Source organism: Micromonospora sp. L31, from assembly GCF_052068075.1.
Taxonomy (GTDB): domain Bacteria; phylum Actinomycetota; class Actinomycetes; order Mycobacteriales; family Micromonosporaceae; genus Micromonospora; species Micromonospora purpureochromogenes.
In genome coordinates this window covers 1-45,723 of sequence record NZ_JBQHDC010000021.1, presented here as the reverse complement: position 1 = coordinate 45,723, position 45,723 = coordinate 1, and the positions used below count along the sequence as shown (strand labels likewise).

Sequence of the window (45,723 nt, the reverse complement as noted above, 5' to 3'; positions counted from 1 at the left end):
GACTGCTTGCCCTGCACACCGTGCGGGATCAGCTTGCCCTTGTCCACACCCGGCTTGTCGGCCTGCACCACGGCAACAGCCTTGGCGTCCATGGCCGGGGTGGCGTGGGCCTCGGTGACGGGGCCGGCGAAGACGCCGCCGGCGAAGGCGAGACCAGCGATACCCAGAACGCTCTTACGCAGAATGGTGGTGTTCATGGGGGAAGCTCCTTCAGGGGGTTGACGCCGCCGGTCGACCGGGGGATCGACATGACAGGCGGCGTAAGCACCACGAGCAGGCGCTCACACATACAGGGGGAAAGTCTCTGCCCGGCAGGCTTCACGAGCGGGGGCTCGCGGCGCCGGGTCCATGTGTAACGACCGGCGGCCCACCATCATTCCGGGGCCCGGCATCCCGGGCGGCCCCATGTATCGGGCCGGGCCAGCGGGCTTGCTGCTGCGATCGTCCAGGTGATGTAACGACACCGGCCCGGCCACCATTCCACCGCCAGGGTGCCGCCAGTCACGGGACGACCCGCCACTGGCTGGCCCAGACCCGGACATCCGGGCGCATCCAACCGGACCCGGTAACCGGACATCCGGCGCGCCAAGGCCAACCCGCCGCGCGACATCCGGGCACGCCGATTCGCCCGGGCCGGAGGGCTTCGTCGCCGTCGCGGTTTGCGGTGTGTCGCGGTGACCCGGGCGCCGGAACGCGCGACACGCCGCAAACGGGGCGCGGCCGGACGCCGGGCCGAAGCGCACGGGCGCGGGGCGGCAGCTCCGCTGTCGGGCAGACCTTGGCGGATCGTGGCGACCCACGCGCCGGCACACGTCGCGCGGAGCCGGGCGGCGACCGTCGGAAGGAGTCGATCGCCCAGCGGGTCGGCGGCGGCGGCGGGGCGGGATTCTGCCGTTGGCAGATCCGCTAGCGGTGAACGGGGGGTCCGTCGGGGGCCGGGACCGGACAGGCTGGGACGCATGAGACTGCTGGTGCTGGGTGGAACAGGGTTCGTCGGCGGCGCGACCGTGGCCGAGGCGGTACGCAGAGGCTGGTCGGTGACCGTCTTCAACCGCGGGGTGCACGGTGCGGTGCCGCCGGGCGTACACCGGTTGCGGGGTGACCGGACGGCGCCGGACGGCCTGGCGGCGCTCGCGGGCGGCGAGTGGGACCTGGTGGTGGACACCTGGGACGGCGCGCCGCGGGCGGTGGGGGACGCGGCCCGGGCGTTGGTCGGGTCGGTCCCGCACTACGTCTACGTCTCCAGCGGTTCGGTCTACGCCCACCCGCTGCCCCCGGGGGCCGGGGAGGAGGCGCCCGTGGTGGACGCCGAACCGGACGCGGGTGACGGGGACTACGCGCACAACAAGGCGGGCGGGGAGCGGGCCGTACTGGAGGTGTTCGGGGACGCGGCGTTGCTCGTCCGGGCCGGGCTGATCCTGGGGCCCGGGGAGGACATCGGTCGGCTGCCCTGGTGGTTGGAGCGGGTCGCCCGGGGCGGGGACGTGCTGGCGCCGGGTCCGGAGGACCTGCCGATCCAGTACGTGGACGTGCGGGACCTGGCGGCCTGGATGCTGGACCGGGGCGCGGAGCACGTCGGCGGGGCGTACAACGTGATCAGCCGCAGCGGGCACGCGACGATGGGGGAGCTGTTGGCGGCGGCCGTCGCGGCGACCGGGTCGGACGCGCGGCTGCGCTGGACGGATCCGGAGCGGATCCTCGCGGCCGGGGTGGTGCCCTGGAACGACCTGCCGGTCTGGGTGCCGCGCGGTCACGAGTTCCGCTGGTTGCAGGAGCGGGGCGTGGAGCAGGCGTACGCGTCGGGGCTGACCTGCCGCCCGGTGGCCGAGACGGTCGCCGACACCTGGCGGTGGCTGCGGCAGGTGGGGTCCGTGCCGGCGCGGGCCGGGCGGCCGGCGCGCGTGGCGGTGGGGCTGGACCCGGAGCGGGAGGCGGCCCTGCTCGGCAGTCCCCGCCCGGCCTGACACCGACGCACCCCGGTAGGAGCGACCACGCTGCCGGCCCCGGCGACGGGGGCGGGGCCGGCAGCGACGGGCGGCACGGGTGGCGGGGTACGGCTCAGGCCGACACCACGGGCAGGTCGAGCACGTCGTCCACGCTGCGTCGGGGGGTGGCCGCCCCGGGCTGGCCGTAGCCGATCCGCATCACCATCTGGGGCGTGCCGAACCGGCCCAGCGACAACCGCAGCGCCTCGCGCGCCCCCTGCACCTCGATCGGCTGGGACAGCAGGGAGACGCTCAGCCCGGCGTCGGTCGCGGTGAGCAGCACCCGTTGCAGGGCCTGCCCGGCCAGGATCTGGTCGGCGGACGTGTTGCCCGCAGAGCCGAGGACGGCGACCAGCGGCTCCGGTTCGAAGTCCCGGCCGGGAGCCCGGTTGCGGCCGCCGAAGCCGCGCATCGGCAGCAGGTCCTGCGGTTCGCTCTGCGGGCCGCCGGCGGCGGCGGGCACCCCGTCGGGCGCGGGCTCGCGGCGGATCCACTCCGTCCGCTCCCGCCGGTAGTCGGGGTCGCGTTCCAGCACCCGGTGGGCGCTGCGGGCGACCTCGGCGAGGGCGTTGACCGCGCTGGTGCCGATGACCAGTTCCAGCCAGCACTGCTCGGCGCGGGCCGCCTCGCCGAGGCGCCACCGGGCGTCGGCCGGCACCGGGTCCGGCCAGAACGGCGCGCGGTTGCTGAACCGGCGCGGGATCGCCCCTTGCAGGCTGCGGTCGGCGGGGGTGGCGGGCCGGGGCGCGTCCGGGACCAGCCGGGCCAGCACGTCCGGTTCGGTCGGGTACGGCCGCAGCCGCACCGTGGCCGGGGTGCCAGCGACGGCGAGGGCGAGCCGCAGGTTGAACAGGGCCGCTCCGCAGGAGATCCGGGCGCCCCAGCCGCTCGGGTCGGTGGCGGGCAGCCGGCGGGCCGGGTCGACCGACAGTTCGATGCCGCCGTCGCGCAGCCGGAACCGCCAGGGCTGGGTGTTGTGCAGGGACGGCGCGCGGACGGCGTCCGCGGCGGCGGATCGCAGCTGCGCGACCGTGAAGCCGGTGTCCATGGTGGTGCTCCTTCCGTGGCAGGTCGGGCCGCCACCCGCTGGTTCACCTGTACGGTGCGTCACCGCACGGTGGGCGGGGCAGGGCCGGACGGCCCGTCCGCCCGGGTCCCCCTTCCCGCGCTGCCGCCGCAGGGTAGGGACCTTCGGCCCGTGCGGGCGGCGGCCGGGGCGGGTAGAAACGAGGGATGATCCGGGTGTTCCTCCTCGACGACCACGAGGTCGTCCGTCGTGGCCTTGCCGACCTGCTGCAGAGCAGCGGCGACATCGAAGTGGTCGGTGAGTCCGGCTCCGCGCAGGAGGCGGCCCGCCGCATTCCGGCCCTCCGGCCGGACGTGGCGATCCTCGACGCCCGGCTGCCCGACGGCAACGGCATCGACGTGTGCCGGGACATCCGGGCCGTGGATTCCTCGATCAAGGGTCTGATCCTCACCTCGTACGAGGACGACGAGGCGCTCTTCGCCGCGATCATGGCGGGGGCGGCCGGCTACGTGCTCAAGCAGATCCGCGGCACCGACCTGGTGGACGCGGTGCACCGGGTGGCGGCCGGCCAGTCCCTGCTCGACCCGGCGATCACCACCCGGGTGCTGGAGCGCATCCGCAGCGGCGTCGAGCAGCCCCGCGAGCTCAAGACGCTCACCGAGCAGGAGCGCCGCATCCTGGAGTACGTGGCCGAGGGGCTGACCAACCGGGAGATCGCCGGCAAGATGTTCCTGGCCGAGAAGACGGTGAAGAACTACGTCTCCAGCGTGCTGGCGAAGCTCGGTCTGGAGCGGCGGACCCAGGCGGCGGTGCTCGCCACCCGCCTGCTCGGCAAGACCCACTGAGCGCCCACGCCGCGCCGGGAACGCCTGGCGCTGGGCGCCGTCGCGCCAGGAACGCCCGGGTCAGTCCCGCAGCGGGACGCACCAGAACAGCGCGGTGCCGTGCGGCTGCGCCGGGCGTACCTGGAACTCGCCGCCGTGCCGCTCGGCGCGCTCGCGCAGGTTGACCAGGCCGCCGCGGGCGGCGGCGGGGTCGCAGCCGACGCCGTCGTCGGTGACGGTGAGCGCGACCCGCCCGGCGTCGACCCGGATGGCGACGGCGACCCGGGTGGCCTCGGCGTGCCGGACGGTGTTGGACAGCGCCTCGCGGAGCACGGCGGTGAGGTCGGGGCGGACCGATTCCGGTACGGCGCTGTCGATCGGCCCGGCCAGTTCCACGGCCGGGCGGAAGCCGAGCGACTCGGTGGCCAGGTCGATGGCCTCCCGGATCTCGGTGCGCAGCGCCGCGCTCATCGGGGTGCGGAGCTCGAAGATGGTCCGCCGGATGTCGCGGATGGTGGCGTCGAGGTCGTCGACGGCCGCGTTGATCCGCTTGGCGACCTCGGGCCGGGCGTTCATCGGGGCGGCGCTCTGCAGTTGCAGGCCGGTGGCGAAGAGCCGCTGGATCACCACGTCGTGCAGGTCGCGGGCGATCCGTTCGCGGTCCTCCAGGACCACCAGCAGCTCCCGCTCCTCCTGGCCGCGGGCCCGCTCCATGGCGAGCGCGGCCTGGCCGGCGAAGCTGCTCAGCAGGCGCACGTCGTCGTCGACGGTCCGCGCGGAGTCCGGTCGGTGCGCGATCACCAGCACGCCGTGCAGGGTGTCCGCCGCGGCGAGCGGGGACACCACGGCGGGGCCGGCGACCACCGGCGCCGGCCAGGGGGCGGCCTGGGCCAGGTTGTCCACCAGCTCGTGCCGGTGCGCGGTGACCGGGCCGGCGAAGCTGGTCTCGGCGGCCGGCAGTACCGCGCCGACCAGTTGCCGGTCGGCGCCGTCGGCCGAGTCGACCACCTCGACGGTGAACTGGCCGGCGTCCTCGTCGTACAGCAGCACCAGGGCCAGCTCCGCCTCGGCGACCTCCCGGGCCCGCCGGGCGACCAGGGCCAGCGCGTCGGTGCGGCGGACCTCGCCGAGCAGCACCGAGGTGATCTCGGCGGTGGCGGCCAGCCAGCGTTCCCGCCGGTGGGCCAGCGCGTAGAGGCGGGCGTTCTCGATCGCGACGCCGGCCGCGGCGGCGAGCGCGACCACGATCTCCTCGTCGTCCTCGGTGAACTCCGACGCGCCCTGCTTCTCGGCCAGGTAGAGGTTGCCGAAGACCTGGTCGCGGATGCGGACCGGCACGCCGAGGAAGCTGTGCATCGGCGGGTGGTGCGGCGGGAAGCCGTACGACTTCGGGTGCTGGGTGATGTCCGGCATCCGGACCGGGCGTGGTTCGTCGATCAGCAGGCCGAGCACGCCGCGCCCGTGCGGCAGGTCGCCGATCTTGGCGTGCAGCTCGTCGCTGATGCCATGGATTATGAAGTCGTGCAGCAGCCGGTCCGGCCCGATCACGCCGAGCGCGCCGTAGCGGGCGCCGACCAGCTCGCAGGCCGACTGCACGATCCGTTGCAGGGTGCTGCGCAGGTCGAGGTCGGAGCCGATGCCCACCACCGCGTCCAGCAGGGCGCGCAGCCGCTCCCGGCTGGTGACCACCTCGCCGACCCGGTCGAGCATCTCCTGGAGCAGCTCGTCGAGGCGTACCCGGGACAGCGGGCTCAGCCCCAGCGAGGGGGCGAGCGGCTCGTTGCGGGGCGTCGGTGTGCTGGCGGCCACGCAGGCGATGCTATCGCCCGCGTCACCGGCGGCACGAGATCGTCAGGTGCGCTGGTCGCGGACCGCCGAGGTGTCGACCACCTGCTCGGTGGGGAGCCGCGGGGTGTGCGGCGGCCCCGCGTGCGCCGGGTCCGCGATCCCCAGCCGCACCACGAGGTACGGGAAGCCGAGCCCGCTGAGCAGCTGGCGCAGCGTCTGCCGGGTGCCGGGCACCTCCACCACGCCGGAGAGCGGCACCACGGACACGCCGAGGCGGGTGGCGGTCAGCCAGAGCGCGGAGAGCGCCTCGCCGGCGCGCAGCCAGCTGTCCGGCTCGTCCTCGTCGCCGTTGAGCAGGCCGTACACGGCGGCCTTGTCGTGGCCGGGGCCGATCGGCAGGGTGCCGGCGCGGCCGAAGTCGCGGCCGGGGACGGTGGTCTGCGGCTGCTGCTCGGGCAGCACCTCCGGCGGTAGTCCCGTGCCGCCGTCGGCCCGGCTGGTCCAGTAGTCCAGTTCCTCGCGCAGCTGCGGGTCCTTCGCCTCGACCGTGCCGGCGTGCGAGGCGGCGGCGGCCAGCTCCATCACCTGGTCGGAGTCGAGGATCTGCAGGTTGGCGCCCTCGGCGGCGACCGCCCGGCTGATCTCACCGATCGCGGCGGTCGGGACCGGCTCGTCGCTGACCGGTCGCCGGTCGGTGTGCCGGATCTGCATGCACTGCACCATGCGCATGGCGTCCGCGTCCGCGCCGGACCGGTCCAGCCCGGTCAGTCGGGCCAGCAGGTCCGGCTGCGCCGGGTCGGGCAGCCGCTCCACCACGGCCGTCCAACCCTCGGCGGCCAGCGCGAGCCGGGCGTGGTGCAGCGCGGCGCCGCAGCTGATCGCCAGCAGGCGTCCCTCCGGGTCGGTGGCGGTCAGCTGACGGTCCCGGACGATCCGTAGTTCCAGGGCGCCGGGTAGCACCAGCCAGCGCCACGGTTGCGTGTTGTGCACCGAGGGGGCGTAGCCGGCGGTCGCGGCGGCCTCCGCGAGCGCGGTGGTCAGCGGGCGGTCCTGTCCCGGCGTCTCGTGGCTCATCGTCACGACCTTTCCGTTTCTCCATCGTGCCCACCACGGCGGTCGCGGTGGTGGGGTCACGGCCCCATCCTTCGTCATGCCCGGATCGGGCGCAGCCCACGCAGGCCCGGCGTGGAGCGACACCGGGATGCGGCGTGTCGCGCTGTCCCGCGCCGGGGAGGCCGCGACACGCCGCAAACGGCGTCGATCACCAGGGCGGCCGGTGCCGGCGCCGGGACCTCAGCGTTCGCGGGCCACCACGACCGGGCAGGACGAGTGCTGGAGCAGTTGCTGGCTGACCGAGCCGAGCAGCATCCCGCGCAGCCCGCCCAGGCCCCGGCTGCCCACCACCACGAGCTGGGCGCTCCGGCTGGCCTCGACCAGGGCGGCGGCCGGGTTGCCGGGCGCCACCTCGATGTCGATGTCGACGTCCGGGAAGGTGTCCCGCCACGGGGCGAGGGACTCCTCGACCGCGGCCCGTTCCCCGGCGACGGTGGCCCGCTCGTCGTGGTCCGAGGGCCGCCGCCCGGCCGGCGGTGCGACGACCCGCACCACCCGCAGCGGCACCCTGCGCTGCGCGGCGCTCTCCACCGCGAAGCCGAGCGCCACCCGGGAGGACTCGGAGCCGTCGACGCCGACCACCACCGGTCCCGCCCCGGCGGCCTGCCCGGCGCGGACCACCACCACCGGACAGTGCGCGTGGGCGGTCACCGCGACGGCGGTCGAGCCGGCGAGCAGGCCGGCGAAGCCGCCGTGCCCGCGACTGCCCAGCACCAGCAGCCCGGCGTCGGCGGAGCGCTCCTGCAACACCAGGGCGGGCGGCCCGTCGTACACCTCGCCGTGCACGGTGGTGCCCGGCCGCTGGGCCACGGCGTCGGCCGCGGCCTTGTGGACCAGCTCCTCGACCTGCCGCCGGGCGGTCTCGTCGGGCCAGATTCCCGGGGCCACCCCGGGGCCGATCCAGCCGGTCACGGTCAGCCACTCGAAGACGTACGCCAGGCGGACCGGCCGGCCGCCGCGCTGCGCCTCGTCCAACGCCCAGTCCAGCGCCAGGCTGGCGTCGGCGGAACCGTCGTAGCCGACCAGGATCTCGTCCCGGCTCACCGCACCCACCTCCCGTCCCCGGCCGACGGGCTCACTGCCCGGTCCGCAGGCCGGGTTCGGTCTCGCGGATCCAGCGCCACTCGGCGACCCGGGGGTCGTCCTCGCCGTACCGGCGGGTGTAGTCGCGGCAGGACTGGCGGGCGTCGACCATCTCCTGTCGCAGGTGGGCGGCGCGCGCGGCGAGCCCGGGCACCCGGTCGATCACGTCGATGACCAGGTGGAAGCGGTCCAGGTCGTTGAGCATCACCATGTCGAACGGGGTGGTGGTGGTGCCCTCCTCCTTGTACCCGCGCACGTGCAGGTTGTCGTGGTTGGTCCGGCGGTAGGTGAGCCGGTGGATCAGCCACGGGTAGCCGTGGTACGCGAAGATGATCTGCTTGTCGCGGGTGAAGATGGTGTCGAACTCGTTGTCCGGCAGGCCGTGCGGGTGCTCCGACGGCGGCTGGAGCCGCATCAGGTCGACCACGTTGACCACCCGCACCTTCAGCTCGGGCAGGTGCTGGCGGAGCAGGCCCGCCGCGGCGAGGGTCTCCAGGGTCGGCACGTCGCCGGCGCAGGCCAGCACCACGTCCGGCTCGCTGCCGTCGTCGGTGCTGGCCCAGTCCCAGATGCCCAGGCCGCGCCGGCAGTGCTGGATCGCCTCGTCCATGCTCAGCCAGTTCGGCGCCGGCTGCTTGCCGGCCACCACCACGTTGATGTAGTGCCGGCTGCGCAGGCAGTGGTCCATGGTGGAGAGCAGCGTGTTGCCGTCCGGCGGCAGGTAGACCCGCACCACCTCGGCCTTCTTGTTGGCCACGTGGTCGATGAAGCCCGGGTCCTGGTGCGAGAAGCCGTTGTGGTCCTGCCGCCACACGTGGCTGGAGAGCAGGTAGTTCAGCGAGGGCAGCGGCTCTCGCCAGGGGATGCCCCGGGTCACCTTGAGCCACTTGGCGTGCTGGTTGACCATCGAGTCGACGATGTGGATGAACGCCTCGTAGCTGGTGAAGATGCCGTGCCGCCCGGTGAGCAGGTAGCCCTCCAGCCAGCCCTGGCACAGGTGCTCGGAGAGCACCTCCATCACCCGGCCGTCGGGGGAGAGGTGGTCGTCGACGTCGGCCGTGTCGGCGACGAACGCCCGGTCGGTGACCTCGAAGGCGGCGCCGAGCCGGTTGGAGGCGACCTCGTCGGGGCCGAAGAGCCGGAAGGTCTGCGGGTTGGCGGCGATCACGTCGCGGACCCACTGGCCGAGCACACCGGTGGCGCCGACGGCCGGTTCGCCCGGCTGCTTGACGTCGACCGCGTACGCGCGGAAGTCCGGCAGCTCCAGGTCGCGCAGCATCCGGCCGCCGTTGGTCACCGGGTTGGCGCTCATCCGGCGGTCACCCTTCGGCGGCAGCGCGGCCAACTCGGCGACCAGGGCGCCGGTGGCGTCGAAGAGTTCCTCCGGCCGGTAGCTGCGCATCCAGCGCTCCAGCTCGGCCAGGGCCTCCGGGCTCTTCCGCACCCCGTCGATGGGCACCTGATGGGAGCGGAAGGTCCCCTCGACCTGCTTGCCCTTGATCTCCCGTGGGCCCGTCCAGCCCTTCGGCGTACGGAGGATGATCATCGGCCAGCGGGGGCGGCGACTGTCGCCGCCGGAGCGGGCCCGGCGCTGGATCTCGGTGATCTCGTCGACCGCCCGGTCCAGGGTGGCGGCGAGGCTCTGGTGCACCGTGGTCGGGTCGTCGCCGGCGACGACGTACGGCTGGTAGCCGTAGCCGTGCATCAGCTCGAGCAGGTCGTCGGTGGGGATCCGGTCCAGCACCGTCGGGCTGGCGATCTTGTAGCCGTTGAGGTGCAGGATGGGCAGCACCGCGCCGTCGCGGGCCGGGTTGAGGAAGACGTTGGACAGCCAGCTCCCGGCCAGGGGCCCGGTCTCCGCCTCGCCGTCGCCGATGACGCAGGCGACCAGCAGGTCGGGATTGTCGAAGGCGGCGCCGTAGGCGTGGCTGAGCGCGTACCCCAGCTCGCCGCCCTCGTGGATCGAACCCGGCACCTCCGCCGCCACGTGGCTCGGGATGCCGCCCGGGAAGGAGAACTGGCGGAACAGCCGGGCCATGCCCGTCTCGTCCCGGCTCACCGCGTGGTAGAGCTCGCTGTACGTGCCATCCAACCAGGTGTTCGCCACCACCGCCGGCCCGCCGTGGCCAGGGCCGGTGATGAAGATGGCCGACAGGTCACGGTTGACGATGACCCGGTTGAGGTGCGCGTAGAGCAGGTTGAGCCCCGGGCTGGTGCCCCAGTGGCCGAGCAGTCTCGGCTTGACGTGCTCGGGCTTCAACGGCTCGCGGAGCAGCGGGTTGTCGAGCAGGTAGATCTGCCCGACGGTGAGGTAGTTAGCCGCCCGCCAGTAGGCGTCCAGCCGGCGCAGCTCGTCTTCGGTCAGTGGGCTGTGCAGGTCGAGAGCGGTGTCCATGCTGCAATAGCCTCTCGCGCGTCGGGGACTTCTGCAGCCCGAAGGCGGATATCACCCGGGGCCTGTCCAGCTTGACCCGGCCGGGTGCGAGTGGATCAGGGCCGTTGGTCCCGGGACCGGGGGGCGTCACGGCCCGTCCGGTGGCGTGGCGGTCAGGCCGCGGACCACGATGACCGGCGACGGCGCGTGGTAGAGCAGGGTCTGGCTCACCGCGCCCAGCATGCCGCGCCACGGCTCGTCGCCCCGGGCGCCGACCAGCGCCAGTTGGGCCGACCGCGACTGCTCGACGAGGACGCTGCCCGGGTCGCCGCGGACGGTGTGGCACTCCGCCGCGACGCCGGGGTACCGCCGCCCGACCTCGGCCACCGCCTCGATGAGCACGTCGTCGCCGTCGTCGGCCCGTCCCGGCTCGACGACCCGCACCGCGAGCAGCCGGGCCTCCCGGCGGGCGGTGCAGTCGAAGGCGAAGTCGAGCGCCGTCCGCGAACTCGCCGACAAGTCCACCCCGACCAGCACCGGCCCGGCGACGGGTGGCTCGCGGCGGACCACCAGCACCGGGCAGCCGGCGCGGGCGGCGAGCTGCACCGCCGGCGCGTCGGCGGGTACGCAGTCCCCGCACGTGGTCATGCCGCCGTCGCCGACGGCCACCAGGAACGCCGTCTCGGAGCGGCGGATCAGCGCGTCCAGCGGGGGGCCTTCGACGATCTCGCCGCTGACCGACACCGCCGACTCGATCTCGGCGGCGGCCGCGGCGGCCTGGGCGATCATCTCTTCGGCCTCGGCGCGGGGCTCGGCGACCGAGGGCGCCTCGAACGCCGCCTGCCAGTTGAAGGCGTGCAGCAGGACGAGGTCCCGGCGGTGCGCGGCGGCCGCCCGGGTCGCCTCGCGGACGACCTCCATGGCCTGCGGCAACACGCTGATGCCGGCGACCACCGGCGCGTCGGCGGATCCGGTCATCCGGCTCACCTCCCGGGCGCCCCGCACGGTACGGCCACGCCGACCCCACCGACGCTAGTCGCGCCGCCGCCCGGGCGGGCCGGGATCGGCACACCCGGGCGCCGGGCGTCCGGCGTGCCGGTCGGCGCACCGGGCGACGGCGGGTCGGCCGGGCCGGCGGCGGCTCAGCGGAACTGGAGCCGGGCGACCGTGTCGAAGACCCGCGCGCCGAGCAGCCGGCGGGTGTGCACCATCGCCCAGGCGGCGGCGGTGACCAGGTAGCGGGTGCGGGGGCGGCGGGCGGTGACTGCCCGCTCGATCACCCGGGCCGCCGTCTCGGGCGTCGCGGCCAGCATCGGGTTGGCGTAGGACTTGGCCATCGCCGCGTCCACCGAGGCGACCATCGTCCGGTACGGCCCGGCCGGGTCGCCGCCCGCGCCGAGCGACTTCGCGGCCACCGCCCCGAACCCGGTCCGGATCAGGCCGGGCTCGACGACCACCACGTCGATGCCGAACGGCCGCACCTCCTGGCGCAGCGCGTCGGAGATCGCCTCCACCGCGTACTTGCTGGCGTGGTAGTAGCCGCCGCCGGGGAAGACCAGCCGGCCGCCCATCGAGCTGACGTTGACGATCCGGCCCCGGCCGGCCCGGCGCATGCCGGGCAGCACGAGCTGGGTGAGCCGGCTGAGCCCGAAGACGTTGGTCTCGAACTGGGCCCGGACCCGGTCCAGCGGGGCCTGTTCGATCGGCCCGTACTCGCCGTAGCCGGCGTTGTTGACCAGCACGTCGACCTGGCCGTGGGCGGCCTCGACGGCGGCGACGGCGGCCCGCATGGACTCCTCGTCGGTGACGTCGAGGGGGAGCAGGCGGGCGCCGCTGTCGGCGAGGTCGGCGATCGCCTCGACCTTGCGGGCGGTGGCGTAGACGGTGAACTCGGGGCGGCGGGCGAGATGGCGGACGGTGGCGCGGCCGATGCCGGAGGAGGTGCCGGTGATCAGGACGGAGGTGGTCATGCGGGGGCTCCCGGGTGGGTGAGGCCGGCGACGAGGAGCGCGACACCCTCGCGCAGCCGCCGTCGGGGCAGGTCGGGGTCGGTGAGGTCGGCCTCCAGGCCGCGGGTGAGCGCGACCAGCACGTCGGCGACGGCGCGGGCGCGCGGCCCGGCGGCGTCGGCGAGCGCGCCGGCGACCACGTCGGTCAGCTCCCGGGTGTACGCCTCGGCGAGGTCGCCGGTGAGCCGGGTGCTGGTGTCGAGGAGTTCGGCGGCGTGCCGGCTCTCCCGGTGCAGTCGGAGAGTGAGTTCGAGCTTGGCGGCGAGCACGTCGTGCAGCCGCTGTCGCAGGTCGGCGTCGGGCGCGGTGGCCGCTCGGCGGGCCTGGGCGAGGGAGTCGGCGAAGAGCCGTTCGGCCAGTCGTCGGTAGGCGTCGTCCTTGTTGCGGACGTACTGGTAGACGGCGGGGCGGGACATCCCGGCGGTGGCCGCGATGTCGTCCATCGTCGTACGCCGCACGCCGTGCCGGGTGAAGCACTCGTACGCGGCGGCGAGGATCGCCGCCAACCTATCGCTCGACATGCTGACAATGTTTGCACAGAACGTCAGACCGTCAAAGGTGTTCGCCGTCACCCTCGGTGCCAGGCCGGACCCGAAGCACCACGGCGGTGGCGTTGTCCTCCCCGCCCTCGGCCAGGCTGCTGGTGAGCAGGCTGCGCACCGCCCGCTTCGGGTCGCCGCCGGCGAGGGCCTCCCGCATCCGGTGGTAGTCCACCTGGTCGCTCACCCCGTCGGTGCAGAGCAGCCAGGTGTCGCCGACCCGCAGCGGCACGGCGAGCAGGTCCGCGTCCGGGTTGTCCGGGTGGCCGACGTAGCGCAGCAGCTGGTAGCGGGCCCGGCCGGCCTCCGCGGAGCCGGCCCGGTACCAGCCGTGCAGCAGCCCCAGCCAGGCGGCCGTGTGGTCGACCGTCATCAGTTCCAGCACGCCGTCGCGCAGCCGGTACGCCCGCGAGTCGCCGAGCTGGACGAGCCACACCTGCTCGCCGTCCGGCTCGACCAGCAGGGCGGTCAGCGTGCAGCCGGTCAGCTCGGTCAGCCGCGCGCCGGCGGCGCGGACCAGGGATCGGGCGTCGGCGACCGCCGCGCGCAGCTCGCGCGCTCCGACTGCGGGCCAGTCACCGCGGACCGCCTCGACCAGGGTGGTCATCGTCGTGGTGCCGGCCACCCGGGCGCCCTCGCCGGAGCCCATGCCGTCGACGACGGCGATGAAGGGCAGCGTCGCATCGACGTGCAGCAGGTCGAAGTTGGCCGGGTAGCGGTGGCCGACCACGCTGCCGCCGGCGACCTCCAGGGCGACCCGCCCGGCGGCGAGTCGGCAGGTCAGCGGCTCGGGTCGGTCGGACGGAGCGCGGCGGAACATCAGCGGACCGTAGCACCGCGGAAGCCCCTGGTCGGGGCGTCGGCGGTCGTGTCGGGCGGTCGGTCCGCGCGCCGGGTCGGACACCCGTGTTGTCAACGAGGGTTGACAGGGTGGCGCTGTCAACGTAAGTTGACGACATGAGTCAGGCAACGGAACTCGCGGCGGCCGCCGGCAGCACCGACCCCAGGGTCGGGCTCCGGGCGGTGCTCGCCCTGCGCCGGCTCCTCGAACGGCTGGAGGTCGTCCAGGTGGACAACGCCCGTCGACAGGGCTGGTCCTGGCAGGACATCGCCGATGCGCTCGAGGTCAGCCGGCAGGCGGTCCACAAGAAGCACGCCGGGCGACCGGCGGTCCGAGGAACCTGGGAGGCGTGATGTTCGAACGGTTCACCGACCGGGCCCGTGCGGTCGTGCACCGGGCGGTCGACGAGGCGCGAGCCGAGCGGCAGCGGCCGGTCGGCACCGAGCACCTGCTGCTCGGCGTCCTCGCCGACGGCGACGCGCTGGCCAGCCGGGTGCTCACCGAGGCGGGGGTGCGCCCGGAGGACCTGCGCGCCGCCATCGCCCGGCACACCGCGCCCGGTGCCAGCGGTCTCGGCGAGGCGGACGCCGCCGCGCTGCGCGAGATCGGCATCGACCTCACCGCCATCGTCGCCCGGATCGAGGAGTCCTTCGGTCCCGACGCGCTGCGCGAGGCCGCGCCCGCGCCGCGCCGCCGCTGGGGCTTCCGGCGGTACGACGACAGGCGGTTCTCCCCCCGCGCCAAGAAGGTGCTGGAGCTCTCCCTGCGCGAGGCGATCCGGCTGCGCCACCACCACATCGGCACCGAGCACATCCTGCTCGGGCTGCTGCGCGAGGGCGGCGGCCTCGCCGCCGTGGTGCTCACCGAGGCCGGGCTGAACCTCGACGACCTGCGCCGGCGGGTCGAGACGGCGCTGCGGACGGCGGCCTGACCGGTACCCGGTGCCTCGGCTCCCGCTTCGCCGGGGGGTGGATCGTCCCGGCGAAGCGGCCACCCGCGCCCGGTGGGTGACCGAGATGGCCGAGGGCGCGGCCCGCGGTGAGCGGGCCAACCGGTGGCGGGGCTTTTCAAACCTGATTGCGGCCAGTGCAACGTCCCCCCGCGTCGGCTCGCTGACCGGCCCCGCTTGCTGCACACTTGCGCCGTGGATGGTGGAGAGCAGACGCGCCCGGTGACCGCCGACGACGCCCCGCCGCGCTCGGCGGTGGTGGTCAACCCCTCGAAGGTGACCGATCTGGACCAGTTCCGCCGCACGGTGGACGATGCCCTCGCCGCGGCGGGCTGGCCCGAGCCGACCTGGTACGAGACCACGGTCGAGGACCCGGGCAGGGGCCAGACCGAGGCGGCCGTCGCCGCCGGCGCCCAGGTGGTCTTCGCCTGCGGCGGCGACGGCACCGTGATGGCCTGCGTCAGCGGGCTGGTCGGCACCGACGCCGCGCTGGCCGTGCTGCCCCAGGGCACCGGCAACCTGCTCGCCGCCAACCTCGGGCTCTCCAACGACCTGGCCGCCGGCCTGCAGGTCGCCGTGGAGCGCGGGATGCGCCGGCTGGACGTCGGCGCGGTCGAGAACCGGTACTTCGCCGTGATGGCCGGGATGGGCTTCGACGCCCAGATGCTCCGGGACACCTCCGAGACGACCAAGGCGCGCATCGGCTGGCCCGCGTACGTGATGGGTGCCGCGAAGCACCTGCGGGACCGGCCGATGCGAGTCTCGATCCGCATCGACGACCGGCCGCCGCTGCGCCGCCGGGCCCGCTCCGTGCTGGTCGCCAACGTCGGCCGGCTCCAGGGCGGGGTGCGCCTGCTCACCGACGCCGAGCCCGACGACGGCTGGCTCGACGTGGCCGTGCTCACCCCCCGTACGCTGGGCCACTGGCTGGCCATGGGCTGGGCGCTGGTGCGCCGGCGCGGCAGCGTGCCCCGGATGGAGGTCTTCCGGGCCCGCCGGGTGCAGATCACCAGCAATCGGGCCCAGCCCCGGGAGCTCGACGGCGACCTGATCGAGCCCGGCCGCTCGCTGACCGCCGAGGTCAAGCCGCAGTCGCTCTGGCTCTGCGTGCCGCGCCCCGAGCGCCACCCCGACCTGACGATGGACGCCGAGGCGGCGGCGGAGCGGGGCGAGCGGCTGATCGAGGAGGCGCGCCGTGAGTAGCACCAAGCTCGTCCCCGAGACCCGGCTGATGGCGGAGGACGATCTCTCCGCCGACGACGCCTGGCGCACCCTGCGCCGGCAGGGCGGCTGGTGCCTGCTGCGCGACGCCTTCATCCGGTTCCGCTACGGCGACGGCTTCAGCCACTCCCGGGCGTTCGCCCTGCAGCTCTGCCTCGCCGTGGTGCCGTTCATGATCGCGTTGACCGGTCTGATCAGCGAACTCGGCGTGGAGGAGGGCGGCCAGGTGGTCGCCGACACCGTGCTGGCCCTCACCCCCGGGCAGAGCGAGTCGGTGGTCCGCGAGCTGCTCGGCGACGGTGAGCGCACCGAGCGGGCCGGCGAGCTGGCGCTGACCCTCGGTCTGTTCACCGGCCTGGTGGCGCTGACCACCACGATGGCCCAGATCGAACGCGGCGCCAACCGGATCTACGGCGTGGAGCGGGACCGCCCGGCCCTGGCCAAGTACGTCCGGGCCGCCGTCCTCGCGGTGACCGCCGGCGGGCCGGCGCTGGCCGGCTTCCTGATCCTGGTCGGCGGCGGGGCGATCGGCGACTCCGTGCAGCGGCACTACGAGTGGGGCGCGTTCGCCGACGGCGCCTGGGACGTGATCCGCTGGCCGCTGAGCCTCGGGCTGACCGTGCTCGCCGTGGCGGTGCTCTTCCGGCACTCGCCCCGCCGCAACCAGCCCGGCCTGTCCTGGCTCTTCTTCGGCGCCGGCATCGCCACCGCGCTCTGGTGGCTGGCCAGCCTGCTGCTCGCCGGGTACGTCACGTTCAGCGACGAATTCGGCCAGACCTACGGCGCGCTGACCGGCATGATGGCCCTGCTGCTCTGGGCCAACCTCACCGGCATGGCGCTCTTCGGCGGGCTGGCCTTCGCCGCCCAGTTGGAGGCGATGCGGATCGGGGTGCAGGAGCCGGCCCAGCCGGACCTGTGGGAGCCCGAGGCCGAGCGGGAGGAGCTGCAGGACACCGGTGAGATGACCTCGCTGTAGACCCCCGTTCCGGCACCCCCCGGTGTACGCCGAGCGCGGATCGGGTACAGCGCTCCGCCAGGAGCGAGAGGGAGGCTGCCGTGAGCGCGGTCATCGACGTGTTACGACGACCCCTGGGTCATTTCACCGAGCGGACGCTCGCCGGCCTGGCACTCGTGCTCGGGACCGGCGTCGGGTTCGGGCTGCTGCTGGTGCTGGTTCGGGTCCGCTGGACCCCGCTCTACGACGTCGACCACGGCGTGGCGGCCTGGCTCAACGATCTGGTCGCGCCGCACGGGCCGCTGGTGACCGTGCTCAACGCCCTCACCGACCTCGGCGGCCGGGCGGTGATCATCTGGCTGGTCTCGGTCGCCGTGATCGGGCTGCTGATCCGCCGACAGGGCCGGCTCGCGGTGTTCCTGATCGTGACCGGGCTCGGCGCGCTGATCCTCGACCCGGCGCTCAAGACCCTGGTCGACCGGTTGCGTCCCGAGGTGGAGGTGCCGATTGGCACCTACGCCGGGGACAGCTTCCCCAGCGGCCACGCGTTGGGCTCCTTCGTCGCGTACGGGGCGCTGCTGCTGGTGTTCCTGCCGGCCCTGTCGTTCCGCTGGCGCAAGCCGGCGATCGCCCTGGTCGCCCTGCTCGTCTTCCTCATCGGTCTGACCCGGATCGCGCTCGGCGTGCACTTCGTCTCCGACGTGCTCGGGGCCTGGCTGCTCGGTGCCGCCTGGCTCGGCGTCACCGCGTACGCCTTCCGGCTGTGGCGGCTGGAGCGCGGCCGCCGGGTGCCGGCGCTGACCGAGGGGCTGGAGCCGGAGGCCGCGCACGAGGTCGCCCCCGCCCCCGACGAGGCGCACCTGCTGCCGCACCCTCGGGCCGCCGTCTTCGAGCTGCTGGTCGGCTGGGTGCTGGTGCTCGGCGCGCTCTACGGCTTCGGGATGTTCGTCAGCTACCACGCCGGCGGGACCTTCTTCGCCACCCTGGACACGGAGGTGCCGAGGTGGTTCGCCGAGCACCGGACCCCGGGCCGGGACGAGGTCAGCCACTGGTGGAGCAAGGCCGGCGACACCCACGCCATCCTGCTCATCTCGCTGGTCTTCTGCCCGCTCGTGCTGGCGGTGTGGCGGCGTTGGCGGCCGGTGCTCTTCGTGGCGCTGACCATGTTCGGCGAGTTGAGCCTCTTCCTCGCCTCCGCCGCGGCCGTGGACCGGCCGCGCCCGCCGGTGGAGAACCTCGACGGCCCCATGCCGACCTCATCCTTCCCCTCCGGCCACATCGCGGCGACGATCTGCGTCTGGGTGGCGATCACGCTGATCGTCCTGCCGCGTACCGACCGCTGGTGGCGCTGGCTGTTCGTGGCGCTGGCCGTGATCATGCCGGTCGGGGTGGCCGTGTCCCGGATGTACCGGGGCATGCACCACCCGACGGACTTCATGGGCGCGATCCTGCTCAGCGCGCTCTGGATCGGGCTGCTCTACTGGGTGGTCCGCCCCAACGCCGACGTCTACGAGGGCAACCGGCCGGCCATCGAGTCGGAGCAGGTCGGCGAGCTCGACGACGAGCTGGCCAAGGCCGCCCGGCCGCAGTGACGACGCCGCCCATGCTGCGCGTGATGACCTGGAACATCAGGACCGGCGGTCGGGACCGCAGCGGGCCCGACCGGCGGGACCTCGTGGTCGGGGTGGTCACCGCGCAGCGGCCGGACGTGCTGGCCCTGCAGGAGCTGCGGGGCTTCGACCGGGGTGGGCTGCTCGACGACGTGGCGGGCCGGCTGGGGATGCGTCCGCACCTGGCCCGCTCCTGCTTCGGGCAGCCGGTGGCCGTGCTGGTCCGACCGCCGCTGCGGGTGCTGGCCGCCGGCCGGGTGCGCCGGCCGTTCCACCACGCCGCCGCCTGGCTACGGGTGGACACCGGGCAGGGGCCGTTGACGGTGTTCAGCACCCACCTCAACCCGTACTCCGGGGGCCGGCGACGGATGGAGGCGGACTGGCTGGCGGCCGCCGTGCGAAAGACCGGCGGTCCGCTGGCGCTGCTGGCCGGCGACCTGAACACGCTGGAGCCCACGGCGGAGCACACCGACCGGCTGGCGGGCCTGCCGATGCACTACCGCCGCCGGCACCTGCGCCGCGACGGCCGCACCGTGGACACCCGCGCCGTCGCCCGGCTGGTCGACGCCGGCCTGGTCGACCTCTGGCCGGCCCGCGCCGCCGGCGCGCCCGAGGCGGACGGCCACACCGTGCCGACCCGGCACGGCGGGGGGGAGTTCGCCGGCATGCGACTGGACTACCTGCTCGGCACCGCGCCGGTCGCCGCGCTGACCCGCGAGGTGCGGGTGGTCCGTGGCGGGGACGCCGACCGGGCCTCCGACCACTACCCGGTCGTCGCCGAGTTGGACCTGCGCCCGGCCTGACCGCTGGCCGCCGGGCGTGCGCCACGGCTGATCGACGCTGGTTGCGGCGGGTCGCGGCATCCCCGCCGCCGGTCACCCCGACACGCCGCAGCTCGTGTCGATCAAGGCCGTCCGGGTCGCCACCCGGCAGGCGCCGGCCGCTGGGGCTGCGCCGCTGAACTCCCGGGTGCAACCCTTCACACCGTCACGGCCATCACCTGGGTGACAGCGCTGACGACGCGGGGGAGCGACCGATGCACGGCAGGACCGACCTCGACCTGGTACGGCCGCTCTTCCGGACGGACTGGCTGCCCGACGGGATGACCCACCGGACGTGCGCCAGCCACCGGGGGGAACGGTCCCTGATCGCCTGGGAGGGCCCGGTGACCGGCCCGATGGCCGGCAGTCGGGTGCTCTCGGTGCGGGTGGGGTCCGCCGTGGACACCTCCGCCACCCACCGCGGTTGGCGGCGCGGCCCGGACGTGTCCGTGCAGGGCCGCACGGCCCAGCTGTACGCCGACCCGGACCACGGACACACCTCGCTGACCTGGCAGCACCGGCCCGGCACCGCGGTGACCGTCCTGGGCACCAATCTGCCCGCCCCGGCGCGGACGCTGCGGCGGATCGCCGACGGGCTGGTCTGGACGGAGGAGCCCGCCCGGGTGCCCTTCCTCGCCGTGGCCCCGGCCGACGGCGCGCGCTGGGAGACGACGGTGGTCGACTGGCGCGACGGCCGGTGGCACCGGGCGCGGTGCGGGTACCGGGTCCTCGGCGCGACGGGGCCGCACGAGGACCTGACCGTCGGCGTGGTGCGGACCGGCACGACGGCCGCCGGACGAACGGTGGACGCGGCGCCGGGCGGCCTCGGAGCGTACCGGGTGGGTGGGCTGGGCGAGGCGTGCGCCGGCGAGGTCGTGGCACTCACCATCCGGGGGCTCGCCGCGATCGGCGGGCCGGACGGCGCCCTCGCCCTCGCCGCCGCCGTGCGGCTGGTCGACCGCCCCGGCGACGAGTCCACCTGGCGGCTTCCGTGAGCCGTGCAACCGTTGCGGGCCCCGCGCCCATCCGTACGGTGAGGACGCCGGCGTCCGGGAACGGGGAGTGGTCGATGCATGCCACGCAACGGCAGGAGTACGTCGAGTTCGTCGAGGCGGCGACACCGAGGCTGCGACGCACGGCGTACCTGCTGACCGGTGACACGCACCGGGCCGACGACGTGGTGCAGCAGACCCTGACCCGCCTCTACGTGAAGTGGGGCCGGGCGCGGGGCGCCGACGACGTCGGCGCGTACGTGCACCGGATGCTGGTCAACGCGTTCCGGCAGGAGCGGCGTTCCCGGTGGTTCGGCGTGCAGCTCTTCGAGCGGGCGCCCGAGCCCGAGTCCCGCGGTGGTTCGTCCGGCCCGGACGAGTCCGTCGTGGACGCGGTTGCGGTGCGGGCCGCGCTGGCGGCGGTGCCGCCCGGCCAGCGGGTGGTGCTGGTGCTGCGCTTCTACGCCGACCTGAGCGTGGAGCAAACCGCCGAGGTGCTCGGCTGTTCGACCGGGAACGTGAAGAGCCAGACGGCGCGAGGGCTGGCCGCGCTGCGCAGGCGGCTGCCGCTGGGCGACGGGACGGAGGTGAACCGATGAACCGGGACGACGAGACGCTGGTCCGGTCCTTGCTGGCCCGGGCGGCGGACGACCTGCCGGCCGGTGGCGTGCCGGCGGAGACGCTACTGGTCGCCGGGCAGCGGGCGGTGCGCCGTCGACGGGGGATCGCCGTGGCCGCCGTCGCGGCGGTCGCCGCCGTCGTGCTGCTGGGATCCGCCACGGTGCTCGGCAGGCCGGGCGCGCTCACCACTCCCGGCGACGGGGACGCGCCGACGCCCGGTCGGAGCGCCGCGACGGCCACCCCGAGCCGTCCCGCCGCGACCCCGAGCCGCTCCACCGCCGCCCCGGGCGGCCCGGTCACGACCCAGGGGGAGGCGCCGGCGGTGGCGCCCGCGCGATTCGACCCGACCCGACGGTCGCTCCGGCTCGGCTGGGTGCCGCCGGGCGCCATCCACCAGGTGAGCCGCACCGGCGTCGCGATCCAGTCGGTGGAGGCGATCGTGCCCGATCCGCTGGTGCCGGGCGGCCCGGTGGAGCCGGGACCGATGATGGGCATCGGCGGGTGGGCCACGGTCCGGATGGGTGCGCGCGGGGTCGACATCTTCTCGCCGCAGCTCGGCTCCGGGCTCACCGGTCAGGTGCCCTCGCTGGAGGCCCCCGGTACGCCGGTCGGGCCGGTGGACGGGCAACCGGCGTATCTGCACACCGACCGGGAGCAGACGCTGCTGTCGTGGCAGTACGCCCCGGGCGGCTGGGTCTCCGTCACCGTCCGGAGCCTGGCGCCGCCGGAGGAGGTCGCGCGTCAGGTCGTGGCCGGGCTGACCTGGCAGGACGAGCGCGTCACCGTGCCGTTCCGGTCGTTCGACGTCCCACCCCGCGCGAAGCTCATCGGCGTCGAGCTGCGCACCTGGGAGGGCAGGTGGCTGAACGCCGACGCGAACTACCTCGTGTCCGGCCCGATCGGGGACGAGGGGAACCGGGGGGACCTGTCGATCGGCATGAGCAACGGGATGTACGACGGGGACGGCAGCGACCTGGGCGGCTCCACGATCTCGGTGGACGGCCGGGTCGGCGCAGCGGTGGACGGGCCGAAGGGCATGGGCGCCTACCGGGTCGCGCAGGTGCCCGGCTGCCGCGACTGCGTCGCCGAGGTCAGCACCGAGTCCTCGGCCGCCCTGAAGGCGGTGGGTGGCCGCTCCGGGGCGCTCCGCCTGGCCGCGACCATCCGCCTGGTCGCCAATCCCACCGATCCGACGACCTGGCGCCCCCTCTGACCAGGTGTGGCAGCGGGCTCGGGAGGCGGGCCTGCGGGGCCGGCTCAGAGGATCACGTTGAGCAGCACCGTCAGCACGACCGAGGCGAGGATCGAGAAGAGGATCATCAGCAGGCAGCCGAGGCCGCCGCCGAGGAATCGGACCTCCGTGTTTCCGATGCGCATGGGTCCACCTTGTCAGGGTCGGGGGCGAGCAGGGCACGGATCGCGTCGGCCACCTGCCGGGGTGCGGTGGTGACCACGTTGTGCGCGGCGCCGGGGACGGTGGCCGCCCGGGCGTGGGGGATCAGCCGGGTCACCTGGGCGCGCCAGGCCGGCGGCACCACGGTGTCCCGGGCGCCGGTGAGCACCAGGGTCGGCGCGGCGAGCCGGACCAGGTCCTCCTCCACGCGGTTGTGAACGGAGTGCGACACGGTGGCGGCGACCCGCCAGGGGCGGGCGTCCCAGACGTCGCGGAGCAGGACGGGGGCCTGCAGCGGCGCCTCCGCCACGGTGTCCAGCAGCCAGCGGCCGACCAGGCCCCGGCGGGACCGGGCGGCCGGGTCGCTGGTCGGGCCGGCCAGCACCAGCGCGCGGACCGCCCGGGGCCGGCGGGCCGCCAGCGCGGCGGCCACCTCCGCGCCGAACGAGTGCCCCACCAGGCAGACCGGCGGCAGCCGGTACGCGGCCAGCCAGGCCGCCAGGAACGCGGCGTGCCGGCCGACGTCGTACGCCCGCCCGGGGCGCGCGGTCAGCCCGAAGCCGGGCAGGTCCGGCACGTACACCGGATGGGTGGCCGAGAGCGCGACGGCCAGCGGGGTGAGGTAGCGGTGGGACACCGCGAGCCCGTGCACCAGCACCACCGGCGGCGCGTCGCTGCCCGGGTTCCGGGAACGACGGGTGTGCGTCCGCAGCCCGTCCACCAGCCGCCACTCGCTGGTGAGGCCGGCGGTCGGGCGGGGTGCGGCCAGGGCGAGCCGCAGCTCGGACGCCCCGAAGCGTCCGGGCGCGGTCAGCCGGAGCCTCACAGCTCGCGCAGCCGGGGGAGCAGTTCCTCCTGCGCCCAGTCCAGGAACATCGGCTGGGTCTCGCCGCCCACCTGCACGATGGCCACGTGGGTGAAGCCCGCGTCGACGAACTGCTTGAACGCCTCGACGTGCCGGTCGACGTCGGGGCCGCAGGAGATGCCCTCGGCGACGTCCTCCTCGCGGACGTACTGGGTGGCGGCGGCGAACGCCTCGGGCCCGGGCAGGTCGGCGTTGACCTTCCAGCCCATGCCGAACCAGCGGAACTGGTCATGCACGAGCTTGCGGCACTCGGCCTCGTCCGGGCCGTAGCAGATGGCCACCTGGCCGTAGCGGGGCTGGCCGGCGCCGCCCGCGTCGTCGTAGAGCTGGATGATCCGGCGGTCGGGTTCGGTGGCGACGATGCCGTCGGCGTACTCGGCGGCGAGCGCGGCCGACGACGGCCCGGAGGCCGCGACGGCAATTCCGACGGGCTGGTCCGGCCGGTCCCACAGGTACGCCTCCGGCACGTCGAAGTGGTTGCCGGAGAAGGTCAGCGTCTCGCCGTTGAGCAGCGGCCGGATGATCTGCAACGCCTCCTCGAACATCTCGTGCCGCTGCTGTACGTGCGGCCAGCCGCCGACCACGTGCTCGTTGAGGTTCTCGCCGGCGCCGAGGCCGAGGGTGAAGCGGCCGTCGGAGAGCGCGCCGACGGTGCTGGCCTTCTGCGCCACGACGGCCGGGTGGTAGCGCAGGATCGGGCAGGTCACGAAGGACATCAGCTCGGCGCGGCTGGTGGCGTGCGCGACCGCGCCGAGCACCGACCAGGCGTACGGGGAGTGGCCCTGGGAGTCCAGCCACGGGTAGTAGTGGTCGGAGATCACCAGCTGGTCGAAGCCGGCCGCCTCCGCCCGTACCGCGTAGTCGACCAGTTGCTTCGGGCCGGCCTGCTCGCACATCAGGGTGTAGCCGACGGTGACCATCCTGGTTTCTCCTTCCGCCCCACGATCGTCACGGGATACCCCGCCCGGTGCCGGTCAACCCCACCTGTCCCGTTCCGGCGCAGCCGTCACCCGTGGCGGTGGTCCCCCGACGTCGGTGCGGCGGCTCCCCGGTGGCGACCCCTTGACGGGAGCGCGAGCCGTGCCTAGGGTCCGGGCTTAACCGGTTCAGAGCCGGTGGCGTCACATCCTTGTGGTGGGGATGACGGCCCCTGTGGCGGCTCGCGGTCGGCGTGGGCCGCCACAGGCGTTCCCGCCGAGCGGGGCGCTTACTTAACCGGTTGCTTTCCCGAACGCATCGTCCTACGCTGATCCCTGCGCACGACCAGGGAGTCGAGCGGCGGCTGCCGGGCTACAGCCGCCACGACCGTCACCAACCACCGCAACCCCGCCAGGGCAACGGGGTCGACACTTCCTGAGGAAAGCCATGAGAAAGCGACTCTCCGTCGCCGGCGCCGTCCTGCTCACCGTCCTCGCCGCCGTCTTCGTGTTCGTCCAGCCGGCCCACGCCGCCGCCGGGTTCTCGGTCGCCAACGGCCGGCTCTACGACGCAGGAGGCACCGAGTTCGTCATGCGCGGCGTCAACCACGCCCACACCTGGTACCCGCAGCAGACCAGCTCCTTCGCCAACGTGAAGGCACTCGGCGCGAACGCCGTCCGGGTGGTGCTGGCCACCGGCGACCGCTGGGCGAAGAACAGCGCCGCCGACGTCAGCAACGTCATCTCGCTCTGCAAGGCCAACCGGCTGATCTGCGTGCTGGAGGTGCACGACACCACCGGCTACGGCGAGCAGAGCGGCGCCATCACCCTCGACCGGGCGGTCGACTACTGGCTGAGCATCGCCGGCGCGCTCAACGGCCAGGAGAAGTACGTCATCGTCAACATCGGCAACGAGCCGTACGGCAACCAGGGCTACGCGACCTGGGCCACCGACAGCGCCAACGCGATCAAGCGGCTGCGCGCCGGCGGCCTCGCGCACACCATCATGGTGGACGCCCCGAACTGGGGGCAGGACTGGTCCTTCACCATGCGGGACAACGCGGCGACGGTGTTCAACGCCGACCCGGCGAAGAACACCGTCTTCTCGATCCACATGTACGGCGTCTTCGACACCGCCGCCGAGATCACCGACTACCTCGGCCGGTTCCGCAGCGCCGGGCTGCCCATCGTGGTTGGCGAGTTCGGCTTCAACCACTCCGACGGCAACCCGGACGAGGACACCATCCTCTCCTACAGTCAGGCCAACCGGATCGGCTGGCTCGGCTGGTCGTGGAGCGGCAACGGCGGCGGGGTCGAGTACCTCGACATGGCCACCAACTTCGACCCGGCCCAGCTGACCAGCTGGGGCCAGCGGATCTTCAACGGCGCCAACGGCATCAAGGCCACCGCCAGGGAGGCCTCGGTCTACTCCGGCACCACGCCGACGCCGACGACCCCCACCCCGACCACCCCGCCGCCCACGACGCCCCCGACCGGCGGCTGCACGGCCAGCTACACCATCGTCAACCAGTGGCAGGGCGGCTTCCAGGGTGAGGTCAAGGTGACCGCCGGCTCGGCCGCCATCACCGGCTGGACGACGAAGTGGACCTTCGCCGGGGGCCAGACGGTCAGCCAGTCCTGGAACGCCGCGCTGAGCAGCTCCGGCGCGGCGTACACCGCCCGCAACGTCGACTACAACGGCCGGCTCGGCGCCGGCGCCAGCACCAGCTTCGGCTTCATCGCCAGCTGGAACGGCACCAACCCGGCACCCGCGGTGACCTGCACCGCGAGCTGAGCCGCGGCGTACCACCGGTGGCCGGGTCCGCACGGACCCGGCCACCTCCCCTGCCGACTACGCGATGAGCTGCGTGGTTCGCCTCACCGGAGCTGCGAGGGTGCACCGTCATGCCGAGACGCGGAGCCGCCGCTGCGACTGGCCGTTGGGGCGACGCGATCGACGGCATCCGGGCCGCGCTCGAATCCCGGCTGGCCGAGTGGGAGAAGTCAGCCCAGCGCGGCCGCCTTGCGCAGCAGCACTGAGCGTTCGCGCTGGTTGGCGCACAGTCGGGCCGCCAGCTCCAGCTCGGCGCGCGCCTCCGGTCGCCGGCCGAGGCGGGCCAGCAGCTCTCCGCGTACGGTCGGAACCAAGTGCGAACCGGGGAGCCGGTCCAAGGCGATCAGCTCGTCCACGATGGCCAGGGCTTGCGCCGGACCCGAGGCCATGGCCACGGCGACGGCCCGATTGAGCTCGACCACCGGCGAGGGCGCGACCCGGCCGAGCGCCTCGTAGAGCACCACGATCCGGTCCCAGTCGGTCGCCTCGACCGAGGGCGCCGACGCGTGGGCGGCGGCGATCGCGGCGTGCAGGCCGTAGGGGCCGAGGCCGCGAGTCGATGCCTTGACCAGCGCGGCCAGCCCACGGCGAATCGCCGAGAAGTCCCACCGCCGCCGGTCCTGGTCCGCCAGCAGGACCGGCGAACCGTCCGGGCCGGTCCGGGCCGGGAAGCGCGCGGCCGTCAGCTCGCACAACGCCAGCAGGCCGTGCACCTCCGGCTCGTCCGGCTGCAGCGCGGCCAGCGTGCGGGCCAGCCGGATCGCCTCGTACGCGAGGTCGGGGCGCAGCAGCCGGTCGCCCGACGTGGCCGTCGACCCCTCGGTGAAGATCACGTAGAGGACGCTGAGCACGCCGCCCAGCCGGTCCCGGCGCTCGCCGGCCGCCGGCAGCTCGAACGGCACCCCGGCCGCCGCGATCGTCTTCTTGGCCCGGGTGATGCGGGCCTGCACGGTCGGCACAGGCACGAGGAACGCGCGGGCGATCTCCTCGCTGGACAGGCCGCCGACCACGCGCAGGGTCAGCGCCACCCGGGCCTCGGGGGAGAGCACCGGGTGGCAGCTGACGAACATCAGCGCCAGGACGTCGTCGTCGATCTTGTCGGGGTCGATTTCGTCGTCGACCGCCGGGCCGGCCGCCAGCAGGGCGTACCGGTCCTGCAGGGCGGTCCGGCGGCGGATCGCGTCGATCGCCCGCCGCCGGGCCGTGGCCATCAGCCAGCCGGCCGGATTGGCCGGAGCGGCAAGCGGCCACGACACCAGCGCCTCGGCCACCGCCTCCTGGGCCGCGTCCTCGGCCAGAGCGAAGTCGCCGGTGAACCGGGTCAGCGCGGCGACGATCCGCGCCGACTCGATCCGCCAGACGGCCTCGACGTCGGCCGTACCCATCAGATCTGGCCGCTGCTCTCGCGCAAGGCCCCTTCCTTGACGAACTTCCCGTTGTCCTGCGGAACCTCGTCCTCCCCGGGCACCCGCCGGATCTCGATCTTGGACCCGGGGACCGACGGGACCCGCTTGGCCCACTCGACCGCCTCCTGTTTCGAGGCGACATCGAGCAGGAAAAAGCCCCCGAACAATTCCTTGGTCTCTCCGTACGGCCCGTCCGTGACCACCGGGGCCTCGTCGCTGAAGTGCACCACGACGCCCTGGCCCGGATCGTCCAGCCCTTCGGCCGCGACGTAAACGCCGGCCTTGGCCGTCTCCTCGATGAACAGGCGGGTCGCGGCCATCATCTCGTCGATGTTGGCCATCATGGCCGCGTTCGTCTCATCGGTGCCCCGCATGATCAGCATGTACTGCGGCATCGCGTTCTCCTCATCCGGCGGGGTCGCCTCTCGGCCCTCGCACCCCCACGTCGAACGAGCGGCCCGCGGATCGACACGGCCTTGGAGAAATCTCTCGCCGCGACCGGAACCACGCTACGGCTGGAAGTACTCCGACATCACGCGGCTGACCCATTCCGGCTGCTTGATGTCGACCGGGAGGAACTCCGCCATCGTCGGCTTCAGATCGATGACCGGGGTGCCCGAGACCGCATCGAGGCCCAGCACCGTCAATTCGCGGCCATGGACGGATTCGATGGCGCAGCACGTTACCCCGATGCGGTTCGGTCTGCGGGGGCCGCGCCCGGCGAATACGCCAACGGGCGGGAGGTCGGAGCGGCCGCGGTAGGGGCGGGGCTCGCGGTAGTCGCCGTGCTCCGGGAACTGGTCGAAGATGAAGAGGACGTCCACGTGCGAGAAGCCCTCCAGACCCTGGAGGCACGCCTCGCCGAAGCGCTCGTCGATGGTGATGGTGCTGCGGACGGCACCCCAGTTGTCCGTGTGCTGGATGTCCGTCCGGTCGTTCCGGACCGTGCCTATCGGAGTGATCTCGAAGCTCGGCATGGCTGGAGGCTATCCGCGCGCCGCCGACCTATTCGCCCACCGACAGCCGGGCCGCCCGCATCCGCAGGTAGTGCTGCTCGGGCAGGCTGGTCGTGCCGCCGGCCGCCGCCCGGTAGTGCGTGACGGCCCGGTCCCGGTCCCCGGCCATCTCGTAGAGGTGGGCCCTCGCCGCGTCGAGCCGGTGGTGCCCGGCCAGCCGGGGGTCGGCGGCGAGGGTGGCGAGCGCGGCGAGGCCGGCCTCCGGACCCTCCACCATGGCGGTCGCCACCGCCCGGTTGAGCGCCACCACCGGATTGCCGGAGAGCCGTTCGAGCACCTGGTAGAGGGCCAGGATCTGCGGCCAGTCGGTGGCCTCGGCGGTCGGCGCCTCGTCGTGCAGCGCGGCGATGGCGGCCTGGAGCTGGTACGGCCCGACCGGCCCCCGGGTCATCGCCCGGGTGACCAGCGCGGTGCCCTCGGCGATCGCGCTCGCGTCCCAGTGGGACCGGTCCTGGTCGGCCAGCGAGATCAGCTCGCCGGACGGGCCGGTACGGGCGGCGGCCCGGGCGTCGGTGAGCAGCATCAGCGCGAGCAGCCCGGCGACCTCGCTGTCGGCGGGCAGCAGCGCGTGCATGGCCCGGGTCAGCCGGATCGCCTCCTCCGACAGGTCGACCCGGCGCAGGTCGGGGCCGAGGGTGGCGGTGTGCCCCTCGGTGAAGATCAGGTAGAGCACGTGCAGCACGGCCGCCAGCCGCTCCTGCCGCTCCCGCTGGTCGGGCAGCCGGAACGGCACCCCGGAGTCCCGGATGCGCTGCTTGGCGCGGCTGATCCGCTGGGCCATGGTGGCCTCAGGCACCAGGAACGCCCGGGCGATCTCGGCGGTGCTGAGCCCCCCGACGGCGCGCAGGGTCAGCGCGATCGCGGACGCGGTCGACAGCGTGGGATGGCAGCAGAGAAAGAGCAGCACCAGGGTGTCGTCCCGGTCCGTGGCCAGCGACTCGTCCGCCGCCGGGGCGGCCCCCCGCCGGTCGGGCTCCCGGCGGGCGGCGCGGTCCTCCCGCTCGCGCCGGGCCGTCTCGGCCCGGACCAGCTCGATCATCCGGCGGTACGCGACCTGCACCAGCCAGCCGCGCGGGTTGTCCGGCAGGCCCTCGGCGGGCCACTGGGTGGCCGCGTCGAGCAGCGCCTCCTGGACGGCGTCCTCGGCGGTGGCGAAGTCACCGAAGCGGCGGGCGAGCACGCCGAGGACCTGCGGCGCCAGTTCGCGCAGCAGGTCCTCGACGGTGCGGTTCGTGGTGTCCAGTCGTCACATCTCCTGGGTCGGTGCCGACATCACCGGGTGGACCTCGATCGGCATGTTGAGCGGCCGACCGCCGGGGCCGGGCGCGGTGGAGATGTGCGCGGCGATCTCGACCGCCCGCTGCGGGGTCTCGCAGTCGACGATCCACCAGCCGGCGAGGAACTCCTTGGTCTCGGCGAAGGGCCCCTCGGTGACCACCGGGGCGCCGCCCGCGCCGGCCCGGACGATCCGCGCCTGCTGCGGCCCGCCCAGCCCTTCGCCCTGGACCCACTCGCCGTCGGCGGCGAGCTTGCCGTTCACCTCCCGCATGAACCCGATGTGCGCGGCGATCTCGTCTGGCGTCCAGGTGTCGATCTGGGGGAAGTCGGTTCCGGCGGCGCTGAACTGCATCAGCAGCATGTACTTCACGGCTGGCTCCTCACGTCCGAGCACCGATTCTCGGTGCTTGCACCCGTAGGTAGAAGCCGCCGCCCCGGTTCTCGACATCCGTCCCGAAGATTTTCCGAACTTTCTCAGCCGACCGCGGTGACCTCCAGCAGCAGCGCCTGTTCCGGGTGCAGGGCCGGCAGTTGCACCCCGACCCTGCCCAGCACCGCCCCGCTCAGGGTGACCCCCTTCGGCAGCCAGCCCGGCTCGGTCAGCTGCAGCACCGCCGGCTCCGGCAGGCCCGCCGGCGGGCGGACGGCGTAGCGGCGGGCGGGGTCGAGACCCGGCAGGCGTACCGCTCCGGGCACCTGCGCGGCGGAGGTGGTCAGCCGGGACACCGCGTACACCGCCTGGGAGCGGTCGTGGGCAACCACGCCGTGTGCCTGCACGGCCGGGTCCGGGTGGTCGACCCGGACCACCCGGCCGGAGTGCAGCAGCGGGCGGAGCCGCTTGTGCAGCGCGACCCAGGCGGCCAGCTCGGCGCGCTGCGCAGCGTCGACCGACCCGATGTCCCACTCGATGCCGTGATGGCCGAAGAGCGCGGTGACGGCCCGGAAGCCCAGGTCGTGCACCCGGTGGGTGGTGTGCGAGCGCTCCGGCCCGATGTGGGTGCCGACCAGCTCGGGCGGGAGCAGCAGCCCGGTCCAGCGTTGGATGGCGAGCCGTTCCAGGGCGTCGTTGCAGTCGCTGGCCCAGACCCGGTCGGTGCGGCGCAGGATCTCCAGGTCGACCCGCGCCCCGCCGGAGGAGCAGCTCTCGATCTCCACCCCGGGATGCCGGCGGCGCAGCTCGTCGAGCAGCCGGTAGACCGCCACGGTCTGCGCGTGCACCCCCGGCCGGCCCCGGTGCCCGGCCTCGGTGAGGTCGCGGTTGTGGTCCCACTTCAGGTACGCGATGCCCTCGTGCCCGACCAGCAGCGCGTCCAGCCGGCCGAGCAGGTGCGCGTACGCCTCCGGGTGGGCCAGGTCGAGCACCTGCTGGTGGCGCCACTCGGGCGGCAGCCGACCGGGGGTGGCGAGCACCCAGTCCGGGTGGGCGCGGAACAGGTCGGAGTCGGGATTGACCATCTCCGGCTCGACCCAGAGCCCGAACTGCATCCCGTGCCCGCGCACGTGGTCGATCAGCGGTTGCAGCCCGTCCGGCCAGACCCCGTCGTCGACGTACCAGTCACCCAGGCCGGCCCGGTCGTGCCGGCGGCCCCGGAACCAGCCGTCGTCGAGCACGAACCGCTCCACGCCCACCTCGGCGGCCCGGTCGGCCAGCGCGGTGAGCCGGGCCAGGTCGTGGTCGAAGTAGACGGCCTCCCAGACGTTCAGGGTGACCGGTCGGGGCGTGCCCGGGTGCTCGGGCCGGGCCCGCAGGTGGCGGTGCAGCACGTCGCTGAGCCCGTCCAGGCCGGCGGCGGAGTGCACCGCGTACAGCAGGGGAGTGGCGTAGTCCTCGCCGGGGGTGAGCACGATCTCACCGGGGGCGAGGAGTTCCCCACCGCCCAGGGTGGACTCGCCGGTGGGCCGGCGCTCGGCGACGGTGAGGTGGTCGCCGCTCCAGGCGGTGTGCACCGCCCACACCTCGCCGTGGCCGAAGCCGAAGCCGGGCGTGCCGGCCACCAGCAGCAGCGTGGCGTCGTGCCCGGTCCGCCCGTGCCGGCCCTCCCGCACCCAGGCGCCCATCGGCCACGGGTGCCGCTGCGGCGCGCGTTCCCGACACCAGCGTCCGGTGAGGTCGAGCAGTTCGGTGGCGACCGCCGGGACCGGCAGCACCGGGGTCAGCTCGCGCAGCTCGTAGGGGGCGTCGCCGTCGTTGCGCAGCCGGTGCCGCAGCGTCAGCAGGCCATGCGCGTCCAGCGTGATCTCGATGGTCAGCGACAGTGCCGCGCCGGGGTCCGACGCCCGCACGGTCACCCGCGCCGCGCCGGACTCGTCGGGCTTGCTGTCTTCTTCGGATACGACCACCGAATCGCCACCCAGCGCCACGCGGCCCGGGTCGGGGCCACGGTCCGACACGTCGAGCCCGTCGAGGCGGAAGGCGGTCGACCAGTCCCGTCCGTTGCGGTGTCCGGCCAGCCCCGGACGGCCGCTCCAGCCGGCACTGGCTTCGGGCAGCAGGGACAGCACGGTGGGCGCGTCGAAGCTGCTCGGCACGACCGGCGGGACGGTCGCGTCGACCAGGGCGGGCAGGTCGTCGGCGGGCAGCGGGCCCAGGTCGGCGCCCCAGTGCACGACCCGGGGCAGGCCCGGGCCGCGCGCGTCGAGCACCAAACTGGTCCGCGCTCGACGCACGTGGATGACGGTCGGATTCGTCATGGCCGCTCATCTCTCCGTAAGGGGCACGCCGGTGTCCGTCGCTGTCCGTGACGGGACCGGGCGGCCGAATCGCAATGAGCGATATGCCTGTCAGTCATATTTATGCCTGACAGGCATATCGCTCCTCCGAATGTCCAGTGGGCGTGAGCCGGAGGCCCGGCGACCGGCGAGGTCAGCCCTTCGAGGCGCCGAGGGTCAGCCCCCGGACGAACTGCTTCTGGAGCAGGAAGAAGATCACCAACGTGGGGATGGCGACCAGCACCGAGCCGGCCGAGACCAGGTTGTTGTCGGTGAAAAACTCCCCGCGCAGGTTGTTCAGCGAGCTGGTCACCGGGAACTTGTCGCCGCTGCGCATCAGCACGGTGGCCCAGAAGAACTCGTTGTAGATCCAGGTCACCTCCAAAGTGGCCAGCGCCGCCAGGGCCGGCCGGCACAGCGGCATGGTCACCTGCCAGTACTGCCGCCAGACGCTCGCGCCGTCGACCATCGCCGCCTCGTACAGGTCGCGGGGGAGCGCCTTCATGTAGTTGCTCAGCACGAAGACGCAGAAGCCGCACTGGAAGGCGACGTTGACCAGGATCAGCCCCCAGTAGCTGTCGTAGAGCAACTCCGAGTCGCTCATGAACTCCGGCAGCGGCACCTCGGTGAAGAGCCGGAACAGCGGGATCAGCAGCGCCTGCTGGGGCAGCAGGTTGGCCGCGGTGAAGAGTCCGAGCAGGACGATGTTGAGTTTCCAGCTGAACCGGGCGATCACGAACGCCACGCAGGAGGCCAGGAAGAGCGTGAGCAGCACCGCCGGGACGGTGATCCAGACCGAGTTGAGGAAGTGCTTGCCGAACTCGGCGGTCTGCCAGGCGGTGACGTAGTTGTCGAAGGTCCAGCCGCCGAGCGAGGCGTACCCGTTCGCGGCGGTGTAGTCGTACGACCGGAGCGAGCTCAGCACCGCCCAGATGATCGGGAAGAGCCACCCGATCGCCACCGCACCCAGGAACAGGTGCAGGGCCACCCGGGCCGGCCGCAGCGGCGCGCGGCGCTTCGCCGGGGCGTCGGCCGCCGGCTCGCGGGTCATGGTCGACGCGCTCATCGCCGGTCCTCCCTCATCACGGTGGCCAGGTAGATGGTGATGAAGACCAGGGAGACCACCAGCATGATCGTCGCCAGTGCGGAGCCGAAGCCGATCCGGCTGGCCTCGCCCACCACGTTCTGGGTGACCAGCGCGGAGAGCAGTTCCAGTCCGTTGCGGCCCTTGTTGATGACCCAGACCAGGTCGAACGCGCGCAGCGACTCGATCACCGTCACCACCAGCACGATGATGTTGATGGGCCGCATCACCGGGAAGACCACCCGGAAGAAGGTGCTGGTCTCCGAGGCGCCGTCGACGGCGGCGGCCTCGCGCAGCGACGGGTCGACGCCCTTCAGGCCGGCCAGGTAGAGCAGCATGATGTAGCCGACGTGCCGCCAGCCGGCGGCGAACAGCACCGCCCAGATGTTGACGTTCGGGTCGCCGTACCAGTCGGTGTCGCCGCCGAGCACGGCGTTGAGCAGGCCCTGGTCGCGGGAGTAGATGAGCTGCCAGACGAAGCCGATCAGCGCCAGCGAGAGCACCACCGGCAGGTAGAGCGCGGTCTGGTAGAACCGGCTGCCGCGGATCTCCTTGTCCAGCAGCACGGCGAGGAACATCCCGAACGGGGTGGCGACCACGAAGAGCGCCGCCAGCCAGAGCAGGTTGTTCTGCACCGCCGGCACGAACGGCGGGTAGATGTTGACCACGTCGGAGTAGTTGCGACCGCCCACCCACTCGATCTCGCTGAGCGGGCCGATGCCGTCCCAGTCGGTGCCGGAGAGGGCCACGGTGGCCAGCGCCGGCAGCCAGACCAGCGCGACGACGAGCAGCAGCGGTACGAGCACCATCAGCGTGATCACCACGCGGTCGGTGCGGGACAGGAGCCGTAGCCGGCGGCCGCGACCACCCGTGGAGGTGGTGGTCGCGGCCGGCGACGGCACGGCGTGATCCGCTTGGATCAGGGGCAGGTCGGACACGAGGTCCTCCCCCTCTCGCCGTCAGCTGGTGAAGATCGACTTCTTCTGGTTCTCGATGCTGTTCAGCAGCCCGTCGATGTCCTTCGGGTTCTTGATGAACTGCTGGAGCGCCGGAATGATCACAGTGGAGGCGAAGTCCGGCCGGGTGTCGCGGTCGAGGAACTGGGCGATCTCGGTGGCCGAGCCGACCAGCTCGGCGGCCTTCTTCTGCAGGGCGGTGTAGCCGCTGGTGTCGGCGCCGCCGTTGGCCACCAGGGTGCTCGGGTCGTTCTTCACGGTGATGTCCGCGGCGGCCTTCGAGCCGACGTACTCCAGCAGCTTCTTGGCGTTCGCCTCGGACTTCGGCTTGCGGGCCATCATGTAGCCGTCGATCGGCGCGTCCAGGGCCTTCGCCCCGATCGTCGAGTCGACCTCCGGGAAGGTGAAGAAGTCCAGGTCGTCCTGCTCGTCGTTGCTGAACTGCTGGGCGACGAAGAGGCCGAGCAGGTACATGCCGCTCTTCTTCTGCTGCAACGACTGGGCGGCCTCCTGCCAGGTGCGGCCCAGGCTGTCGGCCTGGTGCAGCGGCAGCAACCCGTTCCAGGCGTCGAAGACCTTCTTCACCTTGTCGGAGGTCCAGGCCTCCTTGCCGGCCATCAGGTCGACGTGGAACTGGTAGCCGTTGATCCGCAGGTTGAGGATGTCGAAGGTGCCCATCGCCGGCCAGCCGTCCTTGTCGGCGAAGGCGATCGGGGTGAGGCCGTCCTTCTTCATCTGCGCGCCGAGGGCGTTGAGGTCGTCGAGCGTCGTGGGCACCTGGTACCCGCGCTGCTGCCAGACCGACTTGCGGTAGAAGACCGCCCACGGGTAGTACGACGACGGCACGAAGTACTGCTTGCCGTCGTCGCCGGTGGAGGCCTTCTTGAACGCGTCGGAGTAGCCGGAGAGCTTGCCCCAGACGTCGCTCAGGTCGCCGGCCAGCCCCTTGGCGGCGAAGAACCGCATCCGGTAGCCGGCGAACCACATGAACACGTCGTCCGGCTTGCCCTGCAGGTAGTTGTTGATGTTCTCCTGGAACGTGTTGTGGTCGACCGTGTTGACCTTCGGCTCGATGCCGGACGCCGTCTGGAAGCCGGCCATCACCTTGGCGATGACCTCCTTCGGCTTCGGGTCCGACTGGTTCGAGCCGATCGACACGGTCTTGCTGTCCGAGCCGGAGTCCGAGTCGGAGCCGCAGCCGGCCAGCAGGCCGGTGCCGAGCAGCGCGCCCGCGCCCGCGCCGGCGAGCAGTGAACGCCGCCCGATGCCGGCGACGGAGGGCGGTACGAGCCGGGCGAGGTACTCGGCTTCGGTACGGGGACGGGACATGGTGCCTCCTGCGGATGAAGAGGTGCGGCGCCCAAGGTGGTCAGCGGTGGAGGTGCCGGCGTGTCCGCGAATGCCAACACAGATTCACCGAGATCCAACATTGGCGAACAAGAACAGCCGGTGGCGCTTGAAGCTACCCCTCCGTGCGGCCGTGTCAAGAGGGCTGCTGGGGATCGATACCGCAGTGTTGACAAGGGATCCCGTTGGTAAACGTTGGAAAGGAGTCGATGTTGGAAAGTGTTGACTTGCCCAGTCATCGGGGGCACTCTCTGCACTCATGCGGCAGCACGGCACCTGGCAGGGCGACGGCATCTTCTACGGCGCGGACTACAACCCGGAGCAGTGGCCGGAGGAGGTCTGGGCCGAGGAAGTGGCGTTGATGCGCCGCGCCGGCGTCGACCTGGTCTCGGTCGGCATCTTCTCCTGGGCCCTGCTCGAACCGACCCCCGGCCGGTACGAGTTCGGCTGGCTGGACCGGGCCCTCGACGTCCTGCACGACGGCGGCATCAATGTCGATTTGGCCACCGCCACCGCCAGCCCGCCACCGTGGCTGGCCCACCGGCACCCGGAGACGCTGCCGCGTACCGCCGACGGCACGGTGCTGTGGCCCGGCGGGCGGCAGGCGTACTGCCCCAGCTCGCCGGTCTTCCGGGAGCATTCGCTCGCCCTGGTCGAGGCGATCGCCGGCCGGTACGCCGAGCACCCCGCTGTGGTGATGTGGCACATCTCCAACGAGCTGGGCTGCCACAACGTGCACTGCTACTGCGACGTCAGCGCCGAGGCGTTCCGCCACTGGCTGCGCGAGCGCTACGGCGACCTGGACACCCTCAACGCCGCCTGGGGCACCACCTTCTGGAGCCAGCGGTACGGCGACTGGGCCGAGATCAACCCGCCGCGCAGCGCGCCGACCTTCGCCAACCCCACCCAGCAGCTGGACTTCCTGCGCTTCTCCTCCGACGAGCAGCGGGCCCAGCTGCGCGCCGAGCGGGAGGTGCTCGCCCGGCTGGTCCGGCAGCCGGTCACCACGAACTTCATGATCGGCACCGGGATCAAGTACCTGGACTACCACTCCTGGGCGTCCGACGTGGACGTGGTCTCCAACGACCACTACCTCACCGCCGCCGACCCGCTGTCGCACCTCGGGCTGGCGCTCGCCGCCGACCACACCCGCGGCGTCGCCGGCGGCGACCCGTGGCTGCTGATGGAGCACTCCACCAGCGCGGTCAACTGGCAGCCGCGCAACGTCGCCAAGTCCCCCGGCCAGCTGCGCCGCAACAGCCTCGCGCACGTGGCACGCGGCGCCGACGGGGTGCTGTTCTTCCAGTGGCGGGCCTCCCGCGCCGGGGCGGAGAAGTTCCACTCCGCGCTGGTGCCGCACGCCGGCCCGGACACCAAGGTGTTCCGCGAGGTGTGCCAGCTCGGCGCCGACCTGAAGGCCCTCGCCGAGGTGCGCGGCAGCCGGGTCGACGCCCAGGTGGCGATCCTGTTCGACTGGGAGGCCTGGTGGGGGGCCGAGCTCGACTCGCACCCCAGCGTCGACGTCACCTACGTCGACCGGCTCCAGGCGCTGTACGGCGCGCTCTGGCGAGCCGGCGTCACCACCGACGTGGTGCACCCCTCAGCCGACCTCAGCGGCTACCAGCTGGTCCTCGTGCCGACCCTCTACCTGGTCCGCGACGCCGACGCCGAGGCCCTGCGCCGCTACGTCGACGGCGGCGGCACCGCCCTGGTCACCTACTTCAGCGGCATCGTCGACGAGCACGACCACATCCGCCTCGGCGGGTACCCGGGGGCGTTCCGCGACCTGCTCGGCGTCCGCACCGAGGAGTTCTTCCCGCTGCGCGAGGGCGAGCGGGTACGCCTCGACGACGGTGCCACCGCCGACGTGTGGACCGAGTGGCTGCACCCGGAGGGCGCCGAGGTGCTCGCCTCGTACGCCGACGGGCCGTTGCCCGGCGTCGCCGCCCTCACCCGGCACCGGGTGGGCCGGGGCACCGCCTGGTACGTCGGCACCCGGCTGGACGAGGCGGCCACCGACCGGCTGGTGGCCCGGCTGCTCGCCGAGGCGGGGGCGCGCCCCCCGGTGGCCGCGCCGACCGGCGTCGAGGTGGTCCGCCGCCGCGACGGCGACCGGTCCTGGCTGTTCGTCATCAACCACACCGACGCCGAGGTCCGGCTCGAGGTCACCGGCACCGAGCTGCTCGGCGGCGCACGCTGCGCGGGCGAGCTGCGGGTGCCGGCCGGCGAGGTGACGGTGGTCCGGGAGGGACACGCCGGTCCGGTCCCGCTCGGCGAGCCGACGGCGACGGCCTGACCTGCGTACCGTTTCCCCGTCCGCCCGGTTAGGAGGCTCGATGCTCGCCCAGCAACGGCAGACCGCCATCCTGGAACTGATCCGGCAGCACGGCGGCGTGCGGGTCAGCCACCTGGTGAGCCGGTTCGGGGTCTCCGACATGACCATCCGGCGGGACCTGGAGGTGCTTGCCGAGCGGGGGCTGATCGACAAGGTGCACGGCGGGGCGACCCTGGCCGGGCCCGGCTCGGCCGAGGAGCCCGGCTTCGCCGCCAAGTCGATCCGCCAGCAGGGGGAGAAGCGGGCCATCGCCGAGCGCGCGGCCGGCATGGTGGAGCCCGGCATGGCGATCGCCCTCTCCGCCGGCACGACCACCGCCGCGCTGGCCACCATGCTCGCCGACGTACGCGGGCTGACCGTGGTGACCAACTCGATCCCGGTCGCCGACGCGCTCTACCAGAACCCGCGCGCCGACCAGACCGTGGTGCTCACCGGCGGCATCCGCACCCCGTCGGACGCGCTCACCGGGCCGGTCGCCGAGGCGGCGATCAGTTCCCTCAACGTCGACCTGCTCTTCCTCGGCGTGCACGGGATGAGCCCGCGGACCGGCTTCACCACGCCCAACCTGCTGGAGGCGGCGGTCAACCGGCGGCTGATCAGCGCCGCCCGGCGACTGGTCGTGCTGGCCGACCACACCAAGTGGGAGACCATCGGCATCGCCACCATCGCCCCGCTGGAGGAGGCCGACGTGCTGATCACCGACGCGAAGCTGCCGCCGGAGGGGCGCCGGCAGGTCGGCGAGCAGGTCGGCGAGCTGGTCGTCGTCGAGGCGGACTGACGCACCTCGGCGGGATGACCACAGTCACCACGTAGGGCAGGGACAGCCTGGCCTTCCCAAGGTTCCGCGGGCAGCTACGTTTCGTAGCGGTCGATTCGATCGAGCACCGCCGCAACGAGCGCGGCGGCCGGCGCGGAGCTGCCGTGCCACCGTACGATGTCGCCATGTAGGTCGACCAGCTCACGACGGGCTTCCTGGTAACGACCGAGGCTTATCAGCAGCCCGCCGATCTGCCGGCGTGCATCGATGCTCCGGTCGTCCTGATCGCCCGCGTGTTCCGTCCAGTCAACGAGGAAGGCTCGGAAGTCGGCCAAGGCCCGGCTGTCCTCGCCTGCGGCGGCGCGGCAGGTGGTCGCGTAGTAGCGGCAGGCGAGTACCGCCTCGTCGTCGCTGCCGTAGTGCTCGGCGAGCTGCGCGCCGGCGGCATCGAACAGAACGACGGCCCGGTGGAACGACTCCGCGATCAACAGCAGGTGCGCAAGGCTGAGCTGTAGCTCAGCGTGGAGCGGATCGGCTTCATCGGCACGGCCGATGGCCGCTTCCAGAACGTCGGCGGCCTGTGTGAACTGTTCCTGGTTGGCCAGGTCCGACGCTCGTTCCATGGCGGCATCGGCCTCGTCAGTGGACAGGAAATCAGGACGGGTGGTGGCCGACGCGACGAGAGCGAGTGCCGGGGCGCCACGTGGCGTCGCCGCCATCGGCCGCAGGAACGGCCGAGTGGGATCCAGCTCATCGCGCGTCCGTCCGGCGCCTGCCAAGTGGTCCGTGCTGGCGTACGGCAGGAGGCGTTCGTAGACCTCGTCGCTGCTCGGGCGTCGCTCTGGCTGCTTGTGCAGCAGGGCGCGGATCAGCTCCTCGACCGGCGCCGGGACGTCCGGCCGGAGCAGGCGCACGCTGGGCGGAGGGGTGTGCACCTGCTGGTACGGCACGGAGTATTCGTCGGTGTCCAGGAACGGGGGGCGGCCGGTGAGCATCTCGTGCAGCACGCAGCCGAGCGAGTAGAGGTCCGAGGCCGGTCCGATCGGACCGGAGAGCACCTGTTCGGGCGACATGTACGGCGGGGTTCCAACGGTGTGCCCCACCCTCGTCAGCCTCGTGGTGTCACAGGCGCCCAGCAGCGCGGCGATGCCGAAGTCCAGCACTTTCACGACGCCGCCGGGGGTGAGGAAGATGTTGCGAGGTTTGATGTCGCGGTGTACCACGGACAGTTGGTGTACCTCGGTGAGGACGGCGGTGATCTGGGCCCCGATGGCCGCCACCCAGGCCAGGGACGGTGGCGTTTCCGAGTAGTCACACTCGCCGATCAGGTCGTGCAGCTCGGCTCCGCGCAACAGTTGCATCACCAGGTACAGCTCACCGGACTCCTCGTCGTCACCGGTGTCGTGAACGGCGGGGATGCCGATGTGGTTCAGGCCGGCGGTGGTGCGTACCTCCCGTAGGAAGCGCTGGCGGGCGGTCTCCGTCGCCTCGGGGTCACTTGCGGCGGGACCGGTCGGCTGCTTCATCAGCTTGACCGCGATTCGGCGGTCGAGCCGGGTGTCATAGCCGGCCCAGACCTCACCCATGCCGCCCTGCCCGATCGGACGGTCCAGCCGGTACCGGCCGGCGATCACCCGTACGTCATCCGCCGCCGCCGCCTCCGTCACGACGCGCCGGTCCCGCCGGTCCGCCACGGGGCATCGCGCCGCGTCGGCCGGCGGATCAGCGCGTACGACTGACGTCGGGCGACCTCGGTGAAGACGTCCCGGAACGTCGGGTCGTCGAAGAATCGCCGGACGAACTGCTCGTTCTCCTCGGCCTGTTCAATCACGATCCGGTCCAGGTTCTTGTCGTGCACCTGCTGATACTTGTCGAGGTCGTTGGCCTTTCCGGCCCGGGTCAGCACGGGGTCTTCGGCCGCCGCAACGATCAGCTGCCCGGCCAGGATCTGGTCGCTCGTGCTCAGCCCGAGCCCGTACAGCTCGTTGAGTTCGGCGATCACCTGGGCGAGCGGCACCTCCTCCGCCTCCGCCCCACCGCCGCGACCGGCGCCAGCGAATCCGCGCAGCGCCTGGGCGCCGCCCTGGGTGGTGAGTCGGACGTCCGCTTCGCCGGTCTTGCTGATCCGCAAGTGGGTCAGGTCTACCTCGCCGATGTCTACCCCAGGGTCGCGTCGCCGAGGCAGCCGGTTCCACAGGTGCCGGCCATAGAGGTAGAGCGCCTCCAGGTCGTCGTCGCTGTAGCCGACCACCTGGGACAGGAAGCCATATGCCCGAACATAGTCGTTGAGCGCGCTGCGGAACTCCTCGGCGGTATCCGGGTCCTCGGCGGCGAGGGCTCGGTAGCGGTCGACGGCGGGGGTGGTGAGGTGCTGGAGCTGAGCGTGCGCCTTCTCCTGCTCGGCGCGGCTGGACCCGGGGCGTTGGGCGGCCAGCATCGCCGCCGCGAAGGCCTGGATCTCGGAGTCGACGAGGAGTTGATAGTCCTTGACCTCCCGCTCCATGGCATAGAGCAGGTTGGGGTCGGTGGGTTGGGTCAGCGTCTCCCCGAAGTAGGGAAGGAACGCCTTCTGGATGTCCTCCGCATCGTTGGCGAAGTCGAGCACGCAAATGTCGCCCTGGCTCTTCAGGGGGTGGGTGCGGTTCAGCCGGGACAACGTCTGCACGGCGGCGAGACCGGCCAGCGGCTTGTCCACGTACATGGTGGTCAGCAGCGGCTGGTCGAAGCCGGTCTGGTATTTCTCGGCGACCACCAGGATGCGGTATTCCGGCTGGTTGCGGGTGGCGGCGTGGGGATCGTCGGCGGCGACGTACCCGAACCGATCGGGAAGCTCCTTCACCCCGAAGCCGTTGAGCTTGGCCTCGGTGTAGCTGATGTCATCGAGCTTGACGGCCTCGGAGAAGGCGACCAGGGTGCCGCATTCGGTGAAGCCTTGCTTGCTGACATAGGTGCGAATGGCCTGGTAGAGCTTGACCGCGTGTTCCCGTGACCCGGTGACCACCATGGCCTTCGCCCGGCCTCCCAGCTTGCCGAGGGTGTGGTCGCGGAAGTGGTCGACGATGATCCGGGCTCGTTGCTCCTGGGAGCTGGGGTGGAGCACGGCGGCGCGGACCAGCTTGGCCTTCGCCTTGCGCGGGTCCACCTCGCGGTCCGCCTCGTCGGCGGCGGCGTTCTTCAACCGCCAGTACGTCCGGTAGGTCAGGTAGCTGCGCAGCACGTCGAGGATGAAGCCCTCGTCGATCGCCTGCCGCATCGAATAGACGTGGAACGGCCGGATCTCGTCGCCGTCCGGGGTGCCGAACAGTTCGATGGTCTTCTGCTTAGGCGTGGCGGTGAAGGCGAAGTAGGAGAGGTTGGGGTGTCTCCCGCGGGCCAGGGCGGCGGCGGTGAGCGGGTCACCGTCGGCGTCCACCTCCTCGCTGCCGAGCCGGCCGAGGACCTTCTTCAACGCGGCGGCCGTCTCGCCGGACTGCCCGGAGTGCGCCTCGTCGATGATGATCGCGTACCGGCGCTTGCCCACCTCGTCGGTGACCTTGTCGAGGACGAAGTGGAACTTCTGCCCGGTGGTGATGACGATCCGGGCGGTATGCCCGGTCAGTGCCTCGGCGAGTTGCTTCGAGTCCTCGTCGATGCGCTGCACGACGCCGAGCACGTGCTCGAACTGATAGATGGTGTCCTGGAGTTGCTTGTCGAGGACCTGCCGGTCGGTGACCACCACGATCTTGTCGAAGACCAGCTCATTGTCGGCGGAGTGCAGGGCCGAGAGCCGGTGCGCCAGCCAGGCGATGGTGTTCGACTTGCCGGAGCCGGCCGAGTGCTGGATCAGGTAGTTGGTTCCGGCCCCGTGCGCGGCCGCGTCCGCGGTCAGCTCCCGCACCGCGTGCCACTGGTGGAAGCGCGGGAAGATCAGGTTGCCGGTGTGCGCCGCCCGGCGGCGCGGCGCCGGGGCCTTCCCCTTCCGTACCCCTTGGGCCTCCACGTGCAGGAAGCGGTGCAGCAGGTCGAGCCAGGCGTCCCGCTGCCAGACCTGCTCCCACAGATAGGCGGTGCGGTGCCGGTCGGGCGTCGGTGGCGGCGGGTTGTCCGCGCCGCCGTCCCGCCCCGGGCCGTTGGAGCCCATGTTGAACGGCAGGAACCTGGTCTGCTTGCCGGCGAGCCGGGTGGTCAGGAAGACCTGCTCCGAGTCGACCGCGAAGTGGACCAGGGTACGCCGGGCGAAGAGCGGATCCCCGGGGTTGCGGGCCCGGTACTGCTCCTTGGCGTCCTCGACGGTGGTGCCGGTGCCGTGGTTCTTCAGCTCGGCGGTGGCGACCGGGATGCCGTTGAGGAAGAGGACGAGGTCCGGTGACTCCCGCGGGCTCTTCTCGAATGGATGGAGCTGCCGAGCGACCGTCAGCCGGTTGCCGTCGTACCGGTCGAGCGCACCCTTCGCCAGCGTGTGGCCCGGGCGGAAGTAGGCGAGCTGGATGCGTGCGCCCCGGTCCCGCACCCCGTGGCGCAGCACGTCGAGCACGCCCCGCGCGTCGATCTCGGCGACGAGCAGGTCGGTGAAGGCCGCCTGCGTCTTGTCCCGTCCGCCGTACGCGGTGACCAGACGCTCCCACTCGTCAGCCTGGGTGGCGCCGAGGAAGGTGAACAGTTCGCCGGTGTCGAGCGCCAGGTCGGTGCGGTAGTGGTCGGTCCCACTCCGCCAGCCCCCGCTGATCAGGGCGGACTCGATCGCGTTTTCTAGCTGCTTTTCGGTGTGCACGGCAGTCATCGGCGACCATCCTCGCTCACCGAGCGTCGCCTGCCAACCACCCGACGGCCACCGGTCGCTGGGCGACCGGGGTTGACGGTGGACTTACGGGTGATCGGCGGGCGAGCAATGACCGTGGTGGTCGGCCGGGAGCAGGCACCGCCGGCGGTCCGGCATGATCAGGTCGCAGAACACCCAGTTTCGTACGTGCTGGCTGTCCTCGGTGGAGACGGTGGCGCCGGCCGCGTCGATCTGCGGGATCGACGTCAGCGAGCGGGCCAGGGCGTACGCGAAGCGGAGCGCCCCGGCCAGGTCGGTGACCGCCACCGGTAGGTGGATGACGTGGTGGGGTGCGGGGTCGTCGGTGCCGGTGAGGGCCTCGACGGCGGCCCGGGGCAGCGGCGCGAAGACGGCGCCCGGGTCCGGCTCAGCCGCCGGGTTCACGACTGGCGCCGTTGCGCCTGGGCGCTCTGCCAATCGCGCAGCGCCCGCTTGATCCGGACGTTTTCATCGCTCAGCCGGGCCACGTCGTGGTGCAGCGTGGCCAGTTCTAGCGCGACCCGGTGCAGGAAGCGGCGTACCTCCTGAGGGTCGAGGCCCCGACGGCCGAAGCCGGCGGCGGCAAACTGACGGTCGCGGACGAGAGTCGGATGCAGCCGGGCCGGCAAAGTGCCGCCGTAGATGGTGCCTCGGGTCATCGGTTACCTCTTTCCTCGTTGGATGGGGCGGCCCTGGCGGAGGGGAATTCCGGGCAGGGCCGCCCCGCCCGGCGACCGCAGCCTCAATCGGCGAGTACGGCTCACCGGGCTGCCGGTGGGTGGTGCTGATTTCCGAACAGGTCAGGGTCGCGAAGACCCACGTCTCCGTGATAGGCATTCATCAAGTCGGTCGGAGCCGGAGTGCGCGTGACGCGGCTCTATGTTGAGACCCGACGAGAGCCGGTATGCGTCTGCCACACGCGAGGCCGTCTCTCGTCACCTTCTCGGCTGTTGGCACAGCCGCGGTTACTGCGCTTGCACCGGGCGTCCCCGGGGGCCGGTGATCACCTCACCCGAAGGCCACATTTCCAGTGGGCTCGAACTGGAGCAATGGTTCCTTCGCGGGCCTCGTTGACTTTCTCGAGAGGTGAGAGCATGCCGCACAAGCCGTTCATTCGTACTCTGCGCGCACAGTGGCTCGGCCAGCAACTACGGGCCCTGCGGGAGGAGCGGGGAATGACCTTGAAGCTCGTCTCGGAGCACCTGCAACGCGACATGTCGGCGCTCGGCCGCTACGAGCGGGCGGACTGGCCGATCCGCAAGGGCGACGTCATCGCACTGCTCGACCTGTACGGCTTTCACCACGCTGCCGAGCGGGCTCGACTGCTGGCGCTGGCCGAGGAGGTCTGGCGCACCGACCGCTGGGACGAGGACTACGGCGACGTAGTCGACTCGTCGTTCATCGAATATCCCTGGCTGGAGGGTCGCGCCGAAGAGGTGTGTTGCTTTCATGTGACCCTCGTGCCAGGGCTGCTTCAGACGCGCGAGTATGCCGAGGCGGTGATTCGGAATGCGGCTGAGCCGGAGGTCCCGGAGGCAACGATTGCACGCTGGGTCGAGCTACGGATGTCGCGCCAAGACGTACTCGCGAAGAGCCGCCCGATTAAGATCCGCACGGTCATAGACGAGCCGGTCCTCCGTCGCCACGTGGGGGGCCCGGAGGTGATGCGGCAACAACTCGAACACCTCTTGAAGTTGCAACGCATGCAGCAGGTCCACATCCAGGTTATGCCTTCCTCGACGGCATTACATCCCGGGCTGGATGGCACGTTCTGGATATTTCACCTGCCTGACCCGTATCCTGCGGTGGCCTATGTAGAGTCCCTGGGAGGCCGGCTTTACATGGAGTCACCGAAAGCTGAACGCTTTCTGCGTGCGTACGGTCGATTGTCGAAGTCTGCGCTCAGCGAGGGTGAGTCGACCGAGTTGATCGCAACTATCGCAGAGGAGTTGTCATGAGCGAGGGGCTACCCCAGGTTGCCTGGCATATCAGCACCAAGAGCGACAGCAACGGCGGAAGCTGCGTGGAGGCGGGACCAGTGCTTGACGGCTCGGGCCGAGTAGCCGTCCGGCACAGCAAGGCACGCGACGCCGCAACGATCATCTACACGGCCGACGAGTGGGAGGCCTTCGTCGGTGGCGTCAAGGAAGGCGAGTTTGACTTTCCCGCCGGCTGACTCCACAGCCGTTCGGTCGGGGCGAGGGGTGGCAAGCCGCTTAATACTCCAACGTCACTTGGCTTCGGCGTTGGGCGTGGCGCGGGCATGAAGACGGCCACCGCGTTGATCATCGATGGTT

General features: G+C 72.6%; 39 protein-coding genes and 3 pseudogenes. 17 read left to right on the top strand and 25 right to left on the bottom strand.

Going from position 1 to position 45,723, the window contains the following annotated elements:
- Nucleotides 1-197: pseudogene (locus ACTMS9_RS30335) on the bottom strand (hypothetical protein); the annotation flags it as partial.
- 762 nt (nt 198-959) lie between these two features.
- Between ACTMS9_RS30335 and ACTMS9_RS30330 the strand changes: the two are divergent.
- Nucleotides 960-1,964, top strand: a complete 1,005-nt coding sequence (locus ACTMS9_RS30330; RefSeq protein ID WP_441166612.1) for an NAD-dependent epimerase/dehydratase family protein — start codon at nt 960-962, stop codon at nt 1,962-1,964.
- 94 nt (nt 1,965-2,058) lie between these two features.
- Here ACTMS9_RS30330 and ACTMS9_RS30325 read toward each other — a convergent pair whose 3' ends face one another.
- Complete coding sequence (locus ACTMS9_RS30325; RefSeq protein WP_441166611.1) at nt 2,059-3,033, bottom strand: Acg family FMN-binding oxidoreductase; 975 nt, start codon at nt 3,031-3,033, stop codon at nt 2,059-2,061.
- 185 nt (nt 3,034-3,218) lie between these two features.
- Here ACTMS9_RS30325 and ACTMS9_RS30320 point away from each other — a divergent pair, with 185 nt between their 5' ends.
- Nucleotides 3,219-3,857, top strand: a complete 639-nt coding sequence (locus tag ACTMS9_RS30320; RefSeq protein ID WP_154942955.1) for a response regulator — start codon at nt 3,219-3,221, stop codon at nt 3,855-3,857.
- 60 nt (nt 3,858-3,917) lie between these two features.
- On the opposite strand, the gene ACTMS9_RS30315 is transcribed toward ACTMS9_RS30320, so the two are convergent.
- The 8 genes from ACTMS9_RS30315 to ACTMS9_RS30280 form a co-directional block, all read right to left on the bottom strand.
- A complete protein-coding gene (locus tag ACTMS9_RS30315) occupies nt 3,918-5,591 on the bottom strand; it encodes a GAF domain-containing protein (RefSeq protein ID WP_441166615.1) in 1,674 nt (557 codons plus the stop codon).
- A 96-nt stretch (nt 5,592-5,687) separates the two neighbouring features.
- On the bottom strand, nt 5,688-6,698 hold the full coding sequence (locus ACTMS9_RS30310) for an Acg family FMN-binding oxidoreductase (protein ID WP_441149325.1): 1,011 nt from the start codon (nt 6,696-6,698) through the stop codon (nt 5,688-5,690).
- 219 nt (nt 6,699-6,917) lie between these two features.
- A complete protein-coding gene (locus ACTMS9_RS30305; protein ID WP_441166610.1) occupies nt 6,918-7,781 on the bottom strand; it encodes a universal stress protein in 864 nt (287 codons plus the stop codon).
- 31 nt (nt 7,782-7,812) lie between these two features.
- A complete protein-coding gene (locus tag ACTMS9_RS30300) occupies nt 7,813-10,215 on the bottom strand; it encodes a phosphoketolase family protein (protein WP_441166609.1) in 2,403 nt (800 codons plus the stop codon).
- 126 nt (nt 10,216-10,341) lie between these two features.
- Nucleotides 10,342-11,172, bottom strand: coding sequence for a universal stress protein (locus ACTMS9_RS30295; protein ID WP_441166608.1), 831 nt, complete (start codon nt 11,170-11,172; stop codon nt 10,342-10,344).
- 164 nt (nt 11,173-11,336) lie between these two features.
- The gene (locus tag ACTMS9_RS30290) at nt 11,337-12,164 is read right to left on the bottom strand and encodes an oxidoreductase (protein WP_441149322.1); all 828 of its coding nucleotides are present in this window, start codon (nt 12,162-12,164) and stop codon (nt 11,337-11,339) included.
- Entirely contained in the window at nt 12,161-12,724 is a 564-nt protein-coding gene (locus ACTMS9_RS30285; protein WP_441166607.1) for a TetR/AcrR family transcriptional regulator, read from the bottom strand. Before ACTMS9_RS30285 ends, ACTMS9_RS30290 begins: the two co-directional genes overlap by 4 nt.
- Before the next feature lie 31 nt (nt 12,725-12,755).
- A complete protein-coding gene (locus ACTMS9_RS30280; protein ID WP_441149320.1) occupies nt 12,756-13,562 on the bottom strand; it encodes a PP2C family protein-serine/threonine phosphatase in 807 nt (268 codons plus the stop codon).
- 137 nt (nt 13,563-13,699) lie between these two features.
- On the opposite strand from ACTMS9_RS30280, the gene ACTMS9_RS30275 reads away from it, so the two are divergent.
- From ACTMS9_RS30275 to ACTMS9_RS30230, 10 genes and pseudogenes are all read left to right on the top strand, one after another.
- Nucleotides 13,700-13,936: a helix-turn-helix domain-containing protein gene (locus tag ACTMS9_RS30275; RefSeq protein ID WP_441149319.1), complete on the top strand. Its 237-nt coding sequence runs from the start codon at nt 13,700-13,702 to the stop codon at nt 13,934-13,936.
- Nucleotides 13,936-14,121: pseudogene (locus ACTMS9_RS30270) on the top strand (Clp protease N-terminal domain-containing protein); the annotation flags it as partial. The gene ACTMS9_RS30275 and the pseudogene ACTMS9_RS30270, both read left to right, overlap by 1 nt.
- A 189-nt stretch (nt 14,122-14,310) precedes the next feature.
- A pseudogene (locus tag ACTMS9_RS30265) lies at nt 14,311-14,487 on the top strand (Clp protease N-terminal domain-containing protein); the annotation flags it as partial.
- Between the two features lie 240 nt (nt 14,488-14,727).
- Nucleotides 14,728-15,735, top strand: a complete 1,008-nt coding sequence (locus ACTMS9_RS30260; RefSeq protein ID WP_441166606.1) for a diacylglycerol/lipid kinase family protein — start codon at nt 14,728-14,730, stop codon at nt 15,733-15,735.
- A complete protein-coding gene (locus ACTMS9_RS30255) occupies nt 15,728-16,729 on the top strand; it encodes a YihY/virulence factor BrkB family protein (RefSeq protein ID WP_441166605.1) in 1,002 nt (333 codons plus the stop codon). Before ACTMS9_RS30260 ends, ACTMS9_RS30255 begins: the two co-directional genes overlap by 8 nt.
- A gap of 80 nt (nt 16,730-16,809) precedes the next feature.
- On the top strand, nt 16,810-18,300 hold the full coding sequence (locus ACTMS9_RS30250) for a phosphatase PAP2 family protein (protein WP_441149316.1): 1,491 nt from the start codon (nt 16,810-16,812) through the stop codon (nt 18,298-18,300).
- Nucleotides 18,301-18,311: 11 nt separating this feature from the next.
- Nucleotides 18,312-19,121 carry an endonuclease/exonuclease/phosphatase family protein gene (locus ACTMS9_RS30245; protein WP_441166604.1) on the top strand — a complete coding sequence of 270 codons (810 nt, stop codon included), beginning with the start codon at nt 18,312-18,314 and terminating at the stop codon, nt 19,119-19,121.
- Between the two features lie 233 nt (nt 19,122-19,354).
- Nucleotides 19,355-20,134, top strand: a complete 780-nt coding sequence (locus ACTMS9_RS30240; protein ID WP_441166603.1) for a hypothetical protein — start codon at nt 19,355-19,357, stop codon at nt 20,132-20,134.
- Nucleotides 20,135-20,208: 74 nt separating this feature from the next.
- A complete protein-coding gene (locus ACTMS9_RS30235; RefSeq protein ID WP_154942969.1) occupies nt 20,209-20,730 on the top strand; it encodes a SigE family RNA polymerase sigma factor in 522 nt (173 codons plus the stop codon).
- A complete protein-coding gene (locus ACTMS9_RS30230) occupies nt 20,727-21,965 on the top strand; it encodes a hypothetical protein (RefSeq protein WP_441166602.1) in 1,239 nt (412 codons plus the stop codon). Before ACTMS9_RS30235 ends, ACTMS9_RS30230 begins: the two co-directional genes overlap by 4 nt.
- Nucleotides 21,966-22,071: 106 nt before the next feature.
- Here the strand turns inward: ACTMS9_RS30230 and ACTMS9_RS30225 are convergent, their stop codons facing one another.
- On the bottom strand, nt 22,072-22,971 hold the full coding sequence (locus tag ACTMS9_RS30225; protein ID WP_441149312.1) for an alpha/beta fold hydrolase: 900 nt from the start codon (nt 22,969-22,971) through the stop codon (nt 22,072-22,074).
- On the bottom strand, nt 22,968-23,930 hold the full coding sequence (locus ACTMS9_RS30220; RefSeq protein ID WP_441166601.1) for a TIGR03557 family F420-dependent LLM class oxidoreductase: 963 nt from the start codon (nt 23,928-23,930) through the stop codon (nt 22,968-22,970). Before ACTMS9_RS30220 ends, ACTMS9_RS30225 begins: the two co-directional genes overlap by 4 nt.
- Nucleotides 23,931-24,375: 445 nt before the next feature.
- Between ACTMS9_RS30220 and ACTMS9_RS30215 the strand changes: the two genes are divergently transcribed.
- Nucleotides 24,376-25,722 (top strand): cellulase family glycosylhydrolase, encoded by a 1,347-nt coding sequence (locus tag ACTMS9_RS30215; protein ID WP_441166600.1) that lies wholly within the window; start codon nt 24,376-24,378, stop codon nt 25,720-25,722.
- A 209-nt stretch (nt 25,723-25,931) separates the two neighbouring features.
- Here ACTMS9_RS30215 and ACTMS9_RS30210 read toward each other — a convergent pair whose 3' ends face one another.
- The 9 genes from ACTMS9_RS30210 to ACTMS9_RS30170 form a co-directional block, all read right to left on the bottom strand.
- Complete coding sequence (locus ACTMS9_RS30210) at nt 25,932-27,146, bottom strand: RNA polymerase sigma factor (protein ID WP_441166599.1); 1,215 nt, start codon at nt 27,144-27,146, stop codon at nt 25,932-25,934.
- Nucleotides 27,146-27,562, bottom strand: coding sequence for a YciI family protein (locus ACTMS9_RS30205; protein ID WP_441166598.1), 417 nt, complete (start codon nt 27,560-27,562; stop codon nt 27,146-27,148). The genes ACTMS9_RS30210 and ACTMS9_RS30205 overlap by 1 nt, the downstream gene beginning before the upstream one ends.
- A gap of 114 nt (nt 27,563-27,676) precedes the next feature.
- Nucleotides 27,677-28,144: an SAM-dependent methyltransferase gene (locus ACTMS9_RS30200; RefSeq protein ID WP_441166597.1), complete on the bottom strand. Its 468-nt coding sequence runs from the start codon at nt 28,142-28,144 to the stop codon at nt 27,677-27,679.
- A gap of 28 nt (nt 28,145-28,172) precedes the next feature.
- On the bottom strand, nt 28,173-29,426 hold the full coding sequence (locus ACTMS9_RS30195; protein ID WP_441166614.1) for an RNA polymerase sigma factor: 1,254 nt from the start codon (nt 29,424-29,426) through the stop codon (nt 28,173-28,175).
- A 3-nt stretch (nt 29,427-29,429) separates the two neighbouring features.
- Complete coding sequence (locus tag ACTMS9_RS30190; protein ID WP_441166613.1) at nt 29,430-29,822, bottom strand: YciI family protein; 393 nt, start codon at nt 29,820-29,822, stop codon at nt 29,430-29,432.
- Nucleotides 29,823-29,935: 113 nt separating this feature from the next.
- Complete coding sequence (locus ACTMS9_RS30185; RefSeq protein WP_441166596.1) at nt 29,936-32,152, bottom strand: alpha-galactosidase; 2,217 nt, start codon at nt 32,150-32,152, stop codon at nt 29,936-29,938.
- A 172-nt stretch (nt 32,153-32,324) separates the two neighbouring features.
- Nucleotides 32,325-33,236 (bottom strand): carbohydrate ABC transporter permease, encoded by a 912-nt coding sequence (locus ACTMS9_RS30180; protein ID WP_280836275.1) that lies wholly within the window; start codon nt 33,234-33,236, stop codon nt 32,325-32,327.
- Nucleotides 33,233-34,192 (bottom strand): carbohydrate ABC transporter permease, encoded by a 960-nt coding sequence (locus ACTMS9_RS30175; RefSeq protein ID WP_280836274.1) that lies wholly within the window; start codon nt 34,190-34,192, stop codon nt 33,233-33,235. Before ACTMS9_RS30175 ends, ACTMS9_RS30180 begins: the two co-directional genes overlap by 4 nt.
- Nucleotides 34,193-34,213: 21 nt before the next feature.
- Complete coding sequence (locus ACTMS9_RS30170; protein ID WP_280836273.1) at nt 34,214-35,539, bottom strand: ABC transporter substrate-binding protein; 1,326 nt, start codon at nt 35,537-35,539, stop codon at nt 34,214-34,216.
- A 277-nt stretch (nt 35,540-35,816) separates the two neighbouring features.
- Between ACTMS9_RS30170 and ACTMS9_RS30165 the strand changes: the two genes are divergently transcribed.
- Nucleotides 35,817-37,853 (top strand): beta-galactosidase, encoded by a 2,037-nt coding sequence (locus ACTMS9_RS30165; RefSeq protein ID WP_441166595.1) that lies wholly within the window; start codon nt 35,817-35,819, stop codon nt 37,851-37,853.
- Between the two features lie 40 nt (nt 37,854-37,893).
- The gene (locus ACTMS9_RS30160) at nt 37,894-38,670 is read left to right on the top strand and encodes a DeoR/GlpR family DNA-binding transcription regulator (RefSeq protein ID WP_441166594.1); all 777 of its coding nucleotides are present in this window, start codon (nt 37,894-37,896) and stop codon (nt 38,668-38,670) included.
- Nucleotides 38,671-38,744: 74 nt separating this feature from the next.
- Here ACTMS9_RS30160 and ACTMS9_RS30155 read toward each other — a convergent pair whose 3' ends face one another.
- The 4 genes from ACTMS9_RS30155 to ACTMS9_RS30140 form a co-directional block, all read right to left on the bottom strand.
- On the bottom strand, nt 38,745-40,316 hold the full coding sequence (locus ACTMS9_RS30155) for a protein kinase domain-containing protein (protein ID WP_441166593.1): 1,572 nt from the start codon (nt 40,314-40,316) through the stop codon (nt 38,745-38,747).
- Nucleotides 40,313-43,408, bottom strand: a complete 3,096-nt coding sequence (locus tag ACTMS9_RS30150) for a type I restriction endonuclease subunit R (RefSeq protein ID WP_441166592.1) — start codon at nt 43,406-43,408, stop codon at nt 40,313-40,315. Before ACTMS9_RS30150 ends, ACTMS9_RS30155 begins: the two co-directional genes overlap by 4 nt.
- A gap of 84 nt (nt 43,409-43,492) precedes the next feature.
- Nucleotides 43,493-43,831 (bottom strand): hypothetical protein, encoded by a 339-nt coding sequence (locus tag ACTMS9_RS30145; protein WP_441166591.1) that lies wholly within the window; start codon nt 43,829-43,831, stop codon nt 43,493-43,495.
- Complete coding sequence (locus ACTMS9_RS30140; RefSeq protein WP_441166590.1) at nt 43,828-44,085, bottom strand: DivIVA domain-containing protein; 258 nt, start codon at nt 44,083-44,085, stop codon at nt 43,828-43,830. The genes ACTMS9_RS30145 and ACTMS9_RS30140 overlap by 4 nt, the downstream gene beginning before the upstream one ends.
- 435 nt (nt 44,086-44,520) lie before the next feature.
- On the opposite strand from ACTMS9_RS30140, the gene ACTMS9_RS30135 reads away from it, so the two are divergent.
- Both ACTMS9_RS30135 and ACTMS9_RS30130 read left to right on the top strand, forming a co-directional pair.
- Entirely contained in the window at nt 44,521-45,384 is an 864-nt protein-coding gene (locus tag ACTMS9_RS30135; protein WP_441166589.1) for a helix-turn-helix domain-containing protein, read from the top strand.
- Nucleotides 45,381-45,602, top strand: coding sequence for a DUF397 domain-containing protein (locus ACTMS9_RS30130; protein WP_441166588.1), 222 nt, complete (start codon nt 45,381-45,383; stop codon nt 45,600-45,602). Before ACTMS9_RS30135 ends, ACTMS9_RS30130 begins: the two co-directional genes overlap by 4 nt.
- Nucleotides 45,603-45,723: the final 121 nt, after the last annotated feature.

Coding starts and splice junctions, on each gene's coding strand:
- ACTMS9_RS30330 (WP_441166612.1), top strand. CDS start 960: ATGAGACTGCTGGTGCTGGGTGGAACAGGGTTCGTCGGCGGCGCGACC.
- ACTMS9_RS30325 (WP_441166611.1), bottom strand. CDS start 3,033: ATGGACACCGGCTTCACGGTCGCGCAGCTGCGATCCGCCGCCGCGGAC.
- ACTMS9_RS30320 (WP_154942955.1), top strand. CDS start 3,219: ATGATCCGGGTGTTCCTCCTCGACGACCACGAGGTCGTCCGTCGTGGC.
- ACTMS9_RS30310 (WP_441149325.1), bottom strand. CDS start 6,698: ATGAGCCACGAGACGCCGGGACAGGACCGCCCGCTGACCACCGCGCTC.
- ACTMS9_RS30300 (WP_441166609.1), bottom strand. CDS start 10,215: ATGGACACCGCTCTCGACCTGCACAGCCCACTGACCGAAGACGAGCTG.
- ACTMS9_RS30295 (WP_441166608.1), bottom strand. CDS start 11,172: ATGACCGGATCCGCCGACGCGCCGGTGGTCGCCGGCATCAGCGTGTTG.
- ACTMS9_RS30290 (WP_441149322.1), bottom strand. CDS start 12,164: ATGACCACCTCCGTCCTGATCACCGGCACCTCCTCCGGCATCGGCCGC.
- ACTMS9_RS30285 (WP_441166607.1), bottom strand. CDS start 12,724: ATGTCGAGCGATAGGTTGGCGGCGATCCTCGCCGCCGCGTACGAGTGC.
- ACTMS9_RS30280 (WP_441149320.1), bottom strand. CDS start 13,562: ATGTTCCGCCGCGCTCCGTCCGACCGACCCGAGCCGCTGACCTGCCGA.
- ACTMS9_RS30275 (WP_441149319.1), top strand. CDS start 13,700: ATGAGTCAGGCAACGGAACTCGCGGCGGCCGCCGGCAGCACCGACCCC.
- ACTMS9_RS30245 (WP_441166604.1), top strand. CDS start 18,312: ATGCTGCGCGTGATGACCTGGAACATCAGGACCGGCGGTCGGGACCGC.
- ACTMS9_RS30240 (WP_441166603.1), top strand. CDS start 19,355: ATGCACGGCAGGACCGACCTCGACCTGGTACGGCCGCTCTTCCGGACG.
- ACTMS9_RS30235 (WP_154942969.1), top strand. CDS start 20,209: ATGCATGCCACGCAACGGCAGGAGTACGTCGAGTTCGTCGAGGCGGCG.
- ACTMS9_RS30230 (WP_441166602.1), top strand. CDS start 20,727: ATGAACCGGGACGACGAGACGCTGGTCCGGTCCTTGCTGGCCCGGGCG.
- ACTMS9_RS30220 (WP_441166601.1), bottom strand. CDS start 23,930: ATGGTCACCGTCGGCTACACCCTGATGTGCGAGCAGGCCGGCCCGAAG.
- ACTMS9_RS30215 (WP_441166600.1), top strand. CDS start 24,376: ATGAGAAAGCGACTCTCCGTCGCCGGCGCCGTCCTGCTCACCGTCCTC.
- ACTMS9_RS30210 (WP_441166599.1), bottom strand. CDS start 27,146: ATGGGTACGGCCGACGTCGAGGCCGTCTGGCGGATCGAGTCGGCGCGG.
- ACTMS9_RS30205 (WP_441166598.1), bottom strand. CDS start 27,562: ATGCCGCAGTACATGCTGATCATGCGGGGCACCGATGAGACGAACGCG.
- ACTMS9_RS30200 (WP_441166597.1), bottom strand. CDS start 28,144: ATGCCGAGCTTCGAGATCACTCCGATAGGCACGGTCCGGAACGACCGG.
- ACTMS9_RS30190 (WP_441166613.1), bottom strand. CDS start 29,822: ATGCTGCTGATGCAGTTCAGCGCCGCCGGAACCGACTTCCCCCAGATC.
- ACTMS9_RS30185 (WP_441166596.1), bottom strand. CDS start 32,152: ATGACGAATCCGACCGTCATCCACGTGCGTCGAGCGCGGACCAGTTTG.
- ACTMS9_RS30180 (WP_280836275.1), bottom strand. CDS start 33,236: ATGAGCGCGTCGACCATGACCCGCGAGCCGGCGGCCGACGCCCCGGCG.
- ACTMS9_RS30170 (WP_280836273.1), bottom strand. CDS start 35,539: ATGTCCCGTCCCCGTACCGAAGCCGAGTACCTCGCCCGGCTCGTACCG.
- ACTMS9_RS30165 (WP_441166595.1), top strand. CDS start 35,817: ATGCGGCAGCACGGCACCTGGCAGGGCGACGGCATCTTCTACGGCGCG.
- ACTMS9_RS30160 (WP_441166594.1), top strand. CDS start 37,894: ATGCTCGCCCAGCAACGGCAGACCGCCATCCTGGAACTGATCCGGCAG.
- ACTMS9_RS30150 (WP_441166592.1), bottom strand. CDS start 43,408: ATGACTGCCGTGCACACCGAAAAGCAGCTAGAAAACGCGATCGAGTCC.
- ACTMS9_RS30140 (WP_441166590.1), bottom strand. CDS start 44,085: ATGACCCGAGGCACCATCTACGGCGGCACTTTGCCGGCCCGGCTGCAT.
- ACTMS9_RS30135 (WP_441166589.1), top strand. CDS start 44,521: ATGCCGCACAAGCCGTTCATTCGTACTCTGCGCGCACAGTGGCTCGGC.
- ACTMS9_RS30130 (WP_441166588.1), top strand. CDS start 45,381: ATGAGCGAGGGGCTACCCCAGGTTGCCTGGCATATCAGCACCAAGAGC.